This is a genomic window from Ewingella sp. CoE-038-23, assembly GCF_040419245.1.
GTDB classification, from domain to species: domain Bacteria; phylum Pseudomonadota; class Gammaproteobacteria; order Enterobacterales; family Enterobacteriaceae; genus Ewingella; species Ewingella allii.
The window spans coordinates 1-54,868 of sequence record NZ_JAZHOH010000002.1 but is presented as its reverse complement, the minus strand read 5'-3'; the positions used below and the strand labels follow the sequence as shown (position 1 = coordinate 54,868).

Genomic DNA, 54,868 nt, shown 5'->3' with positions numbered 1-54,868 from the left:
TTTGCGCGTTAAGGACAATCCGCCCCTGCGAACTGGTGAGGTTGATATCCTGACTGGCGACCTGAGTGATCTCCCCTTGCTGGGCAGTCAGCTTGATCGGGCCTTTGGCAGCGGTGAAGACCATCCCCGCCTTGCGTACCAGCACCGAGAACACGTCGCCTGCGGCCATGGTGAGTCGCCGAAAGGTATTAATATTCATATCCCGCTTGGCGGTGGATGCCAGATCTTCACCAGCATGCACCATCACGCTGGCCGGAGAGGTCACCGTCACACCGGCTTCACCGTGCATCGACAAGGTTGGCTTCTGTGCCTCGACAACCTGTTGGCGCAGCTCAGTCATGGATGACAGATCAGCCGCCGGGGTGTCGGCAATTTCCGCGCTGGCAGCAAGGGATCGCGCCAGCTGTAATGCTGACTCGAGCTGCGCGATGGTGGCGGCCATGTCATTTTGCTGGCCCGCGGCCTTGCTCTGCGGCTCGGTGGTGATATGAAAACTTTCTGCTGCTCGCAGGGCTGCCTGTTTATCAGTGCGAAGCTCGACCCCTTCGCCTCGTGGCTCTCCCTGCGCATTGACCAGATGGCCTAAATTCAGCTGACTCTTGCCGTATTCGGTAGCCAGCTTGATGTGCTCTTTGCCCGCCTTATCTTCCATGCGCAATTTGTTATTGCGCAATGTGCGGATCACGTTGCGGGTTGAGTTAAGGTCAGTGACCAAATCTGGATTGATTTCATCATGGAAGGCATGAGCAATATAAGGCCGTTCGGGGTCCCCCAGTTGGAAGCCTATGCCGACCTCGGTATTATCCAGCAAAGGGAAATGAATGCCGTATCGGTCACCGGCGTACTGGCGGCCAAGGCGCACCGGCATACTTTCCAGCCCCTTTTTCCATTCCGCTTTATCAAAATCAAACTGCACCCGATAGCGCCCAGTATTGTCAATTCTGGCCAGCTGATCGTTGAACTTTTGCCCGGATATTCTGGCGGGAATGGTGCCGCTAATCACTGGCCGCGTTATACGAGCCGGGCGAAAACAGACTCTCTCGTTGTAAGGGATCCCGGTTAGCTGGCATTGAAAACTGGATTGACGAGAGCCACTGAGCCGCATTTTCGTCACCACCATGGCGTCGCTAAACGCCTGCGGGATAACCCCTTCTATTTTGACTTCGGTACCCGGAACGATGCCAGGGTCGTCGGTGGTGGCGGTTAAGGTCGTCATGCCGTTGAGCGCCAGCTCGTTTCTCATTTTGGCGTAGTGCCAACTGGTTTCCGCCTGCTGATTTTTGCCAATCTTCCAGCGGTCGCCGCCTTCTAGATGGATATCACCATAGTGATATTCGCCGCCGTGGGTTAAATCCTCGTCACGAAGCGAGTCGGCTTGCTGATCCAGTTGGTGATAGCCTTTACTGGACACATAACTGTAGTTTCTGACATCAACAGAACCGGGGACAACAACATGTTTTGCCGCCAAATTCTGGATGCTATAACCCGCTGCGGCATTACCTGACGGGTTAGCCGCTGTGATTTTATGGTCAAACAGATAATTTGACTGAGAATCGCCAAATACCATGACCACAATATCAGCATGCTCAGCATGAGTCTCAAACCGGAACCATATGCCCACTTCTGCCAGCAATCGCCGGATAAAAGCCAGATCCGTTTCTCTCCACTGCACAATCATTTCGCGGCGCGGGTAAATGTAGCTGAGAGAATCAAAATTAATCTCATACCCCTCGAAACGGTGCTCCTTCAGGATGCTTTTGACCACTTCCGGAACGGACATATCCTGATAAATCGCACAACGCAGGCGAGTATCTAAGAGCGCCAGAGGGTGCTCCAGCACGGCTTCGTAAAGGGTTTCATCTACGCTGGTGCTGATACGTTCAAGTGAAGTGATCACGCCACAGATTTGGCGCAAGGCTGTCCATCGATTGGCCGTTTGTATCAAGCTTGACCAATCAGGATTGAACCCTCGCATTCTGAATGAGGCACTCTTTTTCAGCAAACTGGCTGCGGCTACGTCAGCCTCATTTGAGGTAAAGCGGATGCAATATCGGTAAGGTTTGCTGAGAGCTTCCTCGCCGTGGAAAGACTCCACGTCAGCGACAAATTCAGAGTGGGGGATATCTAATAGGTATTTATTCAGCGATTCTTCTGGAATAAATTTAGGTTGCGGAGGAGTTAGCGAGTATCCGTACATTGGCATCCCTTTTATTGCGTCGTTATCGTCACTGATAACGGAATTTGCTAAATCATAATAAATATACAATTATAACCCTAGCGTTTTCATAATTTAATTTCGATCAATTGTCACCCTACAAAATTACGTGCGAATTTTCCTAGAAAAGTGTGTGTTTTTATATTTAACCGCCTTCACCTTAAGAATTTTCTTGGGGAGTGGCGAATAGAGTGAACTATAAAGAGAGCCACAATGAGTCAATCATTTATTGTTATAGGTGATACCACCACCCACGGCGGCACAATATGCGAAGGTGAACCTCTACTGAGCATCGATGGCGCAGCGGCAGTATTGACCGGGCATAGATTCGATTGCCCCAAGTGCGGCGTGGAGGCCATGCTCATTGGCACCAGCCCTGTTTCAGTCTTGGGTAGGTCTCGCGTACTTGAAGGGGATGAAGCAACCTGCGGGGCGATTGCCTTACATTATGGCAGCGCCGTATCTGAAAGTTTTTATAAATAGTGGAATAGATCCCTTCGAGCGAGAATCAGAATTAAAATAGCGTAATGCGAAACTCAATGCGTTAATAATACTTAATCTATTAAATCATTCGAGTAAGTTGATACTTATTAAGCATGAAAACCGAAAAACGCATCTGGCCACATTCCCCCTACTTCTGTATAGCACTGGAATATCCTGAAATATTAAAGCAAGTAATGGCATGAGCGACATTATTTGCTACCCCCTGCTTTTGCTTTGCCAGCATACCTCTCATTCCGCCATCAGATTCAAGACAGCGTGCCAGCAGAAATAGAGTTTTGCACTTCCCCCATTTCCTCCTCGCGGTTGTGAATATAAGCTGTTGCGAAATCCCACCAGCAGCCACTCACAGGAACGCCCGATGTCATTGATGGAATTCACTTTTGTTTCGCAACCCGGCCGGGTTGTTTTTGGTCAGGGCACGCTGAGTCAACTGGGCGAGGAGCTGGACCGGCTGGGCGCGGCTCGCGTGCTGATTTTGTCGACAGCGGGGCAACGCCCGCAGGCGGAGAATATCGCCGCACGACTCGGCAACCTCGCCGCGGGCATTTTCGACAAGGCGGTGATGCATGTGCCCATTGAGACAGCCCGCGAGGCCCGCGACGTGGCACGCAGCCTCGGTGCTGATTGTGCAATTGCGATTGGCGGTGGTTCCACGACCGGCCTTGGCAAAGCCATTGCGTTGGAATCCGGCTTGCCAATTTTAGCCATCCCCACTACCTATTCCGGCTCGGAAATGACCCCGGTTTATGGGCTGACCGAGAAAGGCGTCAAGCGGACCGGCAAAGACTCGCGCGTTTTGCCCAAAACCGTGATTTACGACCCCACGCTGACTTTGCAGCTTCCCGTCGAACTCTCAGTCACCAGCGGCATCAACGCCATCGCCCACGCGGCTGAAGGTCTGTACGCACAAGACGGCAACCCGGTGATGTCGCTCATGGCCGAAGAGGGTATTCGCGCCTTGGCCCAAGGGCTGCGCAAGGTGGTCGAGCAGCCCCAAGACCTTGCCGCTCGCGGCGACTGCCTTTATGGCGCGTGGCTGTGCGGCACCGTGCTTGGCAACGTTGGCATGGCCTTGCACCATAAGCTTTGCCACACCTTGGGCGGCAGCTTCAATCTGCCTCATGCCCCGACTCACACTGTCGTGCTGCCCCACGCACTGGCCTACAACGCGGCACAAACCCCAGAAGCTTCAAAACGCATCTGTCGGGCTTTAGGAATTGAAGGCGCCAATGCCGCACGGGCAATCTACGATCTGGCCGCCTCACTGGGCGCGCCGCTGTCGCTAAAAGCATTAGGAATGAAAGAGGCCGAATTAGACCGCGCGACTGACATCGCGCTCGCCAATCCATACTGGAACCCAAGGCCGGTCGAGCGCGAAGCTGTGCGCGAACTGTTACAAGATGCGTTTGCGGGCAATCGACCATAACGTGATCTACATCTCAAAAGCTGGCGCGCTGCCGCCAGCCTATTTTGTAGACTTTCCCCGCCGATCTTGACCCTCGCTCACTTCACCTCGCTAGCCAGTTCCGCTGTTACGAACTGCCCGTCATCGCCCCTCATTATCGCAAAATCGCTATTGCAGGTTTTGGTTACACCTTGTTGAAAATGCACACTTTTAGCTCAACTAGTATGGCAGTTGATTTTCTGCCTTGTGACCAGTGATAGCACGAGGTTTACGACCCCAGCGATGGGTCAACACTGCCCTGCAAAAATAAAAAACCGGAGATATGAGTCAAGATGCAGAACCTCGATGAACACACCATCACGCAGGAAGTTATCTCGCGAATGGCAGGAACGGAAGATCAGCGTTTACACCACGTTTTCAGCAGTTTGATACAGCATCTGCACGACTTCGCCAGAGAAGTGCACCTCACCGAGCAAGAGTGGGAAAAAGGCATCGAATTTTTGACCAGCGTGGGCCAAGCCTGTAGCCCGGTGCGGCAGGAGTTTATTCTGCTTTCTGACATCCTCGGATTCTCGACGCTGGTCACCGCGCAGAATCACCGCAAGCCGCAAGGCTGCACCGAAGCCACGGTTTTCGGCCCGTTCCACGTGGCTGATGCCCCGGCCATTGAGCCGTGGGGGAATATTTCGCCCAATATGCCCGGCAAGCCGTGGTTTGTCAGTGGCACGGTAAAAGGGTTGGATGGCGAAGTTGTCCCCAACGCAATGCTGGAAGTGTGGCAAGCCGATGAAGAAGGTTTCTACGACGTGCAAAAACCCGACCTTGAAGCAGCCCAAGGCCGCGGCATTATCAGGGCCGATGCACAGGGCTATTTTAACTTTCAAACCATCGTGCCCGTGGCCTATCCAATCCCCGACGATGGCCCGGTAGGTAGGGTGCTACGAGCACTCGATCGCCACCCTTGGCGCCCTGCTCACCTGCACTTTATGGTCCACGCCGACGGCTACCAAAGACTGGTTACTCATATTTTCAAACAAGGAGATGAATATCTGGATTCCGACGCCGTGTTTGGCGTGCGCTCATCGCTGATTGAAGAGTGGGTAATGCATTATGCGGGCATCGCGCCAGATGGCAGCTATTCAGCACAACCTTTCTGCACGCTGAACTTTGATATTGTCCTCAATCCAAGCTCGGCTGAGGTTAATTAACGCAAAAAAGCCAAGGGACAATTCCCTTGGCTTTTGTTTTTATGCGCTAAATCGCGAGAAATCTTACTGGCCGACTTTGCCTGTAATGCCATAGCGCGGAGCAGGTTTGGCATTGGAGAATTTTGCCGAGATCGCGCGGCGACCGGCTTCCCATGCTTGCCAGTCCTCGCCGTCGTGCAGAGAAGGAATGGTCACCAGTTCGCCTTTATCCAAGCCCGCCAGCGCGGCGTCAACCATGTCGGCCGCGCTCATGGTGCTGGCTGACTCTTTCTGCTTGGCGTAGCCCGCCACGTCCCAAAACTCTGTCGCGGTGGCCGCTGGCAGTACGGTTTGGATACGCACGCCTTTGTCAGCAAGGTCACGTTGCAAGGTATGGCCGAAGCTCAACACGTAAGATTTTGAGGCGCTGTACACCCCATTCAGCGCTTCAACCGCAATGGCTACCGCCGAGCTGATATTAATAATGGTGCCGCTCCCCTTGGTAGCAAAATTCGGCGCAACGGCGTAGGTCAGGCGAGTCAGCGCGGTGATGTTAAGCGCGATCATCGCTTCCATCTCATCAACATCGCTGTTCAGCACGGAAGCCACCGAACCGATACCGGCATTGTTGACCAGCATGCTGATGCTCTTATCTTCGCGCAGCAGGCTCTCAACCTGACGCAGCCCGGCTTTATCATTAAGGTCGGCGACCACCGTGGTGACCGAGCGACCGGTGTCAGCACTCAGGCGTTCGGCCAGCGCCTTTAGACGCTCGCCGTTGCGGGCAACCAAAATCAGGTCATAACCGCGTTTTGCCAAACGATCTGCGTAAATTGCACCGATGCCCGCAGAGGCTCCGGTGATCAGTGCTTTGCCTTTCTGGGAAGTTGTAGCATTGCTCATTTCATCATCTCTCTTTTCATAGGGTAGCCCGCAAAATGTCGGGAATGGGGCTATTCTGCTCCCTACCCGAGCCAGCCTCAATGACGTATATGCCACGTTTTAGGACATTGTTTTTGCCCTCTGGCACAACAGAAATATCTGTTTTATGCTTAATGCAATGAATTACGCCACTTCAATAAGAAGGGAATGATGCACACTGTTGGCTTTGTTGTTTTTGCGGACTTTCAGGCTCTGGGACTCGCCGTCTCCAGCGTGTTTGAATACACCAATATTTTGCGTGGCGAAAAAGTCTACCAGTTCAAGCTCGTCTCCGAGGCGGGCGGCCCGGTGATGACCTCGCAAAGCTTCTCCGTCAACACTGAGCGCCTCAGAGACTCCACCTACGACACCCTGATTGTTGCCGGGGACAATGAGTGCAACTTGCCGCCGCAGAGCTTGCTGGATTATCTGCATAACGCGCCCAACGAAAGCCGACGGGTCACGGCGATTTGTACCGGAGCTTTTATTCTCGCGGCGGCCGGGCTGCTGGATGACAAGCGCGCCACCACCCACTGGATGCACGCGCAGAGATTCAGAAAAGAGTACCCCTACGTCATGCTCGACGAAGACCGTATTTTCGTTACCGACGGGCAAATCTGGACGTCGGCCGGAATGACGGCGGGTATTGACCTCGCACTGGCTATCGTCGAGAAGGATTTTGGATTGGACACCGCGCGTCAGGTTGCGCGCAAGCTGGTGGTGTACCAGCGTCGTGGCGGCGGGCAGTCGCAATTCTCCGCGCTATTGGAGCTGGATGCTAAATCTGATCGCATCCAAATGGCGCTCTCCTACGCCAAAGAGAATCTGAATTCCGACCTGTCGGTAGAATCGCTGGCCGAGGCCGCGAGTATCAGCCCGCGCCACTTCAGCCGGGTATTTCGCGAGGAGACCGGGCAGTCTCCGGCGAAGGCCATCGAGCGGCTGCGGGTTGAGGCCGCACGCCTGATGATGGAAACCACCAATCATCCTATTGAAATCATCGCGCGAGAAACCGGCTTCGGCGACCGCGAAAGAATGCGCCAAGCCTTTCTCCGCGCCTTCGGCATGCCGCCGCAGGCCATTAAACGCACTTCCAGCGGGGCGGTTTCTTAGCCCCAACTGAGGTTTTGGGGTTACAGAAGCTCGATGCCGAAACGACGCACTACCAGAGCAAACAGCCCAAAAAGTATGGTCGTCATCACCACGCAAACGCCAAGCGTGGGCCAGAACCCCAACCGTGAAAGCAGTGCAGGAAAAACCAGAAACATCGGCAGCGTCGGGATCACATACCAAAAGGTATACCAGGCATGATTGGCAATTTTCTCCATCGGTTGCTTTTCGACATACAGCCAAACCAAGGCAAGAAGGGTGATCAGCGGCAAAGCCGCCACAAAACCGCCGAACTTGTCGCTGCGTTTTGCCGCTTCAGAAACCGCCACCACGACAGCCGCGGTCAGGATGTACTTTGTGATGATCCAGAGCATATGCCCTCCGGTAACCCTTCGATTGATCAACGCCTTAAAGCTGCCAGCGGCGCAAACGCGGCCTCAGACAGTCAGCCTCAAAGATATTTAGTGATCTCTTTGAATTCGCGGATCACATCCGGCGACACTTCCCAATTGGCCTTTACGGCATGGTCCAGGCAGTGGTCGAGATGGTCATGGATCAGCGTCTTTTTGGCATTGCTCACCGCTTTTTCAACCGCCTGCAGCTGCTGGGCGATATCAAGACAGGTTCTTCCGCTTTCCAGCATGGTTATCACGCTGTTGAGATGGCCCGTCGCGCGTTTTAAACGTTTGATGATCTCTGGGTGGGTTTCGTGCAAATGCATATTTTATCCTATCGGGGGGGATAGGATGAGAGTAGATGATTTCTGTTTTGGATGCACTGAATTTCGACCCATTTTCGTTCGAACAGACTTTTGAGGAGGGGTCACTGCTTCCTATCAGCTTGCACAGCAGATGAATACGCGATAAACAATATAAATTATCTATAGTTTTGGAATGTATTTTAAATAATCAAAGGCATTTAAATAAAATTTCGGATTTTTTTGCAATTCACTTCAAAGTAATTCAGCGGGAATTATCAAATAGTATTATTTCACATAACAAAGGAGTTGTTTATGAAAGTATTAGAATCCTCTCAACTTGATGGAATCTCGGGTGGCGGTGGCCGTAATGATAGTGCAGCCCAGCGTGGAACGCGTAATAGAAACAACTCAAGAGGCGGGCGCAATAATGGCGACTATTATTCCAGACATACCAATCCTAACTGCGTTAATGGCGTATTTACCGGAATGCTAGGCGGTCTTCCAGGCGTTGCTGTTGGTGCTTTTAAAGGAGGTTGCTTTGATAGTGGCAATAAAGGTGGCGGCAATGTTGGCATGGGTAAAGGTGGCAATAAAGGCGGTGTGGGGAACTGCGCAGGCAAGAACGGCTCCGGTGGCTGTAGCTGGTAAAAACCTGTTAAAACAGTAGTAAACCCTATTTTTCAGCTCATGGTAAAACGGTATGTATCAATTAATTCGCGCAGTGTTTGTCTTCATCGGATTCACCTTAGCCACTTGTTTTCTCGGCGGTGCCGGAGTGACTTTTACTCACGGTTACAATGCCCCAAGAGAATTATCAATAATTATCGTTACGGTGGTTTTCTTAGGGTGTTTCATTCTGGCTGCTAACTTCTTGGTTAAATACCTGTTTGCTGAGAAATTTAAAAAAATAAAATAGGTCAATTTTTAGGGTATTGCTCCAGAAAATATATTTTTCCGGAGCAATTATTTAATGGAATAAGTTACTCGTTTATTTAACTTGCCGCCTATTGAATTGAAAGCAGAGATCATTGGATACTTGGATCAAATAGCTGATTCTCGCTAACATAGAGAATTAACCGATTCAACGAAGACAGAGGTCGCTATGGATGAAATCACTTTCCCTGAGTTTCTAAAGGTTGAGCTGCGGGTGGGTAAAATCGTTAAGGCCGAGGCGTTCCCCAAGGCCAGAAACCCTTCTTACATTCTGCACGTCGACTTTGGTGAAGAGCTGGGCGTGCGCAAGAGCAGCGCGCAGATAACCAAGCACTACCGGCTTGAAGAGTTGGTGGGTAAAAAGGTGGTGGCGGTGGTGAATTTCCCCAAAAAGCAGATTGGCCCGATCCAGTCAGAGTGTCTGGTGACCGGCTTCCACGACCAGAATGGCGACGTAGTGCTGTGCGTCCCCGACGGCGACGTGCCGCTGGGGACCAAGCTGCTTTAATTGGCCGCCGGTTACCCCCGAGCCTTGCACTGGGTTGCCATTAGGCCCGGAAAGATCTTCTTCGCCGTGGGTTTATCGACGGCGATTTGGATCTCCTGCATGGCTAGCTCGGTCTGCACGGTGGCGGTGCTGACTTTGGTGCCATTAACATAAAAATTCAGGCTCTGATGCAGATGGTCACGCGTCACCTGTGCCATGCGGTTCACCGCCTTATCTTGCAGCTTAATTTCCAGCAGCACGCTGCCCGGATTCACATTATCCTCTTCCAACACCCGCAGGTTTAACGCTTTGAAATCACAGGCTGAATCAAAGCGCAGCTCGGCATTTTTGCTGGCTGCCATGGTCGGCGATATGGCTAAAAGGCTACTAATCATTAGCGAATATGAGATGAAATGGCGCATAGAGTGAATCCCTTCTGTTGGTCATGATATCGCGTTAATAAGCGTTAAAATCTGGCAGGGGCGGTGATTGCCGTCAAGCGGGTCCCGCCCGCTGTGACTCTTTCACCAACCCTAAAATCACCTCTCGCACCCAGCGCTGCCCGGCGTGGCCGTGGTTGCGCTCGTGCCAAATCATGCTGACCTCGAACTGTTCCGCTAGCCAGGGGACTTCGGCCTGCGCGAGCCGTTCCGTCATCACCTGCTGTAGCAGCCGCCGGGGAACCAGCGCAACCAGATTGCTGATGGCGACGATTTGCGGCACGAAAAGGAAGGACGCCGCCGACATCACCACCCGGCGCTCAAGACCAAAGGTCGCCAGCGCTTCGTCGATTGGGGTAGTAAAACCGCCGCCGGAGGGGGAAACAATCACCTGCTCCAGCTGGGCAAATGCCTCCATGCTCAACTCGGCACTGAGTGCCGGATGCCCGCGCCGCCCCACCAGCACATAGTCTTCATCAAACAAGTGGCGGGTTCGCAGCTGGGCGTATCGGCTCTCCGGCGTGGCAATCGCCAAATCAATCTCGCCGCTGGCCAGCTGCTGTTCCAGCTGTTCTGGGGCATAGTGGCGCAGCGCAATGCGCACGCCCGGCGCCCGTTGGCGCAGAGCCAGCACCAGCGGCATCGCCACGGCGGCCTGAATGTAGTCGGTGCAGGCGATGGTCAGGGTCAGCTGCGCGCTCTGCGGATGAAAGTCTTTATGAGTTTGCAGCATGCGCCGCAGCTGGTCCAAAGCATCACGCAGTGGCCCCAGCAGCTCGAGCGCCTTGTCGGTGGGCGTCATGCCGCGCCGGGCAGGCACCAGCAGTGGGTCATCAAACATCTCGCGCAGGCGATTGAGCTGCGCGCTGACCGCGGGCTGGCTGAGGTTGAGCCGCGCCGCCGCCTTAGTGACGTTCTGTTCGGCAAGCAGGGCTTCAAAGGTAACCAGCAGGTTGAGATCAATGCGCGTGGTATCCATCAGATGGATTCCTTAATATAAATTAATCGATTTCTGTTATCGCTGAGTTCTGCTGATAATGCAAGTTCACCCCCATTATCAGGCAGGAAAAGTCGATGAACTCTTCTCATAAACCCCTTATTACCGTAGTCGGTGCGCTGAGTAAGCAGGGCCGCAGCGTGGTGCAAACCCTGCTGCAAAGTCAGCGTTATCAGGTGCGAGCGTTAACTCGCCGCGTGGACTCCCCCGAGGCGCAGGAGCTGGCCCGTCAAGGTGCCGAGTTGGTAGCTGTGCCCCTCGAGTTAGGCCACAAAACGCAGTTTGTTGAGGCGTTTAAAGGCGCGCGGGCCGCCTTTCTGATGACGCCGCCCATTGCGCCGGATGCTGATTATGCTGAAAGCGACGAAGCCCCGCTGGGCAAAGAGCTGGCCGACGCTGCCGTCGAGGCGGGCGTGGAGCATATCGTTTTCACCGCGCTGGAAAATGTCGAAAGTATTACCGCAGGCAAAAAGTGGGTGCCGCACTTCACCGATAAAGGCCGGGTCGAGGAGTATATCCGCGCCCTGCCGGTCACCAGCTCCTTCATCTATATGGCATTCTTTTACACCAATATTTTGGAGTATTACCAGCCGCACCTTCAGGGCGACACCCTGATTTTCCCCCTGTATTTACCCGAAAATCACCGCGCGCCCTTTGTCGATCCCCTGACCGCCACCGGGCCAGCGGTGCTAGAGATCTTGGATCATCGCGAGAAATACGCGGGCCTGTCATTGCCGGTGATTGGCGAATTCCTCTCGCCCAGGGAGATTGTCGACACCTTTAGCCGCGTGACCGGTATCAAGGCGGCCTACAGCTCGGCCTTTACCCGTGAAGAGTTGGTGCAACATTTCCCGTCATTCGCCGGAATGAATGCGCTGGTTGATGAAGTGGTGGGCATGGCCGAATACGCCGTGGAGTATGGCTATTATCGCCCGGACCGCGACCTTGAGTGGAGCCGGCGCATCAATCCCGCCAGCCTGACGTGGGAACAATTTCTGAAGACCACCGGCTGGCAAGGGGAAGGCACCACCTTCGGGCGGCCTCACGGCTAGGCTGCACGTTTGACGCAAAATGTCGCAAAAGGTGCAACAAAAGTGGCAAATGCGCCTTGATGATCGCCCCTGCGCACCAATCTGGCGCAGGGGTAAATGCCTCGCACTCCCCCCAATATGGCAAACAGCAAAACACTCAGAACTATTTTTCGCCTCTGGTGAATCATTTAAATCACCCACCTAATCCCCCTGCCACTTTTTAGGCTTTCCGCACAAAAAATATCCAGCCGATTTTGATTCAACTGTTTCACTCTGGAAAAAATTTGGCATGGCCGTTGCAACCATCATGAGAGAGACATCGATGGCGAGGCCCTATGGAACAGCAAGCATTGGTTCAGATAATCAAAGATCAGTATGAGTCTTTACCCAAGCAGGTAAGGCTGGTGGCAAGCTTTGTGCTGAATTACCCGCAGGAAGTGGCGGTGATGTCGATGCGTGAACAGGCCAAGCTGGCCGGGCTTCCTCCTTCGACCATGACGCGTTTCGCCAAGCGATTGGGCTTTTCCGGCTATGACGACGTTCGCGAGATTTTTATCAATGCCTTGCGCAATAAAGGTAATGAATACAGCTCCAGAGTGTCGGCGCTGGTCGAAATGAAACAGAAGGTCGGCGAAAGCTCACTGGTGCTGGATTTGGCGAACACCACCATCTCCCACATTCAGTCGCTGTGTCAGGCCAGCAATCTGGCCTCCATTGTCAGCGCGGCCAAGACTCTGTCGCAGGCGCGCAATATTTATTGCGTGGGCATGCGCGCCTCTTTCTCCATCGCCTTTCATTTTTATCACGTGGCGTCCTACTTCCAGAACAACCTGATTTTGGTGGAAGGGGCCGGTGAAAGCGGCCTGATGACCCTGATGCACAGCATCGGCCCGAAAGACGTACTGCTGGTTTGCAGTCTTTCACCCTATTCGCGCCGCGCCGTGGTGTTGACCCGATATATGGCGCAGCAAAAGGCCAAAATCGTCGCCATCACGGATGACGCCAGTTCGCCCGTCGCGCGTTTGGCGAGTGACACCATTTTGGTCCAGAAGCAGACCACCTCGTTTTTCGACGCCATGACGCCGGCTTTTTTAGTCAGCGAACTCTTATCCACGCTGATGGCGGCCACGGCGAAAGTCGATGTCCGCGCCTGCGTGACCGACACCGAAGAGAAGCTGTGGCTGATGGGCGAATGGTGGAGTCACAAATAGATCTTACCCGGCCCTTAGCAACCCTAATTGATAGGAAATAAAGATGAGCGTTTACAAACCAGAACTGACCACCGCACCGAAACATGGCCACAAAAGCCTGCTCTATTCAGAAGTCGTTAGCGACCTGAATACTCTGGATTCCGTGGATATCGCCGTGCTCGGCATTCCTTATGGCTCGCCGTATTCGATTGATGAAGTGACCAACGATCAGACCAACGCCCCGACCGCCGTGCGTCAGGCGACCGACCGCGCCGTGCGCAGCATTGAGCGTTATGACTTTGATATCGGCGGCCCGCTGATGGACAACCAGCCTATCCGCATGGTCGATTGCGGCGACATCGCCGGTGACGCCCGCCAGCTCAACGGCCATTACGACGCGGCAGAAACCGTGGTGCGCAAAATCCTCTCCCTCGGCGGCATGCCGCTGATTATCGGCGGCGACCACGGCGTGCCGATCCCGGTACTGCGCGCACTGGACGGCATCGGCCCTATTACCCTGATTCAAATCGATTCCCACCTGGACTGGCGTCAGGAGGTGAATGGCGTGACCGACGGCTACTCCAGTCCTATCCGCCGCGCCTCTGAAATGGCTCACGTCGGCGAAATCTTCCAAATCGGCCTGCGTGCCAACGGCTCCGCGCGTCAGGAAGAAGTAGACGCCGCGCTGGCCTACGGCGCCCACCTGATCACCGCCCATGAGCTGCATGACGAAGGCGTCGAGGCTATTCTCAGCCGCATTCCCGACGGCGGCAATTACTACCTGACCATGGATGCCGACGGCATCGACCCGACCATCATGCCCGCCGTGGCTGGCCCGGCGCTGGGCGGCGTGACCTACAGCGAAGCGCGCAAACTGATCCACGGATTGGTGAAGAAGGGCCGCGTGGTGGGAATGGATATCGTTGAAATCACTCCGAAAAAAGACCTCAACGGCATTACCGCCATCACCGCCTGCCGGTTCTTCGTCAACCTGATTGGCATGGCCGTGCGGGCCGGATACTTCAATAAATTAAGCGCCAAATAAGAGTAAAGCGTCAACACCAGAGAGCCTTCATCGGCCCAACTTATAAGCGCAGCCGACTGCGCAATAAAACCATTCATCACTTCACTACACAGGATAACCGCAATGAAAACTCGTCGTGTACTTGCTGCTTATGTCCTACCTGTCTTAATCGGCGCGGCCAGCGCCATGTTTAGCCTGAGCGCCAGCGCCGAAAACGTGCTGGATAAAGTGATGGCGGCTAAAAACCTGCGCGTCGCCATTCCGGTGGACTACCCGCCGTACGGCTATGTCGGCGCTTCTATGGAGCCGGAAGGCATTGACGTCGACGTCGCTAAGCTGATTGGTCAAAAGCTAGGAGTAAAAGTCACCTTAATTCCCGTCACCGCGCCGAACCGCGTGCCTTACCTGCAAACCGGCAAGGCCGATATGACTATCTCCTCATTAGGCAAAACCGCAGAACGCGCCAAAGTGATTGATTTCAGTATTGCCTATGCGCCGTTCTTCGACGCGGTGTTCGGCAGCAGCAAGCAGGACATCACCACTTTCGCCCAGTTAGCGGGCAAAAAGGTCGGGGTGACGCGCGGCTCAATGGAAGACCAAGAGCTGACCAGCCAGTCGCCAAACGCCATTCCTCAGCGTTTTGAAGATAACAACAGCACAGTGGCGGCTTATCTCTCCGGGCAGACGCAGTTTATGGCGATTGGCACCCCGGTGGCGGGCTCCATGATGAAAAAGGACCCGAAGCTCGACCTGCATATGAAAGTGATGTTGGCCAACTCGCCGTGCTACGTCGGCATGCCCAAGGACCAGCCACAGCTGGTTGCTAAGGTGAATGACATTATCCGCGCCGCCAAGGCAGACGGCACGCTGGATAAGCTTTCTGAGAAATGGCTGGGCGGTCCGGCAGGCAACTTACCGGAATAACCCGCAGTAATTCCCCCTGCCGCACTGCGCTGGCGGGGGAGTGAAACGCCACTATCGGGCATTTATGCCACTTGAGGAGCCGAGTCTCTATGTTTGATTTTACTTCCGTGCTGCAGCAGTGGCCGCTATTGCTCAGTGGCACCCTGATCACGCTAGTCATGACGCTGATATCGACCTTCTTGGGTATTTGTCTGGGGATCGCCAGCGGCTGGGCGCGCGCTAACGGCCGCGGGGTATTACGGCTATTGGTGGCCTGCTATGTCGAACTGCTGCGCAACACGCCTTACGTGGTGCAGTTGTTCTTTATCTTTTTCGGCCTGCCGGTGCTGGGCATTCACTTGTCAGCCATCGAGGCCAGCACCCTGTCTCTGGTGCTCAACCTGGGGGCGTATAGCTCAGAGATCGTCCGCGCGGGGATCCAAAACACCCCCCGCAGCCAGATTGAAGCGGCGCAAAGTCTGGCGCTCAACCCTTGGCAAATCTTCACCCGCGTGGTGTTACCCCCGGCCCTTGGGCGCGTCTGGCCCAGCATGATCAGTCAGGTGGTTATCATCATGCTGGGGTCGGCGGTCTGTAGCCAAATCTCTACCGAGGAGCTGTCTTACGCCGCCAACCTGATTGCCAGCCGCTCTTTCCGCAACTTTGAGTCTTACATCGTGGCGACGGCGATCTACCTGCTGCTTGCCATCGCGGTGCGTCAGTTTCTTGGCTGGTTCGGCCCGCGCTTCATCTTTGGTCCACAAACAGGAAAAAGATCATGAGTGATTTCTCACTGTGGGACATCTATCGCAACCTGCTGCTGGCGCTGCGCTGGACCGTCGGGCTGTCGCTGATTGCCTTTATTGGCGGCGGCCTTGTCGGCGCCATCCTGCTGGTCATGCGCCTGTCCCATCGCCGCTGGCTGCAAATCCTCGTGGTGATTTACGTCAACCTGTTTCAGGGCACACCACTGCTGATGCAGCTGTTTTTGACCTACTTTGGACTGGCGCTGTTTGGCATTGATACCACCCCGCTGGTGGCCGCCAGCCTCTGTTTAACCCTCTACGCCAGCGCCTATCTGACCGATATCTGGCGCGGCAGCGTGGAGAGCATTTCCAAGCAGCAGTGGGAGGCGTCGGCCAGTTTGGCGCTCTCTTTCGGCGAACAGCTGCGCTACGTGATATTGCCGCAGGCGGTGCGCGTGGCCATCGCTCCCACCGTGGGCTTTATGGTGCAGGCGGTGAAGGCCACGGCGCTGGCCTCGGTGATCGGCTTTGTCGAGCTAACGCGCTCTGGGCAGATTATTGCTAACGCCACCTTCTCACCATTTTTGGTCTACGGCAGCGTGGCGCTGCTTTATTTCATCCTCTGTTTTCCGCTCTCGCTGTGGAGCCGGTATCTCGAAAAACAAGTAATGCGTGGAGCTGATAACCATGACCGAAATTAACCACACCGAGGCCGGGTTTGCGGTCGTTGATATCACCGGTTTGCACAAACGCTTTGGCGACAATGAGGTGCTGAAGGGCATTGATCTGAAGATCAAACGCAAAGAAGTGGTGTGCATTTTGGGCAAAAGCGGCTCGGGCAAAAGCACCCTGCTGCGCTGCATTAACGGGCTGGAGAGCTTTCACCAGGGCACGTTAACCGTCGACGGCCAGGCCTTGCGCCATGACGACCCGGCCGCCATGCGCGAGCTGCGCCAAAACGTCGGCATGATTTTCCAGAGCTTCAACCTGTTCCCGCATCTCACCGTGGGTCGCAACATCATGCTGGCCCCGACGCTGGTCAAAAAACTGCAAAAAGAGTCGGCGGAGCGCGCCGCGCGAACACTGCTGGCCCGCGTCGGTCTGGAGGAAAAATTTGATATGTGGCCCGCCAGCCTCTCCGGGGGCCAGCAGCAGCGCGTGGCGATTGCCCGTGCGCTGGCGATGAACCCGGAGGTACTACTGTGTGACGAAATCACCTCGGCGCTCGATCCCGAGCTGGTGGGCGAAGTGCTACAAGTGATTGAAACCCTCGCCGAAGAGGGCATGACCATCATCATGGTGACTCATGAAATGAACTTTGCGCGCAAAGTCAGCGATCGCATCGTCTTTATGCATCAGGGGAAAGTTCACGAAGTGGGCACCCCTGACCAAATTTTCAACGCACCTCAGACGCCGGAGCTTAAGCAGTTCCTTGCCTAACTTCGGCAGCAGCGTTACGCAATTTTACGGGGCATTCCCCCACCTTGAGTCCAACACCTTAATTCAGTAAACCAGGAGAAAAGCATCATGGCACATACCCGTATTCGCCCGTTTAACACCAAAGTCACCTACCCTGAACAGAATCTGGATAATGATTTATGTCAGGCCGTGGTCGCCGGAAATATGGTGTTTTTGCGCGGTCAGATTGGTCAAGACCTTGATACCCGCGAGTCGGTTGGCAAGGGCGACGTCGCGGCACAAACCGAACAAGCGATGTACAACATTAACATGCTGTTAGAAGAGTCGGGCAGCAAGCTGGAAGACATCTGCAAAATCACCGTATACCTCACCGATGTGCGCTACCGCGAGACGGTTTACAACATCATGGGCCGCTGGTTGAAAGGGGTTTTCCCGGTCTCTACCGGCCTGATGATCACCTCGCTGGCGCGCCCTGAGTGGTGGGTTGAGATTGACGTTATCGCTGTAAAATCATAAGGAAAGAATGATGCAGACCGTGGTAGATATCCTGTCTAAATTGGTGAGTTTTAACACCATTAGCCTGCAGTCTAATCTGGCGATGATTGACTATATCGACACCTATCTGGCCGATTATGGCATCGCGGCTCGCCGGGTTTATAGCGAAGACGGTCTGCGCGCCAACCTTTACGCCACCATTGGCAATCCTCATCGTGGGGGGATCTGCTTTTCAGGCCACTCCGACGTGGTCCCGGTCGAAGGCCAGCCGTGGTCGCAAGACCCCTTTGTGCTGACCGCCCGCGATGGCCGCCTCTATGGTCGCGGCAGCGCCGACATGAAAGGCTACTTGGCCTGCGTGCTGGCGCTGGTGCCCGAATTTATTGAAGCCACGCGCCACCCGGGCGCCGCACCGGTACACATTGCGGTCAGCTACGATGAAGAGATCGGCTGCGTCGGCGTACGCGGCCTGCTGGATGAGTTATCGCGCGACGCCGTGCGCCCGAGTGGTTGCATCGTCGGTGAGCCGACCCTGATGAAAGTCGCCACGGCGCATAAAGGCAAAAGCGCGTGGCGCTGCGCGGTGCACGGGCAGGCAGCCCACTCCTCTCAGCCCGATTTGGGGGTGAATGCGATTGAAATCGCCGCCGAGCTGGTGACCTTTTTGCGCCAGCAGGGCAAAGGCTGGCAGCAGGAAACTGGCGACGCGCGCTACGATCCGCCGTGGTCCACGGTGCAGGTCGGCACCATTAAAGGCGGCACCGCCGTCAACGTGGTGCCGGACCACTGTGAGTTCGATTTTGAAATTCGCGCCTTGCCCGGCTCTCCCCACCAGCAGCTGCCCCAAACCTTGCAGCAATGGGCGAGCCAAGAGTTGCTCCCCGATATGCGCCGCGTCAGCCCCGACACCGATATTCACCTGTCGCAGCAAGTCGAATATCCAGGGTTGCAAGACGATCAATCGATGGACGCTCTCAAGCAACAATGCGCCAGCGCGCTGCCCCAGCACGACTTCGAATCCGTGGCTTTTGGCACCGAAGCCGGGCTGTTCCAGCAGGCTGGCATCCCTACCGTGATTTGCGGCCCCGGCTCCATTACTCAGGCGCACAAGGCCGACGAATATATCGAGCTGTCACAGCTAGAACTCTGCCTGACCTTTTTACGCAAGATGGTTAGTGGCGGCAGCCTGTAACCCCGCAGCCAGCTGCTCTTTATTGAGCGGCACGCAGTAGACTGGCGTTCCGGCTTCGAAACGCCATCCTTCCTCCAACGCCCCGGCGTCTACCACGTCAAAACCGAACTCGTCGAGCAGCGCCGTGACGATGACCTTGCCCTGCGCGTCATCACCGGCAATCGGCAAAGCGCGGCGTTCGGCAGCGGAAGCAGGCAGACCGTCACTCAGCAAATCATCCATTCTGATGGCGTTAAAGGCTTTGATCACCCGCGACTCGGGCAAATGCTTTGCCAACATTTCGCTGGTGGTGGTCTGGTGCTGGTCAAGTTCAGGGATGCGCCCATCGCGATCCGGATAGTAGTTGTTGGCATCAATCACCACTTTGCCCACCAGCGGCGCGGCGGGCACGCTGCGATAGGCCTCTAATGGAATGGCGATCACCACCACGTCGCCGAACTCGGCCGCCTGCTGCGGGGTTCCTGCCTCGCACTGGGTGGTGCGGGTTAAGGTAAATAATGTTTTGGGATCCCGCGAATTGCTCAACATCACCTGATGTCCCGCCGCTAAGGCCAGCTTGCTGATAGCCCGACCCACAAACCCTGCCCCAATAATGCCTATCTTCATGTTCTTCTCTCCAAGGTTGATGACAGAGTGAGCATGATTGATATAGATTCGAAGATAAATGGCCGTTTAAATTGATAACTAACAACCCAGAGTGGTGAATCATGGACAGACTGACCAGCATGAGCGTGTTTGTGAAATCAGCCGATTTAGGCTCTTTCGCCGCGACGGCGGACGCGCTGGAGATGTCGCCGCAAATGGTGGCGAAGCACATCGCCGCGTTGGAAGCGCAGCTCGGCATTACCTTGCTCAACCGCACCACCCGCCGCCAGCAGCTGACCGACGTCGGCCGCGCCTACTATGAACGCTGCAAGCGCGTGTTGTCCGAGGTCGAAGCCGCAGACTCGCTGGCGCTGGACATGCAAACTCATCCGAAAGGCATTTTGAAAGTCAGCGCGCCCATCACCTTCGGCGCTTTTACCATGCCCGCCTTTGTCACCCGTTTTCTGGCCCAGCACCCGGACATGCAGATAGACCTCTCCCTTGACGATCGCTACGTGGATCCTTTGGAAGAAGGCATTGAAGTAATTATTCGGCTGGGAGATTTGGTGGATTCGTCGCTGATTGCCCGCCGGCTCAGGCCTTACAGGCTCATCGCCTGCGCCTCACCGGGCTATCTGGCAAAGCGCGGCACGCCGGAAACGCTGGACGATTTGGCTCATCACGACTGCCTGCACTATGGCTCTTCCCCTGCCTCGCAGCCCTGCCGCTGGCTGTTTAGCCGCGACGGGAAAACGCAGGAAGTACATATCGAAGGGCGTTTTCACTGCAATAATTGGAATGCCTTACTGCACGCGGCGATCAGCGGCTTTGGCATTACGCTCGGCCCGGAAATCGTGCTGGAGAGTGAAGTCAAAGCAGGCCGACTGGTTCAGGTGTTAACCCAATACCAATGCCCGGCCCGCCCGATGCATATCGTCTATCCGCCCACTCGCCGACCAACGGCCAAACTCCGCAGCTTTGTGGATGCCATGGTGGCGGAGTTCGGCAATGAGTAAGCAAGACGCAGGGCTTTTCGCTGAAAACAGTTACTCTTTTTCGACTTGCAGTGACTCGCCAATGGCATAGAAGTTGCCGCCAGCGATGTAGTGCAAACTGCGGAAGTCCGGATCGGAGCTTCCAAACGCCCAGTGGCCGTTTTTGAATACCCGCGTGTCGGCCCATGCGCCAATCACTTCGCCAATAAACAGGTCGTGGGCCTGCTGGTTGTGCGGCTCATTGATTAACCGGCACGATAACCACGCCGAGCAACCTTCAACAAAGGGGCCGTCGTGGCCTTCAATGCTGAACAGCTGCACGCCGGTTTTTACCAATTTATCCGGCTCGGTAAACAGGCTGCTGCGGCCTAAATCATAAGTCAGTTGCAACTGAGCCACGGTAGGAACCTGCAACACAAAGGTGCCGCTCTTTTCGATCAGCTCACGGGTTTTAGTGATTTTATCCAGCACCACCATCACTTTTGACGGGGTGAAGTCCAGCGCGCACGACCAGGCGGCGGTCATCACGTTATCCACCCCGCCGTGGCTGCCAGACACCAACACCGTCGGTCCATGATTGAGTAAGCGGTATGATTTTTCTAATTCTACTGGCGCAATAAATTCGTTCATCTAGGTCCCTTGGCGGCTATTTGCAGTTCGTTCGGCGGCATAACAATAGCAAAAGTCAGTAGCGGAGAAGAACATATGAGTGAGAGAAAAGTTAAATTGCGGTGCAGCGTCCACAGAGGCAACTCATGGCTGGACTGATAAGAAAAAATGAAGGAATTTTGCAACAGAAATGAAAAAGCCCCAGCGATATTTGCCGGGGCTTTTATGGTACTACAGTGTTAGTAATTAACATTAATCAACTTATAACTTAATACTACTTCAAATGATGTACATAGCTTCACAGGATATATTGGTCACTCTTGTACTGCCGTCCTCCTATAATAAAATGGAATAAAGCATCAATCCTGTGTCATTTACCGGTTTCTCTGTTCGAAATAGAGGATCCGATAAGTACATCGCCCACGCGATATATACTCTTTGATGCGTTGCCTTACTTTCATCGCGACATTCTCGATCTCATACTTTCGTACCCAAATCGCGAACATTACTTTTAACAACAAGGCCTTACATCATCGCGCATTCCCATGCGTGCGATTGTACAAATTAACTACGTGGCTTGAAATCTTCATCACTCGAATTGGTTTTCATTCCTCTCCGCAGTGAATCTCCCATACAACAGTATTTCGTGGCCCGTATCGCACTCTGTTTTATAGAGTATTTAAAACTCTCTATATAACGATGAAGGAGGGGTAAGAAATACTTGTTACTTCAAACTTCGCTTCACCGTTAAGTTCCAATCTACTCGTTCTTAGCGAGGTGTCAACACTGTATTTAAGAACATGTTTTTATTCTCAGCTATACCCAAAAATTAAATCAAATTTTTGATATTTCCCACTTTTTCTATCAAGTCTTCAAGTGGTTGAAAAAGCGGCTGTGGTAATTGGTCACAATTAAACCAGTGCCAGCCTTCGCACTTCTCTGGCTCGGTGTTAATCGGCTCGCCCTGCTCAGGTTTGGATTGCGCAACACAAAACAGCGTCACATAGTGTTTTTGCTCGAGAGTGAAAATATCGTTAACCCAAGGGCCGGGATGCACTACCTCGAGTTGCAAGCCTGTTTCTTCTAAAGCTTCTCTCCGGGCGCACAGTTCTGGCGTTTCGCCAAACTCTAAATGGCCGCCGGGAGCAGACCAAAAACCGGCACCGTGACTACCTTTTCTGCGGCCCAGCAACAATTTCCCCTCGCGGAAAATCAGTACGCCGACGCCGATTCTGGGCATTAAACTCATCATTTCTCTCCGTTAACTTCGCTTTGCTGGTCACCATTTTTTCACCTCCAACATAGTTCTCAGCGAGGGGTTTGCCAATCAGGCCCGCCGCTTTCACCAAAAATAACGTCTGAGTTGCAACGTTGCGCACAAGTCGGCTAAGATACAGAACATATACGATTCATATATAAACCATATATTGCGAGAATCCCGATGGGCATTATCAAAATCTCAGAAATGATGCATGAGAACCTGCGTATCGCCAGCATGGCCTTTACCCGTTCAATGAATGCTCAGGCCGAGCATTGGATGAAAGTCGGCATGCTGATGGAAATGCATCCAGACCTTTCTCACCGTGATATCTGCCAGCTATTGGTAAAAGCCAGCACGGAATCGAACGAGCAGTTCGATGGCATAAAGACACTACTTAATGATGGCGTGACAACAAGGAAGAGCACCAATGAGCAATAATTCGTTTATAAAATCTCCTGAAGGCATCGCCAAGGCGCGCGCCGCCGGGCATCTGGCCGCGCGCGTGCTGCAAATGATTGAACCCCATGTTCAGCCCGGCGTCACCACCGACTATCTGGATGCCCTGTGTCATGACTTTATCGTCAACGAGCTGGGCGCGATCCCGGCCAACATTGGTTATCAGGGCTATACCAAAACCACCTGCATTTCGGTGAATCACGTGATTTGCCACGGTATTCCTTCAGATAAAGTGTTGAAAAAGGGCGATATCGTCAACGTGGACGTGGCGCTGATCAAAGACGGTTGGTATGGCGACACCAGCCGGATGTTCTACGCCGATGAACCTTCGATCCTCGCCCGCCGCCTGGTGGATACAACGCTCGAAGCCATGCACGCCGGTATTGACGTCGTCCGGCCGGGCGCGACGCTGGGTGACGTTGGTTTTGCGATTGCCGCCGTTGCCAGACGTGAAGGATTTAGCGTGGTGGAAGAGTATTGTGGCCACGGCATCGGGCAGGGCTACCATGAAGACCCGCAGGTGCTGCACTACGGCCAGAAAGGCCAAGGCCTGGTGCTGAAAGAAGGCATGCTGTTCACCATCGAGCCGATGATCAACGCCGGCCAGCGCTACTCAAAATTGTTAAAAGACGGATGGACCGTAGTGACTAAAGACCACTCCCTCTCGGCGCAGTGGGAACACATGGTGCTGGTCACTAAAGACGGGCATGAGATCCTCACTCCATGGCCATAAAAATTAAGGCCCATTGATTTGGGCCTTTCTTGACCTATTTTGTCCTTTTTTGTATTTTAAGGACATGCATACATTCCTGATCATTGTCCCCGAAGGGGGCATGCTGTTCGAACCGACCGGCATCGCCGACATCCTGATGCAAGCTAATCGCTTGAGGCCCAAGGATTCTCCTCATCCGCCCTATCAGGTCGAAATTGCCACCACCCAGTCGCATCGCGTCATTCACGGCATGTCCGGTTTGAATCTGTTGGCCGACCATCGGCTGGCAGATCTTGACCCCGCATTGCCGCGCGACACCGTAATGATCACCGGCAAAGGCTCGACTCCTGAAGAATCCGCACTGGTCGCCAACTGGATCAGCCGCGCCGCGCCTCATGCCAAAAGAGTGGTATCGATTTGCGGCGGCGCGCTGCTGCTGGCAGAGGCGGGCCTGCTCGACGGACGTCGCGCCACCACCCACTGGCGGCAGCTGGATAACCTGCAAAATAGCTATCCCAAAGTGCTGGTCGAGAAAGGGCCGATTTATCTGCAAGACGGCAATGTCTGGACCTCGGCGGGCGTCAGCTCGGGCTTTGATCTCACACTGGCACTGGTGGAAGATGACCACAGCTTCACCCTGGCGCGCGACGTCGCACAGGATCTGGTGATGTTCCTGCGTCGTCCCGGCGGGCAGTCGCAGTTCAGCCGTTTCCTGCTCAGCCAGTCCAATACCCCCGGCCCTATCCGCGACCTGCAAAGCTGGATCCTGCAAAATCTTTCCGGCGACCTGTCGGTGGAAAAACTGGCCGAGCGCGTCGCCATGAGTCCGCGCAACTTTACCCGCGTCTTCACCCGAGAAACCGGCAGCAGCCCGGCGAAATACGTCGAGGAAGTGCGTCTCGACGTGGCCCGTCAGCACCTTGAGCAAAGCTCAGACAAAATAGAACAGATCGCCGCCATAACCGGATTTGGCAATAGCCTGAACCTGCGCCGGGTATTCGAACGCAATCTGCAACTCACGCCGTCTGATTACCGCGAACGCTTCTACGCGCGTAACATGGCTTAAATTGATTCTTATTTGTCATTTACGCCAACTTGCCAAAGCACTATTTTGAAACCAGACAACTCACCAAGGAGTACATCATGGTCAAAGTAGGCATTAACGGTTTTGGTCGTATTGGTAGAAACGTTCTGCGCGCCGCGCTCGGCCGCAGCGATTTTCAAGTCGTGGCCATCAACGACCTGACCGACAGCAAAACCCTCGCGCACCTTCTTAAATATGACTCACTGCAGGGCACCCTCGCGGCCGATGTCGAAGCTTCCGAAGGCCAGCTGAAAGTGAATGGCAACGCGATCCGCGTTTTCTCTGAGCGCGATCCGGGTGCAATACCATGGAGCAGCGTTGGCGTCGAACTGGTCATTGAATCCACCGGCTTCTTCACCGAAAAAGCCAAAGCCGAAGTGCACATCACCAAAGGCGGCGCCAAGCGCGTGATCCTCTCCGCGCCGGGCAAAGACGATGACATCACCGTGGTAATGGGCGTTAACCATGAAAAATATGACCCGGCGCAGCACAAAATTGTCAGCAACGGCAGCTGCACTACCAACGGTCTGGCCCCGGCGGCGCAGGTCCTGCATCAAAGCTTCGGCATTGAGCACGGCCTGATGAACACCACTCATGCCTACACCAACAGTCAGGCACTGCATGACCAGCCGGAGAAAGACCTGCGCGGCGCACGTGCGGCGGCGCTGTCGATTGTTCCTTACTCCAGCGGCGCGGCCAAAGCCTTGGGTAAAGTCATTCCTGAGCTGGACGGACGCCTGACCGGCTACTCACTGCGCGTGCCGGTGCCAGTGGTTTCCATCGTTGACCTGACCGTGACGCTAAAACGCGATGTGACTGCTGAAGAAGTGAATAACGCCTTCCGCAAAGCCGCAGAATCCGGTCCACTGAAAGGGATTTTGGGCTACAGCGATGAGCCGCTGGTGTCGAGCGATTATCAGGGTGATGCGCGCTCATCGATTATCGACGGGCTGTCCACGCTGGTGATTGGCGGCAATCTGGTGAAGATCCTCGCGTGGTATGACAACGAATGGGCCTTCTCAAACCGTCTGGTGGATTTAGCCGTGCTGATGGACCAGCGAGGTTTGTAATCCAGCGTGAAGAACAGTTCTGGCCCGCCATTGTGCGGGCCTTTTGCTAACTGTAAAACCATCCATTTTTAGCGATCTTCTTGGCCGCAATTACGTCTCACCAGTTCCCGTAGGGGTAGGTTTTGCCTTTGATGAAATCTGGCGTCTCACCGTAATATTTGTACCCATTTGGATGCTTGGTAATGCCTTTACAGATTTCCAAATTCTCACCTGTAAGCGTTTTTAAAGTTGAGGGTGTAACACGGTAATTGGGTTCAGTTCCTATCCCTCGGAGCCAAACAGCAACCTTCCCTTCAGGGGCTAAACCTATTTGCACGGTGTCATAATAAGCTGTGTTACCTACATAATCTTTTAATTCACTGGGTCTAGACATTTTGTCCTGAATTGATTGGGGAAATGAAATGTGAGTTTCATAAACCTTTTTATCAATGATCGAGTCCCAACAAAATATCATAAGCTTGGGCGGGGCTTTGATCCTATTCCAGTGCCCACCGGGTGCTCTTGATTGATCATTCCACTTATCAATAACCTTATCTAGAGACGCAGTACTGTCTAATGTGTTGAATCGATAATCTATCTGATTAATATCAAGAATTGCGACAAAGGTGACGAGGGCAGGCAACGCCTTGGGAGTGAAAAAATTAAAGCGCCACTCCCTAGCTTTAGTCGGGGTATCTTCTAGATTTGTGGCATGGCAGCCCATTACTGTTAGTAGTGGCAGCAAAACTGCCAGACGTGTTATTTCCATATATCTCTATCATCCATTTTAAGCGACCCTCTTGGCCGCAATTACGTCTCACCAATTCCCGTAGGGATAGGTTTTTCCTTTGATGAAATCTGGCGTCTCGCCATAATATTTGTAGCCATTTGGATGCTTGGTAATGCCTTTGCAGATATCTAGCTGCTCGCCGGAGAGTGTTTTTATAGATGAAGGTGTAACGCGGTAATTGGGATAATTACCCACATCTTGCAGCCAGACCGTCACTTTTCCTTCAGGTGCCAAACCTATAATCATGGTGTCGTAATAGACCTCTGTTCCACGCCGATTTTTATGATCCGCAGGGGTGATCATTTTTTCCCAAACAGATTGTGGGAAGCTTATCGATGTTTCATATACCTTCATATCGATAACTGAGTCCCAGCAAAACACCATAGCTTTAGGCGGATGCTTGGCTTTATTCCATGTCACCGACGAACGACGAATATGCTGACTCCATTTACCTACACTGTCTGGGTTATCCTGAGTTCCATCGAGCGTGTTGAATTGATAAACAATATCGTCGGTATCAAGAATGGACGCGAAAGTCACTAGCGAGGGCAATGCCTTTGGGGTAACAAAACTAAATCTCCACTCGCCGTACGGCAGCGAGAACGGGTTGGAGGCATCAGGACGAGTATTACCAGCAGTAGCTTGGCAACCTACTAGTGTCAAAGCCAATAAGCTTGCGGCCAGACGTGTTATTTCCATATACCTTTACCATCCATTTTAAGCGGCTCTCTTGGCCGCAATTACGTCTCACCAATTCCCATAGGGGTAAGTTTTGCCTTTGATGAAATCTTTTATGTCTTGATCATATCCATATGAAAAATCACTATCGGTGATTCCTTTGCAAATATTTAGCTGGTCACCGGAAAGGGTTTTTAGAGTTGAGGGCGTAACACGGTAATTAGGCTCAGTTCCTATCCCCCGCAGCCAAACAGCAACCTTCCCTTCAGGGGCTAAACCAATTTGCATAGTGTCATAATAAGCTGTGTTACCTGCATAATCCTTTAATTCACTGGGTCTAGACATTTTGTCCTGAATTGATTGGGGAAAAGAGATGTGAGTTTCATAAACCTTTTTATCAATGATCGAGTCCCAGCAAAATATCATAACCTCAGGAGGAGCTTTGATCCTATTCCAATGCCCACCGGGTGCTCTTGATTGATCATTCCACTTACCAATAACCTTATCTAGAGACGCAGTACTATCTAAGGTGTTGAATCGATAATCAATCTGATTAATATCAAGAATTGCAACAAAGGTAACGAGTGCAGGTAGCGCCTTGGGAGTGAAAAAATTAAAGCGCCACTCCCTAGCTTTGGGCGGGTTATCTTCAAGATTTGTAGCATGGCAGCCCATTATTGTTAGTAGTGGCAGCAAAACTGCCAGACGTGTTATTTCCATATTTTTTTTCCATCCATATTGTAAGCCGTCCGGCACCACTGTTCGTCTGGACGATTGGTAAAATTGACTAGCTTCGCAGGCTTCACAGCCCCAATTGGTAGACCTTGTTCATCTTTAATTACGCTATTCCAGTTGGCTGAACAGTGAAGGTATTTTTTGGCTAATACGTTAAGTTCCGGCGAAGTAAAAACATAGCGTGTTTCACCGTTACGCACTGCTTTACCAAGACGCAAAGCCTTCTGGCATAATGCATCGAGTTCTATCGGTAGTCTTAGTTTTAAATTTGTTTCCCGTATAGGATCGAATTTCACCCCCGCCTCTTGTGCAGCATCTAGCATCACTCGTAAGGATACTTTTGACCAGTCATTGTAGGTGGTTCGGTCGAGAATCAGCGCCGCAGCGCTTCGTTTTTGTAACCTGCCGTAATGGTCAGCTGGCATCCTGTCGTCATGCCAAGTTTTAACGTCGATTTCGACATTCTGACAAATTGAATTAATGGCCGGAAACTGATTCATCTCTTTAAGCTGTTGCACTGTTTGCTGATAAACCCTTGTCTGAGTATCGTCAGTTGAGAAGGGAACGGTTTCAAACTGCGGTCTACTCAGAAAATAGGCTTCATGCTCCACCGGATTATAACCCCCTCCTATATCGGAATGGGCTCCGGGTAACTCTACTTCTGGCCATGCGGGTTTCACACTGTTGAGCGCAAAGTTAAATCGGCACTCGTGCTGGGCAGTAATGTGAAAGACTTTTTCTGCTACACCGGGGCGCAGTGCAATATTCACATCGCCTGTATCCGCTGTATGAGGGTTAAAACCATTTTCGGGCGTGCCGATGGCGGCTACGGTATCAAAAATGCCAATAAACCGGGTTTTACCTCCCGGAGTGCCGCTGAATTCAACATTGCCTAATCCCGCTTTTATCGCGGCAATAATTTGAGGGTCTTGCGAGAACACGCGATTGGCAAAATGCCGAGCTGCGGCGGCACCACGGCTAAAGCCAAAGATATCGAATTGCAATTCTTTAATAATGCAAAAACGCGCATCTGGATTGTTGTAGAAATAATCATTAAAGCCATCAATTAACATTCTTACAGCTTTATCGGTCTTTTTAACTACTCCAGTATCGCCAGTTCCTGTGCCCATACCATAGGTACTATCACCTTCGCCTGTTTCAGTTCCAATTCCTTCAATATAAATTGCATGCTGACCATAACCGGTATCCACGGTGATTTTTTGGTTATATAAGGTATTAAGCCAGTGCACATTCGTATAGTAACCGAGATGGCTCCCAGCAGAAGTGCCGCTGTAACCACGTTTTATTTGGATACAACGCGCGTAAGTTGATGTTGCATCCTGATTATTCATCTCATAATGCTCTGCATTACATGCCTTGAGACGCGCGTCGGTATTGTTGGCATTATTCCCCGTACCATCAAAGAACACGCCGAGGGTTAGGGTAATTTCGCGTTTCGGTTTCTTTGCAGCCTGTCCGCGCTGCTCCGGATCTGCGCTTGTGCTCTTTGCCGCCGTTTCTTCGCCGATGAATTCATAGGTGTCATTCACCATTGATGGAATAAATTCTGCATTGCATGGGCAGCTACTTCTACTGTGCAGCGTACCGGCAAATTTGCGGCCGTTAATGGTGTCATGGGGAATGTGCCCCACAATGATGTAAGTGCCGGGGTGCTTGCCGCAGCTAACCCTATCCTCTTCCCTTGCCACCGCTCTGCCAAACAGCGTGTGGGTAAAATCCCCTTCAAGAATGATACCGCCACAGGTGGTTTCGTCCTCGACGACCAGATAATAACCTATTGTCATTAGCGCATCCTCCAAGGCGGAGTGAAGCTTGAAACAAGGTTTTTTGCCGCCGAATTGGGGTCGTTGAGCCGCAGGCTATGAGAAAGAGGCTGATAAACTGAAGGGCCAGATTGAACGATTTTCAGCCAATGTGCAGGAGTGCTCCTGCTGTGACGCAGCGTATCCATATTAATTTCCTTTTTTATATGGTTATTCCGCGCTCATTTTACCCATGGCTAGCGTTTCGCCAAAGGTTACTTTTCATTATTGAGTTACAGGGGGTTTCCCCACTAAGATTTCCTGTCAGCGCGCCGTAATATCTGGCCCGGCGGCGAGAAGCTGGCGGGTGGGAGGATGACATAGCGCCGCGTCGATTAAGCAAGATGAAGGCCAGAGAATATATCCTATATCCTCTGGTTGGAATGTCGGCAAACTCTGGACTTAGGCTGGTTTAAGATAAGCTAGAACTAACCCTTTTTGCTCGATTTTACTTAAACCAGCACACCCAAACTCGCGGCGTCAAAGTCGTGCAGTTGGTCCTGATTGCCGTTGCGGATTTTGCTGACCCAGTGCGGGTCGCTGAGCAGCGCGCGGCCGACGGCGATTAAGTCGAACTCGTCGCGTTCCAGGCGTTGTAGCAGGTTGTCGAGGCTGGCGGGCTGCGCGCCTTCGCCAGTGAAGGAGCCCATAAAGTCATTCGACAGGCCGACCGAGCCGACGCTGATGGTCGCAGCGCCTGTCAATTTCTTGGCCCAACCCGCGAAGTTCAGACCGGACTCCCCATCAATCTCAGGGAACTCTGGCTCCCAGAATCGGCGCTGCGAGCAGTGCAATATATCCACGCCCGCCTCGACCAGCGGAAGCAGCCAGTCGGTCATTTCATCAGGGGTAGTCGTCAGGCGGAAGGCATAGTCCTGCTGCTTCCACTGGCTGACGCGCAGGATCAGCGGGAAGTCTGGCCCTACGGCCTCGCGCATGGCTTTCACTACCTCGGCGGCGAAGCGAGAACGCTGTTTTAGCGTCGCGCCGCCGAAGCTGTCGGTGCGCAGGTTAGTCGCCGCCCAGAAGAATTGGTCGATGAGATAGCCGTGCGCGCCGTGGATTTCGGCGACGTCAAAACCTAAGCGTTTGGCGTCTGCGGCGGCCTTAGCGAAAGCAGCGATGGTATCGGCAATCGCCTCTTCGCTCATGATCTCTCCACGCGGCTGGCCCGGCCCAATCAGCCCTGAAGGGCTTTCTACCGGCTCGTCGGGTACCCATTCGGTCATAAAGCTGGCAACGGAGCCGGTATGCCACAGCTGCGGCCCCATCTTGCCTCCGGCGGCGTGAACCTCGTCAATCACCTTTTTCCAGCCTGCCAGCGCCTCTTCGCCGTGGAAGAAAGGGATATTGGCATCATTGCGCGACGCCGGGCGGTCAATCACCGTCCCTTCGGACAGAATTAATCCGACATCCGCCGCCGCGCGGCGCTGATAGTAAGCCGCCACGTTATCGCCCGGCACGCCGTTGGGCGAGAAAGAGCGGGTCATCGGCGCCATCACAATACGGTTTTTTAACGTCAGGTTTTTTAACTGGAAAGGCTTAAATAGGGCATCTACATTCGCTTGGCTCATGATTGAATTCTCTCTATGTGGTTAGCAAAGCTGAGGGTATATTATGTATACCTAGTGTCAATCAGGCACCAAAACGCTACCAGGTATCGTTAAGGAAACCACTGTGTCGATTCAAAAAGCCCCCTGTGCAACCAAGGATTGCCCGCACCGACTGCTGTTGGACCAGATTGCGGATAAATGGTCCGTGCTGATCCTCAGCGCCCTGTGCGAGCAGCCGTTACGATTTAATACAATTAAGCGCCAGTTAGATGGCATTACTCAGAAGGCGCTGACGCAAAGCCTGCGTAGACTTCAGCGCAACGGGATTGTGGATCGCAAGGTGATCACCGCCTCGCCTATCGCGGTGGAATACCACATCACCCCCTTGGGACGCACATTGAAAGAGCCGTTCGGCGCGCTCTTCAACTGGACGATCAGCTATCTGCCCGAGGTGGAAAAAGCCCGGCAGAAATTCGATTTAAATGCCGAAGAAGAGTAAAAATGCCACTTTATCAGCCCTATTCATTGGCTGTATTTGTTCGATTTATGCAACAAATCGTCAACCAGATGAGGGTTTATCTCGCATTTTGAATCTAATAAAGTGCGCATATGACGGATGACGAGAGAAAGGCGCGATGCAAGACTTTAAATTACTGTATATTTTTGACCCACTTTGCGGCTGGTGTTACGCCAGCGCGCCAGCATTAGCCAGCCTCGCGGCGGCCTTTCCACAGCAGTTAGAGTTGATGCCAAGCGGCCTGTTCTCAGATACCGGGGCGCGAGAGATGTCACCGTCATTGGCCACCCATGCGTGGACCAACGATCAGCGCATTGAGTCACTGACGGGTCAGGTATTTAGCGAAAAATACTTTAATCAGATCCTGATGAGCACGGATAGGCGTTTTGATTCTCAGGCGATGAACCGCGCGCTGACGGCCATTCGCCAGCTCGACGCCACATTAGAAACACAAGTTTTGCATCACTTACAGCACGAGCGTTATGTGAACGGGCAAGACACTTCGGCTCCCCAAGTGGTTGCCAACATTGCCGCGCAGCACGTGCAGGCGGCGGGTTATGAGCTAGATGCCAGCGACTTTGCCCTGCGTCTGGCTCACGACGAAGCGCTGGCTGAACAAACTCATCGGCGAACCCAGACCACCCAGGCGCTGATGGATAAATTGGCAGTCAGAGGCGTACCGCTGTTGCTGGTGCAGGCGGGCGATCGTTATGAGCAGATCAGCGGCAAACCCCTTTATGTTGACCCGCAGGCGCTGGTCGCTGCCATCAATGAGAAAGTGAGAACCGCCGCCCGTTAATTAGGCCGATTTCGCCGGGTACTGCTCGTCAGTGACTTTCTCCAGCCACTCGACCGGGCTGCCGTTGAGTGATTCAGCAATGGCGATATGCGTCATTGCTGTCTCACTGGTTGCCCCGTGCCAGTGTTTCACCCCTTCAGGTATCCAGACAATATCCCCCGGATGTATCTCTTCCACCTCGTGACCCCATTTTTGAACCCAGCCACGGCCTTGGGTGACAATCAGCGTCTGGCCTAAGGGATGGGTATGCCACGCGGTGCGTGCGCCGGGTTCAAAAGTCACCGTCGCCCCACCAACCCGCGCCGGTTCGGTCGCCTGAAAAGGGGCGTCAATCCGCACTTTGCCGGTAAAATAGTCTGCCGGACCGGCCTTCGATTGCTGTGAACCGTTGCGTAAAATCTTCATGCTTTGCTCCTGAAAGGTGTCTTCTAAAAGAGGCCGTACTGATGTGATTCAACGTTACAGAGATCCATTGCCCGCGACTAGGCCGCAAATCTGCAAACGGCTATGAGCCTAATTCATCAATATCGCACAGGCCGTTGGCGCGGATTAATGAGGAAAACTCATAAGCTCATACCGATTATGGCAACTAATCAAATAATCACTCCACCTCTACACTGCTGTTATCCCCCCTAAGGAGTGAGCACAGTGAAAACACGTAAACTAGGTAATAGCCAACTTGAAGTCTCATCCATCGGCCTTGGCTGCATGGGATTAAGCTACGGCTATGGCCCGGCCACTGAAAAAAACCACGCTATTGCCCTTATTCGCTCAGCCTTCGAGCAAGGCGTGACGCTGTTTGATACGGCGGAGGCCTATGGCCCGTACATTAATGAACAACTGTTGGGAGAAGCCGTCGCGCCGTTTCGCCAGAAAGTTGCTATCGCCACTAAGTTTGGATTTGAGTTTGACGGCAAAGGCGGGCAAAGCGGCATGAACAGCCGCCCTGAGCATATTCGGGCCGTGGCCGAGGCGGCGTTAAAACGGTTGAATACCGATGTTATCGACCTCTTTTACCAGCACCGCGTCGACCCACAGGTGCCGATTGAAGAGGTCGCAGGAACGGTAAAAGAGCTCATTCAGGAAGGTAAGGTGAAGCATTTTGGCCTGTCCGAAGCCAGCGCGCAGACCATTCGCCGTGCTCACGCCGTTCAACCAGTGACCGCGTTGCAAAGTGAGTATTCGCTATGGTGGCGCGAACCGGAGGCGGAAATCTTGCCAACTCTGGAAGAGCTGGGCATTGGCTTTATCCCCTTCAGCCCGCTGGGCAAGGGCTTCCTGACGGGTGCAATAAATCAGGACACCACCTTCGATAGCAGCGATTTTCGCAATATTGTGCCGCGCTTTTCTGTAGAAGCGCGCAAGGCCAATCAGGCGCTGGTGGCTCTGCTCGAGCAAATCGCTCAACAAAAAGGGGCAACGCCGGCGCAAATCGCCCTGTCGTGGCTACTGGCGCAAAAGCCGTGGATTGTCCCTATTCCGGGGACCACCAAGCTCTCTCGTCTGCACGAGAATTTAGCCAGCGCGGACATTGAACTGACTCAGGAAGAGCTGGGTAATATTGAGAAAGTGCTGGCAAGCGTGACGGTAGAAGGGGCGCGTTACCCTGAGCATTTGCAGAAACGCGTCGGCAATTAAGCCGATTGCTATCATCAGAGGGAGAGTGCCGCAGCGGGCGCTTTCCCTGCTGCTTTAGGCTTTATAACGCAGCGCGTCCACCAGCAGCGCGAAGGCCGAGGTGTGCTGCCGACGGCTCGGGTAGTAGAGATAATAGCCGGGAAACTCCGGGCACCAGTCCTGCAAAAACTCCACCAGCTCACCGCTTTTCAGCTCTTCTCGCACATTGTCTTCCGGCACCAGCGCCATGCCAAATCCTGCTAGCACCGCCTTCTTGATTTGCGCATTGGAATTGAGGATCAGCTGCCCATCAACCCTGACGCGCAGCGGCCGCCCTGCTTTTTCAAACTCCCAGGCGTAAATCCCGCCCAGCGTGGGCAGGCGCAAATTGATGCAGCTATGCTGCTGCAGATCATGGGGCGTCAGTGGCGCAGTTTTCCCAGCGATATAAGATGGCGTGGCGACCACCGCCATGCGGAAATCTGGCCCAATGCGCACGGCAATCATATCTTTGGCGACCTGCTCGCCAAGGCGAATTCCGGCGTCAAAGCGATCGCTGACAATGTCCCGCAGGCCATAATCGATGGTAACTTCCACCTTGATGTCCGGGTAATCCGGCAGAAATTTTTCCAGCTTCGGCCACAGCACAGTATTCGCCGCGTGTTCTGCCGCCGTGATGCGAATAGTGCCGGCGGGCTTATCTTTTAGCTCGGTGATAGCCGTCAGCTCGTCTTCGATTTCCGCAAGGCGCGGCGCGACTCTCTCTAAAAGCTGCTGGCCCGCCTCGGTGGGCGCAACGCTGCGCGTGGTGCGAGTGAGCAGGCGAACGCCCAAGCGCTCTTCCAAACCGCGAATAGCATGACTCAGGGCCGATTGCGAAACGCCCAACTTTGCCGCAGCGCGGGTGAAGCTCTGCTCTTTAGCCACCACGGAAAACGCAATCAGGTCGTTAATATTTGCTCGCAACATTAATGATTTCTCTTCATAAATTCATTTAAATTATACGTGCTGGAGAAATGCCTGCCCAGCGCGTATCTTTTAGAGTGAAATCAAGCACTCCCCCAGCTAATCAAATGAGGCAACCTGCGTAGATGAATAATCCCGTTTCGCTGATCGGTCAGAAAATCCGCCTTCGCCCCCTGACAGAACAAGATGCCGATGCCCTGCTGCTTGCCGCCTCTGACGGTGAATTGTGGAATATGCAATTGACCCATATTCCGTCGCCAGATACTGTCGCGCAGTACATCAATATCGCGATCACCGGTCGCAATGCGGGCACGGTGCTGCCGTTCGTGATTGAAGAGATTGCCAGCGGCAAGCCGATTGGCTCGACCCGCCTGTGGAAGATTGATACTCAAAATCGTAAGTTGGAAATCGGCCACACTTGGCTGTCCGTGTCTTGGCAGAGAACTTACGCCAACACCGAAGCCAAGCTGTTGCTGCTCACCCATGCTTTCGAGGTGATGAACTGCGTGCGGGTGCAGTTCACCACGGATGAACTGAATGAGAAGTCGCGTAACGCCATTTTACGCTTGGGTGCCAAGCAGGAAGGGATTGTGCGCCACGAGCGCATCATGCCCAACGGCCGTAAACGCAACTCGGTGCGATTTAGCATTATTGATGAGGAATGGCCTGAGGTCCGCGGCAATCTGCAAAGCAAATTGCAGAATTTTGGCGCGGTTGGCGAATGAATCTGCTCGGCTTCGCGCTGGCTATTCTGCCCGTGGCCCTCTCGCCGGGGGCCAGTTTTACCTTAGCAATGAACAACACCGTTCAGCATGGAATGCGCGGCACGGGAAGGATTATTCTCGGCACACTGCTCGGTATTTATACCCATGCACTGCTGGCCGGGCTTGGCATCACGCAGCTGATTGCCGCCTATCCTGCCTTGATGAATACCATCAAAATCATCGGCACGGCGTATCTTATCTATTTAGCGATTCGGCTGATCCGCAGTGGCCTGAACGCCAAGGATTTGGCTTTCACCTCCGGCAGTCGTTCAACCGGCATCAAAGAGGCCTATTTAGCCAACGTGCTGAATATTAAAGCCATAATGCTGTATCTCACCGTGGTGCCCGCCTTCGCGGGCGGTGGCGCAACCCCGTGGAGTTATCTGGTGTTGGCGTCGATTCACGTCGCGGTGATGGCCCTGTGGTTACTCTTCGCCGGACAGATGCTGATCCGCTCCGCAGCCAAAATCAGCACCCGCAAACTGAAGAAAGTGATCGACATCGGCGGCGGCACGTTATTGCTGATTTTTACGATTTGGCCTTATTTGGCTTGGTAACTGTACTGCTTTCTGCTGGCTAAAAGTTGATGGGTTATTTTCTCAATCTCAGCGACATCCTTAAAAGCCGAGGCGCGCAGTGCTAAATTCCACTTACTCAGCGTTCTTGCATTCGCCACCAGAGACTCATTCCCTACCAGACGCCCATTTCTCTCAAGCCACAAAGCCACCTCGGCCCAGTCCCACAGGGGAGATTGCCCTTTAATACGCTGGATTGGGCAAGGGAAATCGCCGCCTCCGCGCGAGCCGTCTTTGAGCAAGGCGATGGCTTGACGCGTCATGCCGGTCAGTTCTGCAATATCACTTAACCCGACCAGAGCAGAATCCACGGATTCCACAACTGCGCCTATGCCTGCCGATTCCACATCTCCAACCGCAGAGGCGATAGCGGCGTCGAGCGACTCAGCTTCTCGGTCGAAATCAAGATAAACCGAGCGACCAAAGGCGCTGATTAGCGCATCATCACAGTTGCTGCGGTAAAGCGCGTCTTCCAAACCTTCAGTTTGATAGGTCACGCCAGAGAGCATAAGAGTGAAATTGTAGAGCGGCATAAGACCTCCAGAGGTCAAAAAGGGCGAAGTTCTCGCCCTCACTACGATATGCAATTAAGAGCAGCGGTTTACCATGCGCACTATTTGGTGAGCGTGGTTTGCAGCACTTTTCGGCGTCGACCATATACTCATTGCATGGTCCCGATGGTCACATAAGGGATTTCCGCAGCGCAACTTACAAAAACAGTGCGCCGAGCTACCCGGTGCCACCCAAACCCAGCCTCGTGTTAAGGCATATTCAATGGCTGCTTGAATATGTTTATTAGGACGTGCCTTCATTGGCCTCCGATGAATGTACTTTAAACACAGTGTTGACATCAGTCAACGCTCATTCACGTTCTTTCCTTACTGGTTCTCATCCAATTCATTAACGCATAGCGCAATCCCCCTTTGCTTGCGCTGGGGCAGCCTATAAGATCTCAGGTGTCACCCGGGAGAGTGGTTTTACTTTTAAGAGCAGTGCAAGCTGGTGATCACGCCCTTCTCATCAGCCATGATATTCAAACGCTCAGGATTGAAGTCCATGGTTACCGCCGTGCCCGGCGTGATGAGGCGCATAGGTTTGGCGAAGCGCATGCCGTCCAGCGTAGAGGAAGGTTTGCCGATTAAATATTTAAAAGATGCCGCGTTACAGGTGTCCGGCTGTTGTACAGCGTCCTCCTGCTTTGCGGTTTCCGCGTGGTTTTGACAGGCAGTCAGTGCGAAAGTAGCCAGAGAAGCGACGAGCAATAGTTTGATTTTCATTATAAAAGACCCAAGGTTTGAAAAAATAAATTCACCCAATGAATTTAGACATACACATTGGCGCAGTCCATAGGAAAATCCATGAAAAGTTCTGGTGAAATGCCGTATCACTGAACTAGTTCACAATGTACATTTGGTGAGTTATGCACTATATTGCGGCGCTTAACGCGATATTCCACCGGCGAATTGCCGTGGAAATAACATTTTATAGCGCTCTGTTTTTGCATAAGGAACCGCACCATGGCGACGCAGTCCGTCGACACTTCCTCCCGTTCTGTGATGGGTGGCGCAATGATTATTGGCGGCACCATCATTGGCGCAGGCATGTTTTCTCTTCCCGTCGTGATGTCCGGTGCCTGGTTTTTCTGGTCAGTGGCCGCGCTGGTTTTCACCTGGTTCTGCATGCTGCACTCGGGTTTGATGATCCTTGAAGCCAACCTGAATTACCCTATTGGCTCCAGTTTCAATACCGTGACCAAAGACCTGCTGGGCAACGCGTGGAATCGCATCAACGGCATCACCATCGCCTTCGTGCTATACATTCTGACCTACGCCTATATCTCGGCCAGCGGCTCGGTGATCCAGCATACCTTGCGCGAAATGTCCGTCAGCTTCTCCCCGCGTCTGGGCGGCCTGCTCACCGCGCTGGCGGTGGCCTTTATTGTCTGGCTGAGTACTCGCGCGGTAAGCCGCATGACGGCCATCGTGCTGGGTGCCAAAATTATCGCCTTCTTCCTGACGTTCGGCAGTTTGCTGTGGCACATCAAGCCGGTCAATCTGCTCAATAGTGTGGAAGTGAACCCCAGCTACCTGCCTTACCTCTTAGCCACGCTGCCCTTCTGTCTGGCGTCGTTTGGCTATCACGGCAATGTGCCGAGCCTGATGAAGTACTACGGTAAGGACCCGAAAACCATCCAGAAGTGCGTGCTGCTCGGCACCCTGATGGCGCTGGGTCTGTACGTGATTTGGATGCTTGGCACCATGGGCAATATCCCCCGCCCTGAGTTTATCGGCATCGCCGAGCGCGGCGGCAATATTGACGTGTTGGTGCAGTCGCTGAGCCAAGTGCTGAACAGCGCCGGGCTGGATTTACTGCTGACCATCTTCTCCAACTTCGCCGTGGCCTGTTCCTTCCTTGGGGTGACGCTGGGGCTGTTTGACTATTTGGCCGACCTGTTCAAGTTTGATGACAGCAAAACCGGACGCTTTAAAACCGCGCTGATCACCTTCGTCCCGCCAATCATTGGCGGCGTGATCTACCCTGACGGCTTTATCTACGCCATAGGATTCGCCGGTTTAGCGGCAACCGTCTGGGCGGTGATTGTCCCGGCGCTGATGGCCAGAGCCTCGCGCCAGCGTTTTGGCAGCCCGCGTTATCGCGTCTGGGGTGGCAAGGCGATGATTGTTTTAGTGCTGCTGTTTGGCGTGCTCAACGCCACGGTGCATATCCTCTCCAGCCTCAACTGGCTGCCGGTATACCGTTAAAAGTAGTTTACTGTCGGCCATAAAAAACCGCCTTTATCGGCGGTTTTTTTGATTAAATGCTCAACCACGGCAGCTTATAGCCAGCGTTTAAACCACGCGGTTTGCTCGGCGACTACCGGCGTGAAGTGCTCGCCAGAGTAGAAGTCGTAGTGCTTCGCGCCCTGCTCAACGTAGAGCTTTTTCTCGGCAGTGGTCAGCGCGTGGTACAGGTCGATGCCCTGCTCCGGCGGGTTAACCTTGTCCTGCTCGGCAACCATCACCAGCACCGGACAGGTGACTTTGGCGGCGTGGTCGGCGGGCTTGTAGCGCAGGGTTTCGCGCACGGTCAGGAATGGGATCTTGATATCCATCGCTGGATACTGGGTTTTATTCTCTTCGAAGAAGGCTTTGGACTCGTCGTCGCTCAGCACTTTAGTGATGGAAACCATCATCTCTTTGCCGGTGGCCAACTTCTTATCATTCATTTTTTCCAGCGTGGCGATAAAGCCCGCCTTATCTTCCGGCGACATCGTCCCGGTCACCACGTTTTCACCGTCGGCGAAGCCCAGCTGGCTCACCACGGCTTTCACGCGATCACCCGCCTGCGCGGCGGCAGCCATCACGTGGCAGCCACCAAAGCTGGTGCCCCACAGGCCAATGCGCTGGCTGTCGATGATGCTTTCGTCTTGCAGCGTGCCAAGCACGGTGAGGATATCGGCTATCTGCATTTCAGGCACTAAACGGCCTTTCTCGCCGCCGCTGGCACCAAAGCCGCGATAGTCGAAGGTGACGGCGGCAAAGCCCGCGTCAACAAAGGCTTTCACGAATGCAGGCAAGAGGATTTCCTGAATACCGCAAAAGCCGTGGCAAAGAAGAATGGCGGGTAAATTTTCACCGGTTTGGGGTGCATGAAGCGTAACAGCGATGTCGTCTGCGGTTTTATATTTTGAAATTTTCACCTGAACTACCTTATTGGTACGAAAGGAGCCCGTTGTATATCAACAAAATTAGCTTGGAAACAAGAGGCTAATTCTGACTTGATTACTACAGAATATTTCATCAACCGCCCAACCCTGCCGATTAACCGGCAAACACCCCACGCCCTTCCAGACAATCATCAATCACCTGCAACACGGCTTCCTCGCTATTCAAACCCGCGCGAAATTTGGCGTGAGTAAACACCGCAGGCTGGCCGTTTTGCATCGCGAAGCCATAACCGGCGGTTTTCAGCATTTCTAAATCATTGCCGCCGTCGCCGAAGGCCATCACTTCGGCATCTTCCACGCCATAAATCGCCTGGATCTTCTTCAAACCGTTGGCCTTGTGGTTGCCCGGAATAATCAAATCCACTGAGCCGTGGCCGCTGGAAACCGGCGTGACGATGTCGCCCAGCGCCTGCTGCACCTCTTTCATCAACTGCGGCAAATGGTCTTGCGACATTTCCAAAGCAAACTTGAAAATCACGTCGTCAATCTGCCCGTAATCGCTGATGCGGTTGAGGCGGAAGTAGTAGCGGCTCATCTTCTTGAAGAAGGCATCGCCAAAGGAATTGAGCATGTACGCGCCGTTTCTGCCGCACACCACCACTTGCAGGTAATCAATCTGGCTGATGAAATCCAGCACCCGCGTTATCTGCTCTTGAGGCATCTGCCCGCAGTAAATCTGCTGCTGTTTGTCCACCACGTAGGCACCGTTTTCGGCGACATAGGCGATATCTTTATCCAGCTCATCGAAGAAGGTTTTTAACTGGTAATACTGGTTGCCGCTGGCGACCACAAACTTGATCCCCCTGCTCTGCAACTCGGCGTACTGCTGGGCAAAGCGCGGGCGATTGTAGTCGCCATGTTCATTCAAAAAGGTCCCGTCCATATCGACGGCGATAAGCTTAACTGCCATGTTAACTCCCCAAGTTTGTGAAAAAAAAGCCAGTACCCTCGTACTGGCTGGCACCATGCCACTCAGAAAAAATCAGTATTTCAGTTTATAAGCCCCAAGGCTGATGACGATAAACAGTGCCGCCATCATGGCGAAAGCCGCGGTCAGGCTGGAAAGATGGGCCACGAAGCCGATAAATGCTGGACCGGCCAGCACCCCGAGATAGCCCAGCGTGGCGACCATCGCGACCGACATATTGACCGGCATCACCTTCTCTTGCCCGGCCAGCGTGATAAGCACTGGTACAATGTTAGCGACGCCAATCCCTACCAGCGCGAAGCCAATCAGCGCGTTACTCCAGCCCGGCGCGAGCACCACCAGCAGGTAGCCCGCAATGCCCAGCAGTGCGCCAAACACCAGCACCTTTTTGCGACCCAGCTTCTTCACCACCGCGTCGCCGGTTAAACGCATAATCGACATGGTGATAGCAAAGATGGCGTAGCCCCAGCCCGCGTGTTCCAGCGCCAGCGCGCGGTCCTGAGTCAGAAACACTCCGCCCCAGTCGAGCACCGCGCCTTCGCCCATAAAGCAGATCATCGCCATCAGCGCCATTAGGATCAGGCGGAAGTTAGGTCGCGCCTTGCGCCCCGGTTCATGAGAGGCGTTTTCGTTGCCACCGGTGGGTAGCAGTCGGTTAAAGAACAAGGCGGTGATCAGCACCACCAGCGCCACGGCGTAGCCGGTGCTGTGTAACGGCGGCAGCCCAGCACTGAGCAGCAGCGCGCCGCCGCCCGCCCCGGCAATGCCGCCGACGCTGTACAAACAGTGGAAACCCGACATCAGAGGTTTGTCGGACGCTTGCTCAATCAGCGTGCCCTGCACGTTCATTGCCACGTCGGTTAAGCCGATGCCCATGCCAAAGATAAACAGTGACAGCGCCAGCAGGCGGATATCGCTCAAAACCGCAAGCGGCGGCAGCATCAGGCAAAACAGCGCAATGCCAATCACAATCATCGAACGGCAGCCAAAACGGCCAATCAGTCGCCCGGAGCCGAACATCGCCAGAAGGGAACCACTGCCCAAACAGAGCAGCAGCAGGCCGAGATCTCCCGCCTCCGCTTGCGTGCGCACTTGGGCATAAGGCACCAGCGCGGCCCACAGGCCCATCGCCAAACCGGTAACAAAGAAGATAGCCCGCGTCGCCAGACGATTGACGGGAGAGTCAGTAATGGAAGTCGCAATTTGCAGTGACATCAAGCGTTACTCACGTGTATTCAGAGGGAAAATAGGGCGCGAAAAGGAAATCACCACCACTTATTAAAAGTCTTTTAATAAGTGGTTAATCTACAGGCTATGCTGAAATATTGTCAACTACCGTGAAGGTAAAGAAATGAAATTAGTCAGCGAAGATGCGCTGCCGCTGAAAGTTCGCCAGCGTCAGTTCGGCAATGCCGGTTAGGTAATCTGACTGAATCGATTGGCGATACACCAGCTGGGGCATGTGCTGTGGAGGGATAGTCAGCAGGCATTGGCGGCCGACTTCAGTAATCACCTCGGGAGAGATTTGCGCGCCAGAAATCGCAATCGTTGCGGGGTTAATCACCGCCACCAGTGACCTGACCAGATTGACCATTTTGGTGATAATCGGCACGTCATTGCCCTGCGGCACCGGCAAGAATGAAACTTCTCCGGCAAAGTGGCTGGCACCCTGCAACACCTGTCCATTAATCACCACCCCGCAGCCGGTACAGTGCTGCTCAGGTTGCAGAATATAGGCCAGCGGCGCTTGCTCATGCGGGCAACTGTTGCGGTAAAAGCCCCAGGCGCTGTAGTTCATGTCATTTGCCGCCTCGACAAAAATGCCGAACTGCTGGCGCAGCTGCTCGGTCAGCTTCACCCCTTCGAACAGCGGAATATCGCAGGCTAATACTTCGCCTTGGGAGACAACGCCGGGCAGGCCAATGCCCATCGCGCGGATCGCCGGGTGGCGGCCAATCGCCTCGCTAATGGTGTCAGTGAACTGCGCCAATGTGAGGAATTCAAAGTGCTTATCCCACTGCTCCAGCACCTCGCCCAAAGCCGAGCAAACCGACACCACGATGCGGCTCTGCTCGGTCGTGCCTTCGACGTACAGGCTGAGCAATGAGAAGAAGCTTGGGTCACAGGCGAAACGCTGGGCCGGACGCCCGCCGCTGGAAACGTCCTGCGCCAGCGCCATCACCTCTCCCGTCAGGCAGAGTTCATTGAGCACCGTGCCACAGGTGGCAATGCTCAACCCGGTGTGCGCCGCCAACTCGGCCTTGGTCGCCGACGTCAGCGCTTTTAAGGCATTAATCACCAGCACCACGTTGTGCTTTTTGATTTCGCGAGTTGTGCGGGTAACTGGGGTATTCATAACGCCTCATAGACCGGGAGTGAGCAGGATAGAAGTTAATTCATTGAGCCGAAAGGGATTACACCACGCGCCACACGCCGTTCTTGGTGGGGCCAACGCGGGTCAACAGCCCCTTTTCTTGCAGGACTTTAACATTACGTTCGACGATACGGCGACTTTTCTACCGACATTTGTACCGCCATTTGTACCGACATTTCACGCGGGTGGCTAATAACCCGCCATGTAGAACCGCCGGTATCCCTAATCCAAAAAGCGCTGAGCGTGGTCAGCATCGAGTTTCTGTACTGCATCGTAACGGCCAAACAGCCGGTAACGGTTGATAGCGATGCGGTTGTAACACATGTCGCGGAAGGATTGCGGGAAAATGCGCAATAATCCCATCCAGCGCCAGGGCGCGGGTAAACCACTCATGGCGCGGAAAATCGCCTCGGAGCGCAGGAACACTTCTCCCTTATCAATCAACACGATGGTGTTGATCTTGTCAGCCGGCAGCCCGGACCAGACAAACAGCGCTTTGCCCTTTTCCGACTGCACCGGCACCATGCGCACCGTACGGTGTCGGTCATGGCGAATCAGGAAATTGACCCAGCCGATGCACAATTTGCAGGTGCCGTCGAAAATCACTATCCGGTCACCGGGCTGAATATAAGGGGGATTGCCGCGCATGCTGTGCTCCAGTAAGTCTGTTAGCCGCGACCAAAAATGGCGATCACCGCGTCCAGATGTTCTTTCATCGCCTTTTTCGCGGCGCGGGTATCGCGCGCTTCAAGAGCCGTCAGAATAGCCAGATGCTCGACTTCCGAACGATGCGGCATGTCCTGCGGCGTATAGTGCAACTGTAGCCCGCGGAACATAGTGCCATAACGATGTCCGAGCAGATGAGCAATGATAAAAGCATAGGCCGGGTTTCCGCTAGCCTGCGCGATGCGAATATGAAACAAACGGTCACCGGGATGGGTCGCTGAACCTTGGCGATTATCGCGGCAGTTCTGCTCATATGCCTGCCTGATACCCGCCAACTCCTCATCAGACGCGTATCTTGCCGCCAGCGCGGCTGTTTCAGGTTCGATCAATCTTCTGGTCTGTAACAGTGAAAATGGCGGCAGCTCGGCGGTGAAATCCAGCTCGATATTCAGCTCATCGTCGACATCCGCCCACTGGTTGCGCCCCGCCTGAGCCATTACCGGCTCTTGGGTAGGTTGCTGCACAGTTGCTGGCTGTTCGCGGACGATCACGCCATTTCCCACCTTAACGTCCACCAAACCGATAACTTCCAGCGCGATCAGCGCTTCACGCACGGAGGCGCGGCTGACCTGTAACTGGCTGGCCAGTTCGCGCTCGGCGGGCAGGCGGCTGCCGGGTGGAAATTCTTTATTATCAATTAAGGTTTTCAGTTGATCAGCTATCTGCCTGTAAATACGAGGATTTTCTAATTTTTTTATCGGCATCGGACACCTGAAGTCATTTTAAATTAAGTGATTCAGCTAACATTTATGGGACAAAAATCTTGCTGAATTGTTTTATGCATGTAAAAAACTAGTTAAATGAAAAGGCGTTTTAAGTTGCACTCTGGCTGGTATTTTAGCAAAAAGATAGCAAAAAGAGCCTGACTTGACCCGTTTTTTTCGCCTTCAATGGCCTGACCATTAGACCTAAATTCACCACATCGTCTTCGGAGAAATCATGGATCTGACCGGGAAAAAAGTGCTGATCACCGCAGCGGGACAAGGCATTGGCTTCACCACCGCCAACCTTTTTGCCAAACAGGGGGCGCAGGTTTTCGCCACCGACATCAATATCGACCAGCTTCACGGCATCAATGGGATTCAGCCCCACATCCTTGACGTGACCAGCCCACAGGCTATCAGCCAGGTTGCCGAAAAAATCGGCCCGGTGGACGTGCTGTTCAACTGCGCGGGCGTGGTACACAGCGGCGACATTCTCAGCTGCACCGAGCGCGATTGGCAGTTCGCGTTGGATCTCAACGTCAGCGCCATGTTCCACATGATCCGCGCCTTCCTGCCTGCCATGCTCGAGCGCCAAACCGGCTCAATCATCAACATGTCTTCCGTGGCCTCAAGCATCAAGGGCGTGCCAAACCGTTTCGCCTACAGCGCCACCAAGGCCGCGGTGATTGGCCTGACGCGCTCGGTCGCCGCCGACTACGTCACGCAGGGCATTCGCTGTAACGCTATCTGCCCTGGAACCGTCGAATCCCCTTCTCTGCGCCAGCGCATTGCCGCTCAGGCCGAAGCCGAAGGGCGCAGCGAGGAAGAAGTTTACAAAGCCTTTGTGGCGCGCCAGCCAATTGGCCGCATCGGCAAAACCGAAGAAATCGCCCAACTGGCGCTGTATCTGGCCTCAGACGCCAGCTCCTACACCACTGGCACAGTGCAAATCATTGATGGCGGCTGGAGCAACTGATCTTCGCGCCTTGGTAACACATTCAATTAGAAGGATTTTGGCATGAAATTATTACGCTACGGCCCGGCAGGTAAAGAGCGCCCGGCCATTCTGGACAACAACGGCAAGATCCGCGATTTATCGGCTCAGGTGAGCGACATCGGCGGCGACGCCCTGTTGCCCGCTTCACTCAATAAGTTGCGCCATCTGGACATCAATAGCCTGCCGCTGGTTGAGGGCAACCCGCGCCTCGGTGCTTGTATTGGCAGCGTCGGCAAGTTCATCTGCATCGGCCTGAACTATGCCGACCACGCCGCAGAAACCGGCGCCGACATCCCGAAGGAGCCGGTGATTTTCAGCAAATGGACCAGCTCGATTGTCGGGCCAAATGATGATGTGGAAATCCCCCGCGACTCGGTGAAAACCGACTGGGAAGTGGAGCTGGGCGTGGTGATTGGTAAAGGCGGCCGCTACATCAGCGAGGCCGACGCTCTGTCACACGTGGCGGGCTATTGCGTGATTAACGACGTTTCCGAGCGTGAATTCCAAATCGAGCGCGGCGGCACCTGGGACAAAGGTAAAGGCTGCGACACCTTTGGCCCTATTGGCCCATGGCTGGTGACCGCCGACGAGATCCCCGACCCGCACCAGCTTAACCTTTGGCTGGAAGTGGACGGCAAGCGATACCAGAACGGCAACACCCGCACCATGATTTTCAAAGTGCCGAAAATCGTCAGTTACCTCAGCCGTTTCATGAGTTTACAGCCGGGCGACATTATCTCTACCGGCACTCCGCCGGGCGTCGGGTTAGGGCAAAAGCCACCGGTCTACCTGAGAGCAGGACAAGTGATGCATCTGGGGATTGAAGGCCTCGGCGAACAGCGCCAGAAAACGGTGCAAGCGTAAATTTTAAGGAGTTGTCACTCATGACCACCATCACGGCATTACGTGTTGAAGATATTCGCTTCCCGACTTCGCTGGCACTCGACGGCTCGGACGCCATGAATCCGGACCCGGACTACTCGGCGGCTTATGTCATTTTAGAAACAGATAATCCGTCGCTGTCAGGACACGGCCTGACCTTTACTATCGGGCGCGGCAATGAGATCTGCTGCGCTGCCATTAACGCGTTGCAGCATTTGGTGATTGGCCGCGATCTGGCTGCCATTACTGCCAATATGGGTGCTTTCTGGCGGGAATTCACCAGTGACAGCCAACTGCGCTGGATTGGGCCGGACAAGGGTGCGATTCATCTGGCGACCGGCGCGGTGGTCAACGCGGTATGGGATCTATGGAGCAAAGCCGAAGGCAAACCGCTGTGGAAACTGGTGGCCGACATGTCGCCAGAGGAGCTGGTGCGCTGCATCGACTTCCGCTACATCACCGACTGCATCACGCCGCAGGAGGCCCTAACGCTGCTGCAACAGCGCGCCGACAACAAGGCGCAGCGCGTCGAGAAGCTGCTGGCCGAAGGCTACCCGTGCTACACCACGTCGGCAGGCTGGCTGGGCTATCCCGACGACAAGCTGCGCCGCCTGTGCCAAGAAGCGGTGGACGCCGGTTTTGATTATTTGAAGCTGAAAGTCGGCCGCGATTTAGAAGACGACATTCGCCGCGTGCGCATCGCCCGTGATGTGATCGGCCCAGACCGCAAGCTGATGATTGACGCCAATCAGGTGTGGGAAACCAACGACGCCATTCCGTGGGTCAACGCGCTGGCCTTCGCCAAGCCGTGGTTTATCGAAGAACCCACCAGCCCGGATGACATCGAGGGACATCGCAAAATTCGCCAAGGCGTGGCTCCGGTGAAAGTCGCCACCGGCGAAATGTGCCAGAACCGCATCATGTTTAAACAGTTCATTATGCGCGAAGCCATCGACGTGGTGCAGATTGACGCCTGCCGCATGGGCGGCGTCAACGAGGTGCTGGCGGTGATGCTGATGGCCGCCAAGTACAACCTGCCGGTATGCCCACACGCGGGCGGCGTCGGACTGTGCGAATACGTGCAGCATTTATCGATGATCGACTATCTCTGCATCGCCGGTACCCACGAAGGCCGGGTGATTGAGTACGTTGATCACCTGCACGAGCACTTTGTCCACCCTTGCGACATCAGGGGCGCGGCCTATATGCCGCCGCAAGCGCCGGGCTTCTCTATCGAGATGCATCAGGCGTCTATCGACCAATATCGCCACCACGCCTGATGGCACAGCTTTAGGAGCAGACGCGATGAGCCAGCCGAAAATCGATGCCCACCAGCACTTTTGGCGCTACACGCCGCGAGATTATCGCTGGATAAGCGACGACATGGCGGAGCTGAAGCAGGATTTACTGCCTGAACAGCTGGCACCAGCGTTACAACGTCACGAAATTCAGGCTTCGGTGGTGGTTCAAGCCTGTTCATGCCTCGAGGAAACGCGCTGGCTGCTGGAGATTGCCGAGCACGCGGCTTTCGTGAAAGGCGTGGTTGGCTGGGTGGACGTGGCTTCGCCAGAGCTTGGAGTACAGCTCGAACAGCTGGACCATCCGCTGCTGCGCGGCATTCGCCATCAGGTGCAGGACGAAGCCGACCCGGCGGCGTGGCTGCGCGACGGCGCGGTGAATCGCGGGATTCGCCAGCTGCAACAGCACGGCTATGTGTATGAGCTGCTGGTGACCCATCGCCATCTGCACGAAGGCGCGCAGTTCGCGGCGCGCCATGACCAGCACCCAGTGATTCTGGACCATTTCGGTAAGCCTGATCTCAGCCGAGGCGTGGGCCACTGGGCGCAGCAGATTGCGCCGTTTGCCAAGCTGGAGCACGTCAGCTGTAAGCTCTCCGGCCTGTTAACCGAGCCGCGCCCGGCGGGCATGACGGCCAACGACCTACTGCCCTATTTTGAGGTGGCGCTGGACGCCTTCGGCCCCGAGCGCCTGCTGTTTGGCTCCGACTGGCCGGTCTGCCTGCTCGCGGGGAGCTACGAAGACGCGCTAACCCTGTGCCAACGGGCCACCGCCGCGCTAAGTCGTGACCAGCAGGACGCCATTTTCGGTGGTAACGCTTACCGCCTGTACAACCTGCAAAACGCATTTTTGGAGTAACCATGAACCTGCATCTCGACAACAAAGTGGTGATCGTCACCGGCGGTGGCTCCGGCATTGGGGCCGCCATTTCGCTGACTCTGGCCGAAGAAGGGGCCATTCCGGTGATCATCAGCAATACCGAACCGGCCAACGAGCTGATGCACCAGCTGCAACAGTTTCAGCCACAGGCCAGTTTTGTGCTCACCGAGCTGCGCGACGAAGCTAGCTGCACGAAGGCGGTAAAAGAGGTGTTGACCCGCTATGGCAGCATCGACGGCCTGGTGAACAACGCCGGAGCCAATGACAGCGTGGGGCTAGAAGCCGGGCGCGAAGCCTTTGTGCGCTCGCTGGAGCAGAACCTGATCCACTACTACCTGATGGCCCACCTCAGCCTTGAGGCGCTGCGCGCCAGTCGCGGAGCCATCGTCAATATCAGCTCCAAAACGGCGCTGACCGGGCAAGGCAACACCAGCGGTTATGCCTCTGCCAAGGGCGGGGTGCTGGGGCTGACCCGCGAATGGGCGGCCGCGCTGCTCAAAGACGGCATTCGCGTCAACGCGGTGATCCCCGCCGAGGTGATGACTCCGCTGTATGAGCGCTGGATTAAAAGCTTTGATAAGCCTGAAGAAAAGCTGAGCCAAATTACGTCGCATATCCCCCTCGGCCAGCGCATGACCACGCCGCAGGAAATCGCCAATACCGTGGTGTTCCTGCTCTCGTCCCGCGCCTCGCACACCACCGGCCAGTGGCTGTCGGTCGACGGCGGCTACACCCACCTTGATCGGGCGCTGACATGAGCCGCCGCTTCTGTCAGGCCCTGGATCTGGTCGATGACCCCCAGCTAATTGCCGAATATCAGCAGCACCATCAGCGCATCTGGCCGGAGGTCGCCGAACATCTGCGCCAGCACGGCATTGTAGAGATGGAGATTTACCAGCTGGGCAACCGGCTATTTATGGTGATGGACACCACGGATGACTTCGACGGCGAGCAGTTCGCCCTTCGCAGTCAGGAGAACCCAAAAATCTGCGAATGGGAACAGCTGATGTGGAAGTATCAGCGCCCCACGCCATGGACGCCCGCAGGTGAAAAGTGGGTCGAGCTGAAGCGAATTTTTGCGCTTTCAGACCAGCCCTAGCTCGTAACCTAAGAGATTGTTTTTCAAGTTATCTGACATAAAAAACCAGCCCCGTGCTGAAACAAACCCTGCAACCAGATATCAAGGAATTAACCATGCTCGCCAATAAAACCGAAAACCCTGCTTATGCAGGGCAAAAAGCGGCCTCCGGATTCCGGCTGGCCTTTATGCTGGTCACCACGCTGTTCTTCCTCTGGGGCTTGTCCTACGGCCTGCTCGACGTGCTGAATAAGCATTTTCAGGAAGTGCTGCACGTCAATAAAGCCCAGTCCGGTCTGCTACAGGCGGCTTACTTCGGCGCTTACTTCGTCATCGCCCTGCCCGCCGGTTTCTTTATGGACAGATATGGCTACAAGGCGGGCATCTTAGTGGGTCTGTGCCTCTATGCCCTCGGCGCGCTGCTGTTTGTGCCTGCCGCCAGTGCCAGCAGTTTCACCATGTTCCTGCTGGCGCTGTTCGTGATCGCATTAGGCCTGGGCTGTCTGGAAACCGCCGCCAACCCTTATGCCACCGTGCTGGGTGAGCCTGCGGGGGCCGAACGCCGCCTGAATTTAGCGCAATCCTTTAATGGCTTGGGCCAGTTCGTTGGGCCAATCATCGGCGGTTCGCTGTTCTTTAGCGCCACCCAAGGCCCGGCGTCAGAAAGCCTCGATTCGGTGAAAGTGACCTATGTCGCCATCGCCGTACTGGTGCTGCTGATTGCCCTGCTGTTTGGCCGCACCAAGCTGCCGGATATTCGCGAGAGTGGCTCTGCATCTCAGCAGGCCAGCGGCGTGGAAAAAGGTCTGTGGCAGCACGGCCACTTCACCGGCGGCGTAATTGCACAGTTCTTCTACGTGGCGGCACAGGTTGGCGTCGGCGCGTTCTTCATCAACTACACCACCGAGCACTGGCACACGTTGTCGAACCAGAATGCCTCTTATCTGCTGTCTATCGGGCTGGTGAGCTTCATGATCGGCCGCTTCTTCAGCACCTGGCTGATGGGCTTTGTGCGCCCCGCCACCCTACTGGTGATTTACGCCATCATTAATATTGTGCTGTGCGGCATCGTGGTGGCGGGGATCGATAATGTCTCGGTGATCGCGCTGGTGGCGGTGTTCTTCTTTATGTCGATCATGTTCCCAACCATCTTCGCCATGGGCGTTAAGGACATGGGCAAGCAGACCAAACGCGCCAGCTCGGTGATGATCATGGCGATTGTCGGCGGGGCAATCATGCCTTACCTGATGGGCGCGGTCGCTGACCATTACGACACGGCGGTCTCCTATCTCCTGCCGCTGGCTTGTTTTGCCGTGGTGCTGGTCTATGGTTTACGTCAGAGAGCGCGTTAAGCGCATCGGCTTGCTGGGAAATCCAAAGGAATGCTGAACCATTATGATTATTTCTGCTTCAACTGACTATCGGGCGGCCGCGCAGCGCAGGCTGCCGCCCTTCCTGTTCCACTATATTGATGGTGGTGCCTACAACGAGCATACGTTACGCCGTAACACCGCCGACCTAGCGGACATCGCGCTACGCCAGCGCATCCTTAACAATATGTCGGAACTGAGCACCGCTACCACGCTGTTCGGCGAGCAGTTGGCGATGCCGGTGATCCTCGCCCCGGTGGGGTTAACCGGCATGTACGCCCGGCGTGGCGAAGTGCAGGCCGCGCGCGCCGCCGCCAAGAAAGGCATCCCTTTCACTCTCTCCACCGTGTCAGTTTGCCCGATTGAGGAAGTGGCACCGGCCATCGATCGCCCGATGTGGTTCCAGCTGTATGTGTTGAAGGACCGTGGATTCATGCGCAATGCGCTGGAGCGCGCGCAGGCGGCGGGGGTCAAAACGCTGGTGTTCACCGTCGATATGCCGGTGCCGGGGGCGCGCTACCGTGACGCCCATTCCGGCATGAGTGGCCCCAACGCCGCCGCACGCCGCATTCTGCAAGCCGTGACGCACCCGCAGTGGGCGTGGGATGTCGGCCTGAACGGCAAGCCGCACGACTTGGGCAATGTCTCGGCGTATCGCGGCAAACCCACCACCCTTGAGGACTATATCGGCTGGTTAGGCGCCAACTTCGACCCGTCGATTTCATGGAAGGATTTGGAGTGGATCCGCGAATTTTGGAAAGGGCCGATGATCATCAAAGGCATTCTTGACCCGGAAGACGCAAAAGACGCGGTGAGATTTGGCGCAGACGGCATCATCGTATCTAACCACGGCGGCCGCCAGCTGGACGGCGTGCTCTCCACCACTCGCGCCCTGCCTGCCATCGCCGACGCGGTCAAAGGGGATATCACGATTTTGGCCGACTCCGGTATCCGCACGGGTCTGGACGTGGTGCGCATGATTGCCCTCGGTGCCGACAGCGTGCTGCTGGGCCGCGCTTTCGTCTACGCCCTCGCCGCCGCGGGCGAAGCCGGGGTGATAAACTTATTGGAATTGATCGAAAAAGAGATGCGCGTCGCCATGACCCTGACCGGCGCAAAAACCATCGCCGATATCAGTAGAGATTCTTTGGTAGCGGGGAGTTTTGGTTAACCTATTCAGACAAAGTGATTATCGCCACTCGTCACGACTCTGGTTTTCAAAGGCAACGCTTTCGACCGACTGGTTTGCCCAGAGTCCAAAAGTTGAGTCATTCTGAATCAGGCCGCTGGTGCGCGCCAATGCAGTGATGGCATTTCGAATAACCTTATCTCGGGGAACCTGTAACAAGGTTCCCAGCTCATCTAACCGTTGAAGTTCCTCTTCTGATAGATCAATCACTAAGCGAGCCATAGCAACTTCCTCCTAAGTCCTTTTGACAAGCTTAGCGCTTTTACTCTCATTATTGCCAGACCGAAAATGACTGTTTTAGCACCAACAAAAACGCCCGCAATAAGCGGGCGTGATGCAGAGCGGGATCTCGGGTTACTTGGTTAAGGCAACAATACCCAAGGTCACGGCGGCGACGGCGGCAACACCACCGGCGACGGCGCCTGCGGTATCCCAGTTGTCCTGCGTGGTGCCTTTCATACAGGTATTGGTGTGAACCAAGCGGCCTTCGGAGTCGTACATCGGCGGGCACGGAGAGTTGGTGGCGCAGCCCGCCAGTAAGGTTGCCAATAGCCCAGCGATAATGAATTTTTTCATGGTATTCCCTTCATGGTGTCACCCTCTGCAATGGCAGGCTGGGTGATTATCGCGCGACTGTACCACTAATCTGTCGCGCGCCATTATCGGGGAATATTTGCAAATTATTTGGAATGTAAAGTTTCAGCAATCAACCGCGAGAACTCTGCGCCAAGTGCTAAGAAAGCGTAAGCGGCGGCAGTTCGAGGTTCTCGCGGAAGGTATCGCCGAGGTAATCCTCGTCAAGCAGATGGCGTTTTCGCAACTCGGGCAGCAGGCCGTTGAGCAGCAAATCTTCCTGATCGGGCTGGCCCAAGCCGTGGAGGGAAATCACATCCAGCACGCCCGCGTGATAGCGTTTTTCAATGGCATCGGCCAGCTGTTCCGGCGTCCCGGCGTTGAACCAGTGGCCGGTTTCCTGCGCCTGAATAATCAACTCACGCACGGTTAACCCCTGCTGGGCGAAGCGTTTGAAAATCTCGACGCGGCCGCGACGGCGATTGACCTGCGCCACGTCGGGCAACAGGCTGGCGGGCAGTGGCTGGTCGAGCGACACGTCGCTCAAATCAATCTCGCCTCCCAGCATATCGGCCAGCTTGAGCCGGCCCTGCTGGTAGTCGATGCGTTCATGCTTTTCGCGCAGTCGGCGCGCCACGTCGGCATCGCTTTCGCCAATCACCGAATGGAAGGAGTTCATCACAAACGGCAGGTTGTCATGTCGGCCATAGGCCCGCGCCCGCTGGTGTAGCTGCTCTACGAAGGCCACGGCGTCCTCGAAGGTTGGCTGCGAGGTATAAATCACTTCGGCATAGCGCGCGCCGACGGAAACCCCCTCTTCCGACTGCCCGGCCTGAAACTGCACTGGCCGCCGCTGAGGGGGAACCGGCACGTTTAGCGGCCCTTGCACGCGGAAGAAATCGCCGTGGAAATTCACCGGATGCAGCTTTAACGGGTCAATCTTGGTGCCGCCGGACGCCGTGCGCTGCACCGCGCTGGTCTCGTTGGCGTCAAACAGCGCGTTCAGCACGGCAATAAACTCTGCCGCGCGGGCATAACGCTGGGATGGGTCTGGCAGGTTCGTCCCGCCGAAATTCTCTTCGCCCACCGAGGAGGTCACGGCGTTCCACGCGGCACGGCCGCCGCTCACGTGGTCCAGCGTCGCCACCAGCCGGGCCAGATTATAGGGGTGCTGATAGGTGGTCGATACCGTGGCAACCAGACCAATACGCTCAGTCACCTGACTGAGCGCCGCCAGCGTGATCAGCGGGTCCTGACTGCCCGTCGTGCCCGACAACCCGGCCGGATCGGCTTGCAATAGGTCGGCGGTAAACAGCCCGGTAATTTTCTGCGCTTCGGCCTTACGTGCCAACTCAACGGCGCGTTTTATGCCCGGTAATGGCCGAGTGTCGTTGGCGGCATAGAGGTAACTTCCCGCCCCCACCAGCGTTTTTAAGCGTCTTCTGTTGTTTCCAGCCACGGTATTCCCTTCTTTGGTAAGCCAAAGCTATAAAATAGGGCGCGGGGCTTTTTATTGGCTACCAAGAAAAAGGCATGAGCTTTCTACAATATAAGATAATCAGAGCGCTTACTGGCGCAGCCAAGGGGCGGCGGTGGTCCAGAATATAATATTCACCCCAAGGTAGTTCTCGGCGAACTGGATAAATTCCTGCTCGGTGAATTTCTTATGGGTTTT

At 54.5% G+C, this 54,868-nt stretch carries 63 protein-coding genes (1 of these 63 cut by a window edge); 35 read left to right on the top strand and 28 right to left on the bottom strand.

What is annotated here, in order from left to right:
- Positions 1-2,197 carry the 5' portion of a type VI secretion system Vgr family protein gene (locus V2154_RS22635; RefSeq protein WP_353504114.1) on the bottom strand. 362 nt of this gene lie to the left of the window's left edge, so 2,197 of the gene's 2,559 nt are visible here — the first part of the coding sequence; the start codon lies at positions 2,195-2,197; its stop codon lies beyond the left edge, outside the window.
- A 231-nt stretch (positions 2,198-2,428) separates the two neighbouring features.
- Here V2154_RS22635 and V2154_RS22630 point away from each other — a divergent pair, with 231 nt between their 5' ends.
- The 3 genes from V2154_RS22630 (at position 2,429) to V2154_RS22620 (ending at position 5,332) form a co-directional block, all read left to right on the top strand.
- Complete coding sequence (locus V2154_RS22630; protein WP_353504113.1) at positions 2,429-2,698, top strand: PAAR domain-containing protein; 270 nt, start codon at positions 2,429-2,431, stop codon at positions 2,696-2,698.
- A gap of 379 nt (positions 2,699-3,077) precedes the next feature.
- Positions 3,078-4,145, top strand: coding sequence for a maleylacetate reductase (locus V2154_RS22625; RefSeq protein ID WP_353504112.1), 1,068 nt, complete (start codon positions 3,078-3,080; stop codon positions 4,143-4,145).
- A 311-nt stretch (positions 4,146-4,456) separates the two neighbouring features.
- On the top strand, positions 4,457-5,332 hold the full coding sequence (locus V2154_RS22620) for an intradiol ring-cleavage dioxygenase (protein WP_353504111.1): 876 nt from the start codon (positions 4,457-4,459) through the stop codon (positions 5,330-5,332).
- Between the two features lie 63 nt (positions 5,333-5,395).
- Here the strand turns inward: V2154_RS22620 and V2154_RS22615 are convergent, their stop codons facing one another.
- Positions 5,396-6,214, bottom strand: coding sequence for an SDR family NAD(P)-dependent oxidoreductase (locus tag V2154_RS22615; protein WP_353504110.1), 819 nt, complete (start codon positions 6,212-6,214; stop codon positions 5,396-5,398).
- Positions 6,215-6,403: 189 nt separating this feature from the next.
- On the opposite strand from V2154_RS22615, the gene V2154_RS22610 reads away from it, so the two are divergent.
- Positions 6,404-7,345, top strand: coding sequence for a GlxA family transcriptional regulator (locus V2154_RS22610; protein WP_437342048.1), 942 nt, complete (start codon positions 6,404-6,406; stop codon positions 7,343-7,345).
- 20 nt (positions 7,346-7,365) lie between these two features.
- Here V2154_RS22610 and V2154_RS22605 read toward each other — a convergent pair whose 3' ends face one another.
- Both V2154_RS22605 and V2154_RS22600 read right to left on the bottom strand, forming a co-directional pair.
- On the bottom strand, positions 7,366-7,716 hold the full coding sequence (locus V2154_RS22605) for a DUF3147 family protein (protein WP_353504108.1): 351 nt from the start codon (positions 7,714-7,716) through the stop codon (positions 7,366-7,368).
- A 77-nt stretch (positions 7,717-7,793) separates the two neighbouring features.
- Positions 7,794-8,063 carry a metal-sensing transcriptional repressor gene (locus V2154_RS22600; protein ID WP_353504107.1) on the bottom strand — a complete coding sequence of 90 codons (270 nt, stop codon included), beginning with the start codon at positions 8,061-8,063 and terminating at the stop codon, positions 7,794-7,796.
- 291 nt (positions 8,064-8,354) lie between these two features.
- On the opposite strand from V2154_RS22600, the gene V2154_RS22595 reads away from it, so the two are divergent.
- The 3 genes from V2154_RS22595 to V2154_RS22585 all read left to right on the top strand — a co-directional run bounded on the left by V2154_RS22595 (position 8,355) and on the right by V2154_RS22585 (position 9,483).
- Positions 8,355-8,690, top strand: coding sequence for a hypothetical protein (locus V2154_RS22595; RefSeq protein ID WP_353504106.1), 336 nt, complete (start codon positions 8,355-8,357; stop codon positions 8,688-8,690).
- 52 nt (positions 8,691-8,742) lie between these two features.
- A complete protein-coding gene (locus V2154_RS22590; protein WP_353504105.1) occupies positions 8,743-8,958 on the top strand; it encodes a hypothetical protein in 216 nt (71 codons plus the stop codon).
- Positions 8,959-9,144: 186 nt separating this feature from the next.
- Positions 9,145-9,483, top strand: coding sequence for a tRNA-binding protein (locus V2154_RS22585; protein WP_353504104.1), 339 nt, complete (start codon positions 9,145-9,147; stop codon positions 9,481-9,483).
- Between the two features lie 11 nt (positions 9,484-9,494).
- On the opposite strand, the gene V2154_RS22580 is transcribed toward V2154_RS22585, so the two are convergent.
- Together V2154_RS22580 and V2154_RS22575 are read right to left on the bottom strand one after the other, a co-directional pair.
- A complete protein-coding gene (locus V2154_RS22580) occupies positions 9,495-9,884 on the bottom strand; it encodes a hypothetical protein (RefSeq protein WP_353504103.1) in 390 nt (129 codons plus the stop codon).
- 73 nt (positions 9,885-9,957) lie between these two features.
- The gene (locus V2154_RS22575; RefSeq protein ID WP_353504102.1) at positions 9,958-10,881 is read right to left on the bottom strand and encodes a LysR family transcriptional regulator; all 924 of its coding nucleotides are present in this window, start codon (positions 10,879-10,881) and stop codon (positions 9,958-9,960) included.
- 95 nt (positions 10,882-10,976) lie between these two features.
- Between V2154_RS22575 and V2154_RS22570 the strand changes: the two genes are divergently transcribed.
- The 9 genes from V2154_RS22570 to argE all read left to right on the top strand — a co-directional run bounded on the left by V2154_RS22570 (position 10,977) and on the right by argE (position 18,899).
- On the top strand, positions 10,977-11,951 hold the full coding sequence (locus tag V2154_RS22570) for an NmrA/HSCARG family protein (protein WP_353504101.1): 975 nt from the start codon (positions 10,977-10,979) through the stop codon (positions 11,949-11,951).
- Between the two features lie 314 nt (positions 11,952-12,265).
- Positions 12,266-13,141 carry a MurR/RpiR family transcriptional regulator gene (locus V2154_RS22565; RefSeq protein ID WP_353504100.1) on the top strand — a complete coding sequence of 292 codons (876 nt, stop codon included), beginning with the start codon at positions 12,266-12,268 and terminating at the stop codon, positions 13,139-13,141.
- Between the two features lie 43 nt (positions 13,142-13,184).
- On the top strand, positions 13,185-14,165 hold the full coding sequence (locus tag V2154_RS22560) for an agmatinase (protein WP_353504099.1): 981 nt from the start codon (positions 13,185-13,187) through the stop codon (positions 14,163-14,165).
- A gap of 102 nt (positions 14,166-14,267) precedes the next feature.
- On the top strand, positions 14,268-15,068 hold the full coding sequence (locus V2154_RS22555; protein WP_353504098.1) for a transporter substrate-binding domain-containing protein: 801 nt from the start codon (positions 14,268-14,270) through the stop codon (positions 15,066-15,068).
- 89 nt (positions 15,069-15,157) lie between these two features.
- A complete protein-coding gene (locus tag V2154_RS22550) occupies positions 15,158-15,829 on the top strand; it encodes an amino acid ABC transporter permease (protein WP_353504097.1) in 672 nt (223 codons plus the stop codon).
- The gene (locus V2154_RS22545; protein ID WP_353504096.1) at positions 15,826-16,494 is read left to right on the top strand and encodes an amino acid ABC transporter permease; all 669 of its coding nucleotides are present in this window, start codon (positions 15,826-15,828) and stop codon (positions 16,492-16,494) included. Before V2154_RS22550 ends, V2154_RS22545 begins: the two co-directional genes overlap by 4 nt.
- Positions 16,481-17,233 carry an amino acid ABC transporter ATP-binding protein gene (locus V2154_RS22540; protein WP_353504095.1) on the top strand — a complete coding sequence of 251 codons (753 nt, stop codon included), beginning with the start codon at positions 16,481-16,483 and terminating at the stop codon, positions 17,231-17,233. The genes V2154_RS22545 and V2154_RS22540 overlap by 14 nt, the downstream gene beginning before the upstream one ends.
- A gap of 84 nt (positions 17,234-17,317) precedes the next feature.
- A complete protein-coding gene (locus V2154_RS22535) occupies positions 17,318-17,728 on the top strand; it encodes a RidA family protein (RefSeq protein ID WP_353504272.1) in 411 nt (136 codons plus the stop codon).
- A gap of 7 nt (positions 17,729-17,735) precedes the next feature.
- The gene (gene argE / locus V2154_RS22530; protein ID WP_353504094.1) at positions 17,736-18,899 is read left to right on the top strand and encodes an acetylornithine deacetylase; all 1,164 of its coding nucleotides are present in this window, start codon (positions 17,736-17,738) and stop codon (positions 18,897-18,899) included.
- Here the strand turns inward: argE and V2154_RS22525 are convergent.
- Positions 18,867-19,505 (bottom strand): NADPH-dependent F420 reductase, encoded by a 639-nt coding sequence (locus V2154_RS22525; protein ID WP_353504093.1) that lies wholly within the window; start codon positions 19,503-19,505, stop codon positions 18,867-18,869. The genes argE and V2154_RS22525 overlap by 33 nt on opposite strands.
- 101 nt (positions 19,506-19,606) lie before the next feature.
- Between V2154_RS22525 and V2154_RS22520 the strand changes: the two genes are divergently transcribed.
- The gene (locus V2154_RS22520) at positions 19,607-20,500 is read left to right on the top strand and encodes a LysR substrate-binding domain-containing protein (RefSeq protein ID WP_353504092.1); all 894 of its coding nucleotides are present in this window, start codon (positions 19,607-19,609) and stop codon (positions 20,498-20,500) included.
- A 30-nt stretch (positions 20,501-20,530) separates the two neighbouring features.
- Here the strand turns inward: V2154_RS22520 and V2154_RS22515 are convergent, their stop codons facing one another.
- Both V2154_RS22515 and V2154_RS22510 read right to left on the bottom strand, forming a co-directional pair.
- Entirely contained in the window at positions 20,531-21,109 is a 579-nt protein-coding gene (locus V2154_RS22515) for a flavin reductase family protein (protein ID WP_353504091.1), read from the bottom strand.
- An 808-nt stretch (positions 21,110-21,917) separates the two neighbouring features.
- A complete protein-coding gene (locus tag V2154_RS22510) occupies positions 21,918-22,340 on the bottom strand; it encodes a nucleotide triphosphate diphosphatase NUDT15 (RefSeq protein ID WP_353504090.1) in 423 nt (140 codons plus the stop codon).
- Between the two features lie 189 nt (positions 22,341-22,529).
- Here V2154_RS22510 and V2154_RS22505 point away from each other — a divergent pair, with 189 nt between their 5' ends.
- The 4 genes from V2154_RS22505 (at position 22,530) to gap (ending at position 25,671) form a co-directional block, all read left to right on the top strand.
- Positions 22,530-22,787, top strand: coding sequence for a ParD-like family protein (locus tag V2154_RS22505; protein ID WP_353504089.1), 258 nt, complete (start codon positions 22,530-22,532; stop codon positions 22,785-22,787).
- Positions 22,777-23,538 carry a type I methionyl aminopeptidase gene (gene map, locus V2154_RS22500; protein ID WP_353504088.1) on the top strand — a complete coding sequence of 254 codons (762 nt, stop codon included), beginning with the start codon at positions 22,777-22,779 and terminating at the stop codon, positions 23,536-23,538. Before V2154_RS22505 ends, map begins: the two co-directional genes overlap by 11 nt.
- 64 nt (positions 23,539-23,602) lie before the next feature.
- Entirely contained in the window at positions 23,603-24,583 is a 981-nt protein-coding gene (locus tag V2154_RS22495) for a GlxA family transcriptional regulator (protein ID WP_353504087.1), read from the top strand.
- Positions 24,584-24,660: 77 nt separating this feature from the next.
- Entirely contained in the window at positions 24,661-25,671 is a 1,011-nt protein-coding gene (gene gap, locus V2154_RS22490) for a type I glyceraldehyde-3-phosphate dehydrogenase (RefSeq protein ID WP_353504086.1), read from the top strand.
- Between the two features lie 97 nt (positions 25,672-25,768).
- On the opposite strand, the gene V2154_RS22485 is transcribed toward gap, so the two are convergent.
- The 5 genes from V2154_RS22485 to V2154_RS22465 all read right to left on the bottom strand — a co-directional run bounded on the left by V2154_RS22485 (position 25,769) and on the right by V2154_RS22465 (position 31,250).
- The gene (locus V2154_RS22485; RefSeq protein ID WP_353504085.1) at positions 25,769-26,419 is read right to left on the bottom strand and encodes a DUF2931 family protein; all 651 of its coding nucleotides are present in this window, start codon (positions 26,417-26,419) and stop codon (positions 25,769-25,771) included.
- A gap of 48 nt (positions 26,420-26,467) precedes the next feature.
- Positions 26,468-27,139: a DUF2931 family protein gene (locus tag V2154_RS22480; RefSeq protein ID WP_353504084.1), complete on the bottom strand. Its 672-nt coding sequence runs from the start codon at positions 27,137-27,139 to the stop codon at positions 26,468-26,470.
- A gap of 48 nt (positions 27,140-27,187) precedes the next feature.
- The gene (locus tag V2154_RS22475) at positions 27,188-27,838 is read right to left on the bottom strand and encodes a DUF2931 family protein (protein ID WP_353504083.1); all 651 of its coding nucleotides are present in this window, start codon (positions 27,836-27,838) and stop codon (positions 27,188-27,190) included.
- A complete protein-coding gene (locus tag V2154_RS22470) occupies positions 27,829-29,658 on the bottom strand; it encodes a type VI secretion system family protein (RefSeq protein ID WP_353504082.1) in 1,830 nt (609 codons plus the stop codon). Before V2154_RS22470 ends, V2154_RS22475 begins: the two co-directional genes overlap by 10 nt.
- Before the next feature lie 470 nt (positions 29,659-30,128).
- Entirely contained in the window at positions 30,129-31,250 is a 1,122-nt protein-coding gene (locus tag V2154_RS22465; RefSeq protein ID WP_353504081.1) for an NADH:flavin oxidoreductase, read from the bottom strand.
- A gap of 103 nt (positions 31,251-31,353) precedes the next feature.
- Between V2154_RS22465 and V2154_RS22460 the strand changes: the two genes are divergently transcribed.
- A complete protein-coding gene (locus tag V2154_RS22460; RefSeq protein ID WP_353504080.1) occupies positions 31,354-31,728 on the top strand; it encodes a winged helix-turn-helix transcriptional regulator in 375 nt (124 codons plus the stop codon).
- Positions 31,729-31,864: 136 nt separating this feature from the next.
- Positions 31,865-32,545: a DsbA family protein gene (locus V2154_RS22455; protein WP_353504079.1), complete on the top strand. Its 681-nt coding sequence runs from the start codon at positions 31,865-31,867 to the stop codon at positions 32,543-32,545.
- Here V2154_RS22455 and V2154_RS22450 read toward each other — a convergent pair whose 3' ends face one another.
- Positions 32,546-32,950, bottom strand: a complete 405-nt coding sequence (locus V2154_RS22450; RefSeq protein ID WP_353504078.1) for a (R)-mandelonitrile lyase — start codon at positions 32,948-32,950, stop codon at positions 32,546-32,548.
- Between the two features lie 243 nt (positions 32,951-33,193).
- Between V2154_RS22450 and V2154_RS22445 the strand changes: the two genes are divergently transcribed.
- The gene (locus V2154_RS22445) at positions 33,194-34,183 is read left to right on the top strand and encodes an aldo/keto reductase (RefSeq protein ID WP_353504077.1); all 990 of its coding nucleotides are present in this window, start codon (positions 33,194-33,196) and stop codon (positions 34,181-34,183) included.
- A gap of 54 nt (positions 34,184-34,237) precedes the next feature.
- On the opposite strand, the gene V2154_RS22440 is transcribed toward V2154_RS22445, so the two are convergent.
- On the bottom strand, positions 34,238-35,131 hold the full coding sequence (locus tag V2154_RS22440; protein ID WP_353504076.1) for a LysR family transcriptional regulator: 894 nt from the start codon (positions 35,129-35,131) through the stop codon (positions 34,238-34,240).
- 122 nt (positions 35,132-35,253) lie between these two features.
- On the opposite strand from V2154_RS22440, the gene V2154_RS22435 reads away from it, so the two are divergent.
- Together V2154_RS22435 and V2154_RS22430 are read left to right on the top strand one after the other, a co-directional pair.
- Entirely contained in the window at positions 35,254-35,853 is a 600-nt protein-coding gene (locus tag V2154_RS22435; RefSeq protein WP_353504075.1) for a GNAT family N-acetyltransferase, read from the top strand.
- Entirely contained in the window at positions 35,850-36,449 is a 600-nt protein-coding gene (locus V2154_RS22430; RefSeq protein ID WP_353504074.1) for a LysE family translocator, read from the top strand. The genes V2154_RS22435 and V2154_RS22430 overlap by 4 nt, the downstream gene beginning before the upstream one ends.
- Here the strand turns inward: V2154_RS22430 and V2154_RS22425 are convergent.
- From V2154_RS22425 to V2154_RS22415, 3 genes are all read right to left on the bottom strand, one after another.
- Entirely contained in the window at positions 36,434-37,000 is a 567-nt protein-coding gene (locus V2154_RS22425) for a helix-turn-helix transcriptional regulator (protein WP_353504073.1), read from the bottom strand. The genes V2154_RS22430 and V2154_RS22425 overlap by 16 nt on opposite strands.
- Before the next feature lie 54 nt (positions 37,001-37,054).
- Positions 37,055-37,279, bottom strand: coding sequence for a hypothetical protein (locus V2154_RS22420; protein ID WP_353504072.1), 225 nt, complete (start codon positions 37,277-37,279; stop codon positions 37,055-37,057).
- A 171-nt stretch (positions 37,280-37,450) separates the two neighbouring features.
- Positions 37,451-37,744, bottom strand: a complete 294-nt coding sequence (locus V2154_RS22415) for an I78 family peptidase inhibitor (protein ID WP_353504071.1) — start codon at positions 37,742-37,744, stop codon at positions 37,451-37,453.
- A 240-nt stretch (positions 37,745-37,984) separates the two neighbouring features.
- On the opposite strand from V2154_RS22415, the gene mtr reads away from it, so the two are divergent.
- The gene (gene mtr, locus V2154_RS22410) at positions 37,985-39,229 is read left to right on the top strand and encodes a tryptophan permease (RefSeq protein ID WP_353504070.1); all 1,245 of its coding nucleotides are present in this window, start codon (positions 37,985-37,987) and stop codon (positions 39,227-39,229) included.
- Between the two features lie 74 nt (positions 39,230-39,303).
- On the opposite strand, the gene uilS is transcribed toward mtr, so the two are convergent.
- The 6 genes from uilS to V2154_RS22380 all read right to left on the bottom strand — a co-directional run bounded on the left by uilS (position 39,304) and on the right by V2154_RS22380 (position 44,926).
- Complete coding sequence (uilS, locus tag V2154_RS22405) at positions 39,304-40,167, bottom strand: UilS family quorum-quenching N-acyl-homoserine lactonase (protein ID WP_353504069.1); 864 nt, start codon at positions 40,165-40,167, stop codon at positions 39,304-39,306.
- Positions 40,168-40,288: 121 nt separating this feature from the next.
- Positions 40,289-41,104, bottom strand: a complete 816-nt coding sequence (locus V2154_RS22400; protein ID WP_353504068.1) for a Cof-type HAD-IIB family hydrolase — start codon at positions 41,102-41,104, stop codon at positions 40,289-40,291.
- A 72-nt stretch (positions 41,105-41,176) separates the two neighbouring features.
- The gene (locus tag V2154_RS22395) at positions 41,177-42,337 is read right to left on the bottom strand and encodes an MFS transporter (RefSeq protein ID WP_353504067.1); all 1,161 of its coding nucleotides are present in this window, start codon (positions 42,335-42,337) and stop codon (positions 41,177-41,179) included.
- A gap of 142 nt (positions 42,338-42,479) precedes the next feature.
- On the bottom strand, positions 42,480-43,478 hold the full coding sequence (locus tag V2154_RS22390) for an ROK family protein (RefSeq protein WP_353504066.1): 999 nt from the start codon (positions 43,476-43,478) through the stop codon (positions 42,480-42,482).
- A 240-nt stretch (positions 43,479-43,718) separates the two neighbouring features.
- Positions 43,719-44,144 carry a thiol-disulfide oxidoreductase DCC family protein gene (locus tag V2154_RS22385; RefSeq protein WP_353504065.1) on the bottom strand — a complete coding sequence of 142 codons (426 nt, stop codon included), beginning with the start codon at positions 44,142-44,144 and terminating at the stop codon, positions 43,719-43,721.
- 20 nt (positions 44,145-44,164) lie between these two features.
- Positions 44,165-44,926, bottom strand: a complete 762-nt coding sequence (locus V2154_RS22380) for a FadR/GntR family transcriptional regulator (RefSeq protein ID WP_034796203.1) — start codon at positions 44,924-44,926, stop codon at positions 44,165-44,167.
- 235 nt (positions 44,927-45,161) lie between these two features.
- Between V2154_RS22380 and V2154_RS22375 the strand changes: the two genes are divergently transcribed.
- From V2154_RS22375 to lldD, 8 genes are all read left to right on the top strand, one after another.
- Positions 45,162-45,902: an SDR family oxidoreductase gene (locus V2154_RS22375; protein ID WP_353504064.1), complete on the top strand. Its 741-nt coding sequence runs from the start codon at positions 45,162-45,164 to the stop codon at positions 45,900-45,902.
- 42 nt (positions 45,903-45,944) lie between these two features.
- Positions 45,945-46,787, top strand: a complete 843-nt coding sequence (locus V2154_RS22370; protein ID WP_353504063.1) for a fumarylacetoacetate hydrolase family protein — start codon at positions 45,945-45,947, stop codon at positions 46,785-46,787.
- A gap of 20 nt (positions 46,788-46,807) precedes the next feature.
- Positions 46,808-48,085, top strand: coding sequence for an L-fuconate dehydratase (locus V2154_RS22365; RefSeq protein ID WP_353504062.1), 1,278 nt, complete (start codon positions 46,808-46,810; stop codon positions 48,083-48,085).
- Positions 48,086-48,110: 25 nt separating this feature from the next.
- Positions 48,111-48,962 carry an amidohydrolase family protein gene (locus V2154_RS22360; RefSeq protein ID WP_353504061.1) on the top strand — a complete coding sequence of 284 codons (852 nt, stop codon included), beginning with the start codon at positions 48,111-48,113 and terminating at the stop codon, positions 48,960-48,962.
- A 2-nt stretch (positions 48,963-48,964) separates the two neighbouring features.
- The gene (locus V2154_RS22355; protein ID WP_353504060.1) at positions 48,965-49,741 is read left to right on the top strand and encodes an L-fucose dehydrogenase; all 777 of its coding nucleotides are present in this window, start codon (positions 48,965-48,967) and stop codon (positions 49,739-49,741) included.
- On the top strand, positions 49,738-50,082 hold the full coding sequence (locus tag V2154_RS22350) for an L-rhamnose mutarotase (protein WP_353504059.1): 345 nt from the start codon (positions 49,738-49,740) through the stop codon (positions 50,080-50,082). The genes V2154_RS22355 and V2154_RS22350 overlap by 4 nt, the downstream gene beginning before the upstream one ends.
- A gap of 95 nt (positions 50,083-50,177) precedes the next feature.
- Positions 50,178-51,413, top strand: coding sequence for an L-fucose:H+ symporter permease (gene fucP / locus V2154_RS22345; protein WP_353504058.1), 1,236 nt, complete (start codon positions 50,178-50,180; stop codon positions 51,411-51,413).
- 43 nt (positions 51,414-51,456) lie between these two features.
- The gene (lldD, locus tag V2154_RS22340; RefSeq protein ID WP_353504057.1) at positions 51,457-52,602 is read left to right on the top strand and encodes an FMN-dependent L-lactate dehydrogenase LldD; all 1,146 of its coding nucleotides are present in this window, start codon (positions 51,457-51,459) and stop codon (positions 52,600-52,602) included.
- Positions 52,603-52,620: 18 nt separating this feature from the next.
- Here the strand turns inward: lldD and V2154_RS22335 are convergent, their stop codons facing one another.
- From V2154_RS22335 to V2154_RS22325, 3 genes are all read right to left on the bottom strand, one after another.
- Positions 52,621-52,842: a hypothetical protein gene (locus tag V2154_RS22335; RefSeq protein WP_353504056.1), complete on the bottom strand. Its 222-nt coding sequence runs from the start codon at positions 52,840-52,842 to the stop codon at positions 52,621-52,623.
- A gap of 132 nt (positions 52,843-52,974) precedes the next feature.
- On the bottom strand, positions 52,975-53,196 hold the full coding sequence (locus V2154_RS22330) for a putative periplasmic lipoprotein (protein ID WP_034796191.1): 222 nt from the start codon (positions 53,194-53,196) through the stop codon (positions 52,975-52,977).
- A 157-nt stretch (positions 53,197-53,353) separates the two neighbouring features.
- The gene (locus V2154_RS22325) at positions 53,354-54,652 is read right to left on the bottom strand and encodes an NtaA/DmoA family FMN-dependent monooxygenase (RefSeq protein WP_353504055.1); all 1,299 of its coding nucleotides are present in this window, start codon (positions 54,650-54,652) and stop codon (positions 53,354-53,356) included.
- Positions 54,653-54,868: the final 216 nt, after the last annotated feature.

Bases quoted from the DNA above. Each gene is read 5' to 3' on its own strand.
- V2154_RS22630 (WP_353504113.1), top strand. From the start codon at position 2,429: ATGAGTCAATCATTTATTGTTATAGGTGATACCACCACCCACGGCGGC.
- V2154_RS22625 (WP_353504112.1), top strand. From the start codon at position 3,078: ATGTCATTGATGGAATTCACTTTTGTTTCGCAACCCGGCCGGGTTGTT.
- V2154_RS22620 (WP_353504111.1), top strand. From the start codon at position 4,457: ATGCAGAACCTCGATGAACACACCATCACGCAGGAAGTTATCTCGCGA.
- V2154_RS22615 (WP_353504110.1), bottom strand. From the start codon at position 6,214: ATGAGCAATGCTACAACTTCCCAGAAAGGCAAAGCACTGATCACCGGA.
- V2154_RS22610 (WP_437342048.1), top strand. From the start codon at position 6,404: ATGCACACTGTTGGCTTTGTTGTTTTTGCGGACTTTCAGGCTCTGGGA.
- V2154_RS22605 (WP_353504108.1), bottom strand. From the start codon at position 7,716: ATGCTCTGGATCATCACAAAGTACATCCTGACCGCGGCTGTCGTGGTG.
- V2154_RS22600 (WP_353504107.1), bottom strand. From the start codon at position 8,063: ATGCATTTGCACGAAACCCACCCAGAGATCATCAAACGTTTAAAACGC.
- V2154_RS22595 (WP_353504106.1), top strand. From the start codon at position 8,355: ATGAAAGTATTAGAATCCTCTCAACTTGATGGAATCTCGGGTGGCGGT.
- V2154_RS22590 (WP_353504105.1), top strand. From the start codon at position 8,743: ATGTATCAATTAATTCGCGCAGTGTTTGTCTTCATCGGATTCACCTTA.
- V2154_RS22585 (WP_353504104.1), top strand. From the start codon at position 9,145: ATGGATGAAATCACTTTCCCTGAGTTTCTAAAGGTTGAGCTGCGGGTG.
- V2154_RS22580 (WP_353504103.1), bottom strand. From the start codon at position 9,884: ATGCGCCATTTCATCTCATATTCGCTAATGATTAGTAGCCTTTTAGCC.
- V2154_RS22575 (WP_353504102.1), bottom strand. From the start codon at position 10,881: ATGGATACCACGCGCATTGATCTCAACCTGCTGGTTACCTTTGAAGCC.
- V2154_RS22570 (WP_353504101.1), top strand. From the start codon at position 10,977: ATGAACTCTTCTCATAAACCCCTTATTACCGTAGTCGGTGCGCTGAGT.
- V2154_RS22565 (WP_353504100.1), top strand. From the start codon at position 12,266: ATGGAACAGCAAGCATTGGTTCAGATAATCAAAGATCAGTATGAGTCT.
- V2154_RS22560 (WP_353504099.1), top strand. From the start codon at position 13,185: ATGAGCGTTTACAAACCAGAACTGACCACCGCACCGAAACATGGCCAC.
- V2154_RS22555 (WP_353504098.1), top strand. From the start codon at position 14,268: ATGAAAACTCGTCGTGTACTTGCTGCTTATGTCCTACCTGTCTTAATC.
- V2154_RS22550 (WP_353504097.1), top strand. From the start codon at position 15,158: ATGTTTGATTTTACTTCCGTGCTGCAGCAGTGGCCGCTATTGCTCAGT.
- V2154_RS22545 (WP_353504096.1), top strand. From the start codon at position 15,826: ATGAGTGATTTCTCACTGTGGGACATCTATCGCAACCTGCTGCTGGCG.
- V2154_RS22540 (WP_353504095.1), top strand. From the start codon at position 16,481: ATGACCGAAATTAACCACACCGAGGCCGGGTTTGCGGTCGTTGATATC.
- argE (WP_353504094.1), top strand. From the start codon at position 17,736: ATGATGCAGACCGTGGTAGATATCCTGTCTAAATTGGTGAGTTTTAAC.
- V2154_RS22525 (WP_353504093.1), bottom strand. From the start codon at position 19,505: ATGAAGATAGGCATTATTGGGGCAGGGTTTGTGGGTCGGGCTATCAGC.
- V2154_RS22520 (WP_353504092.1), top strand. From the start codon at position 19,607: ATGGACAGACTGACCAGCATGAGCGTGTTTGTGAAATCAGCCGATTTA.
- V2154_RS22515 (WP_353504091.1), bottom strand. From the start codon at position 21,109: ATGAACGAATTTATTGCGCCAGTAGAATTAGAAAAATCATACCGCTTA.
- V2154_RS22510 (WP_353504090.1), bottom strand. From the start codon at position 22,340: ATGATGAGTTTAATGCCCAGAATCGGCGTCGGCGTACTGATTTTCCGC.
- V2154_RS22505 (WP_353504089.1), top strand. From the start codon at position 22,530: ATGGGCATTATCAAAATCTCAGAAATGATGCATGAGAACCTGCGTATC.
- map (WP_353504088.1), top strand. From the start codon at position 22,777: ATGAGCAATAATTCGTTTATAAAATCTCCTGAAGGCATCGCCAAGGCG.
- V2154_RS22495 (WP_353504087.1), top strand. From the start codon at position 23,603: ATGCATACATTCCTGATCATTGTCCCCGAAGGGGGCATGCTGTTCGAA.
- gap (WP_353504086.1), top strand. From the start codon at position 24,661: ATGGTCAAAGTAGGCATTAACGGTTTTGGTCGTATTGGTAGAAACGTT.
- V2154_RS22485 (WP_353504085.1), bottom strand. From the start codon at position 26,419: ATGGAAATAACACGTCTGGCAGTTTTGCTGCCACTACTAACAGTAATG.
- V2154_RS22480 (WP_353504084.1), bottom strand. From the start codon at position 27,139: ATGGAAATAACACGTCTGGCCGCAAGCTTATTGGCTTTGACACTAGTA.
- V2154_RS22475 (WP_353504083.1), bottom strand. From the start codon at position 27,838: ATGGAAATAACACGTCTGGCAGTTTTGCTGCCACTACTAACAATAATG.
- V2154_RS22470 (WP_353504082.1), bottom strand. From the start codon at position 29,658: ATGACAATAGGTTATTATCTGGTCGTCGAGGACGAAACCACCTGTGGC.
- V2154_RS22465 (WP_353504081.1), bottom strand. From the start codon at position 31,250: ATGAGCCAAGCGAATGTAGATGCCCTATTTAAGCCTTTCCAGTTAAAA.
- V2154_RS22455 (WP_353504079.1), top strand. From the start codon at position 31,865: ATGCAAGACTTTAAATTACTGTATATTTTTGACCCACTTTGCGGCTGG.
- V2154_RS22450 (WP_353504078.1), bottom strand. From the start codon at position 32,950: ATGAAGATTTTACGCAACGGTTCACAGCAATCGAAGGCCGGTCCGGCA.
- V2154_RS22440 (WP_353504076.1), bottom strand. From the start codon at position 35,131: ATGTTGCGAGCAAATATTAACGACCTGATTGCGTTTTCCGTGGTGGCT.
- V2154_RS22435 (WP_353504075.1), top strand. From the start codon at position 35,254: ATGAATAATCCCGTTTCGCTGATCGGTCAGAAAATCCGCCTTCGCCCC.
- V2154_RS22430 (WP_353504074.1), top strand. From the start codon at position 35,850: ATGAATCTGCTCGGCTTCGCGCTGGCTATTCTGCCCGTGGCCCTCTCG.
- V2154_RS22425 (WP_353504073.1), bottom strand. From the start codon at position 37,000: ATGCCGCTCTACAATTTCACTCTTATGCTCTCTGGCGTGACCTATCAA.
- V2154_RS22420 (WP_353504072.1), bottom strand. From the start codon at position 37,279: ATGAAGGCACGTCCTAATAAACATATTCAAGCAGCCATTGAATATGCC.
- V2154_RS22415 (WP_353504071.1), bottom strand. From the start codon at position 37,744: ATGAAAATCAAACTATTGCTCGTCGCTTCTCTGGCTACTTTCGCACTG.
- mtr (WP_353504070.1), top strand. From the start codon at position 37,985: ATGGCGACGCAGTCCGTCGACACTTCCTCCCGTTCTGTGATGGGTGGC.
- V2154_RS22400 (WP_353504068.1), bottom strand. From the start codon at position 41,104: ATGGCAGTTAAGCTTATCGCCGTCGATATGGACGGGACCTTTTTGAAT.
- V2154_RS22395 (WP_353504067.1), bottom strand. From the start codon at position 42,337: ATGTCACTGCAAATTGCGACTTCCATTACTGACTCTCCCGTCAATCGT.
- V2154_RS22390 (WP_353504066.1), bottom strand. From the start codon at position 43,478: ATGAATACCCCAGTTACCCGCACAACTCGCGAAATCAAAAAGCACAAC.
- V2154_RS22385 (WP_353504065.1), bottom strand. From the start codon at position 44,144: ATGCGCGGCAATCCCCCTTATATTCAGCCCGGTGACCGGATAGTGATT.
- V2154_RS22380 (WP_034796203.1), bottom strand. From the start codon at position 44,926: ATGCCGATAAAAAAATTAGAAAATCCTCGTATTTACAGGCAGATAGCT.
- V2154_RS22375 (WP_353504064.1), top strand. From the start codon at position 45,162: ATGGATCTGACCGGGAAAAAAGTGCTGATCACCGCAGCGGGACAAGGC.
- V2154_RS22370 (WP_353504063.1), top strand. From the start codon at position 45,945: ATGAAATTATTACGCTACGGCCCGGCAGGTAAAGAGCGCCCGGCCATT.
- V2154_RS22365 (WP_353504062.1), top strand. From the start codon at position 46,808: ATGACCACCATCACGGCATTACGTGTTGAAGATATTCGCTTCCCGACT.
- V2154_RS22360 (WP_353504061.1), top strand. From the start codon at position 48,111: ATGAGCCAGCCGAAAATCGATGCCCACCAGCACTTTTGGCGCTACACG.
- V2154_RS22355 (WP_353504060.1), top strand. From the start codon at position 48,965: ATGAACCTGCATCTCGACAACAAAGTGGTGATCGTCACCGGCGGTGGC.
- V2154_RS22350 (WP_353504059.1), top strand. From the start codon at position 49,738: ATGAGCCGCCGCTTCTGTCAGGCCCTGGATCTGGTCGATGACCCCCAG.
- fucP (WP_353504058.1), top strand. From the start codon at position 50,178: ATGCTCGCCAATAAAACCGAAAACCCTGCTTATGCAGGGCAAAAAGCG.
- lldD (WP_353504057.1), top strand. From the start codon at position 51,457: ATGATTATTTCTGCTTCAACTGACTATCGGGCGGCCGCGCAGCGCAGG.
- V2154_RS22335 (WP_353504056.1), bottom strand. From the start codon at position 52,842: ATGGCTCGCTTAGTGATTGATCTATCAGAAGAGGAACTTCAACGGTTA.
- V2154_RS22330 (WP_034796191.1), bottom strand. From the start codon at position 53,196: ATGAAAAAATTCATTATCGCTGGGCTATTGGCAACCTTACTGGCGGGC.